This window comes from Bacillus sp. SIMBA_005 (assembly GCF_046535585.1).
Lineage (GTDB): Bacteria > Bacillota > Bacilli > Bacillales > Bacillaceae > Bacillus > Bacillus pumilus.
In genome coordinates, this window is the sequence record NZ_JAWRWI010000005.1 from 1 (window position 1) to 57,497 (window position 57,497).

The following is a 57,497-nucleotide window of genomic DNA, read 5'->3' on the forward strand; positions in this document are numbered from 1 at the left end:
ACATGATGTTTTTATCAAAAAAATGTGAAAACCCCACTTTTACTTGAAGTAAAGGTGGGGTTTGTCTACGGTCTGAACTACTCTTTAATAAGAGTAGTTTTCAGCATTACATGAATAGGATAAATAAAATCACACCTAGGATTATTCGGTATATTGCAAAAGGCACCAGTTTGATTTTATTGATCAGTTTTAGGAAGAATCGAACAACGAAGAGAGCCACAACAAATGCACTCACAAACCCGACGATAAAGAATGGCAGCATGTCTGTTGTTAAATATTCGGCATTTTTCACAAGTGTTAAAAAGCTTGCGCCCGCCATAATCGGCATCGCCATGATAAATGTAAAGTCAGCAGCCGCACGGTGATTCAAACCAAGAATAACCCCACCTGCGATCGTCGAACCCGAGCGAGAGAAGCCTGGCCATAACGCCAAACATTGAAACAGCCCGATATAAAGCGCCTGTTTGTACGTCATGTTATCGACAGAGCTTGTTTCTGTTTTACGTTTATTGATCCAGTCAGCGACAAGCATCAGCACTGCGCCTAAAATCAAACCGACTGCAACTGTTCTCACGTCAAACAAGTATTTATCAATATAATCTTCAAATAAGAATCCTAAAATGACGGCTGGGACGAGTCCTACTGCGATTTGAGCAATGGTCAGTTTATGCCCGCTGCGCTTTTGTTCTTCAGTGATATTTTTCTTTAATCCTAACAAGTTCAAAATCCGATCCTTGAACACAATCATGACAGCTAAAATAGAGCCTAACTGAATCACGACTTTAAAAGTGTTTGCCGCCTCTGGCGTAATGATTTCCTTTGATTTTAACCATAGATCATCGACAATGATCATGTGACCTGTAGACGAGACAGGTGCATACTCTGTTAATCCTTCGACAATTCCTAAAACCAGTGCCACGAATAAATCCCATAGATTCATGATTTTCTTTCCTTTCAATTCTGATCTTTTGAACAGGCAACCATCTATGTCCACATAAAGACAAGCTTCCTTCATCGAAAGCTCGTCTTTATGATACTATATTTTTTTCAAAAAAAGATTATGACATTAAACCTTTTCTTCTTTATATAAATTGGATCGCATTTTGAACCAATCAAACAAGTGGGTCGTGATGACCTTCAGGACGGCATATGTCGGAATCGCAACAATGATACCGACTACGCTGAACAATTTACCTGCTGTTAAGAGAACAAAGATAATCGTGATCGGATGAATATGAAGGTTTTTCCCCATGACCTGAGGTGAAATAAATTTCCCTTCAATGAGCTGAACCACTGTCCAGACAATGATTAGTTTTAAAAGCATCACTGGTGATGTCACAAGTGCAATCACAATCGCTGGTGTAATCGCAATCGTTGGACCAAGGTATGGCACCACACTTGTACATGCCGCAATGATTGCCAGCAGCAACGCATAGTCAAGTCCAATAATCAGATAGCCAATTAGAAGAAGAACACCAATACAGAAGCTGACAATGATTTGTCCGAGAATATAAGAGCTCAGGCGATGGTTCATTTCGTGAAGCACGATATGAGTATGTTCTCTAAACTTATTCGGAATAAATTTCAAGAAATAGTCAGGTAATTTTTTGCCGTCTTTTAATAGATAAAACAGAATGAACGGAACGGTCACGATCGAGATGATGATTTCAGTGAGCGCCCCTATGAACGTCCCCACTCCGGTAAAGGTACTTTCCAAAATTTTCGTCGCTTGACTTGACGCTTTGCTCACCAATTCAGAGACGTTAAAATTCATGTTTTTTTGCGCTTGATTAATAAAGTTGCTTCCCGTTAGTTGTCTAATCTGATCTTCTACCGTATCAACATATTTCGGAAGGTTATGAAACAGGCTCATCATTTGTGCTTGTAAAAAAGGAATAATAGACACAATCGTCACTGTTATAACGCCAATAATGACAATATATAAAAGCAAAATCGAAAAGATTCGTTTAACTCTAAACCTCTCTAACAAATTGACAATCGGATTTAATAAATAATACACGACCCCCGTTAAAATAATCGGTAAGGCAATCGTTTTGATGAGTACAATGAGCGGTGTGAAAATAAAGGATGTTTTCATGAAAACAAGGATATTCAATCCGATTAATAGCAGGACGAGTAAAAAGAGAACAAACTTGTTATCAAGAAAAAATTTTCTAAATCGACTGCTCCACATTTGCATAGAATTCATATCGTTCCTCCAAACTCGGGCTATTTTATAAATAAATTGTACACTACCTGATCATGATATAGTGGTCATTGTTTCAGCTTTTTTTCCCATTTCGCAATGGACACAGAATGGGCTGTCCTATCAGTCTTATCCATAGCAAAGACTGCTCTGTGCTTTCTTGACCTGGAAATGGAATTCCCTCTCGTGCAGCAAATAAGTTTGCAGGGAAAATGAGGACAAGATAGACAGCAATGATTTTTGCTGCTGCGATCCTGACATTTGGCAAAAGCAGCAAGACAGCCAGCAGCCATTCTAGGCATGCCGTCGCATAGACCATTACATATGGAAATGGCCAGCCTGGCATCATACGGGCAAAGCCGCTTGGCTCTACCACATGAAAAATACCGCCTGCTATGAATAAAAGCGCAAAGACGTATGTACTTCCTATATGCAGGACGCGCTTCATGGTCGTTTCCTCCTCTCCCTTCTATCAGAGTATTACCCGAATGAAGGAAGAAACTACCCACTTCTCGTACATTTATATCCTTTATGTAAGACGAACCAGCCTATATAAAGGTTTCATCCGCTTTTCAATAAAAAGAATGTTCTTTCTTACAAACGCTTTCAAAGGATGTATAATCAGAGAAAAGCAGAAGGAGGGAACGACATGATTCGATTTGCTGTCATCGGAACGAACTGGATTACAGATCGATTCTTACAGGCCGGTGAAGGAATAGCTGATTTTACATGTACAGCCGTCTATTCACGATCCGCTGAAAAAGGCCAGGCATTTGCCGAAAAATACGGTATTGATACAGTTTTTACGAACTTACATCAAATGGCAGAAAGTGATGCGTTTGATGCCGTGTATATTGCGAGTCCAAATGCCCTTCATAAAGAGCAGGCCATGTTGATGATGGAGCACCAAAAGCACGTATTATGCGAAAAACCATTTGCCTCTCACCGAAAAGAAGTAGAAGAAATGATTGCTGCAGCGAAGAAACATCAAGTGTGTTTGATGGAAGCGATGAAAACGACATTTCTGCCCAACTTCCTTCAAATCAAACAGCATCTTGATCAGCTTGGACCCATTCGGCAAGTGGTCGCTCATTACTGTAAATATTCCTCAAGATACGATGCCTACCGAAATGGCGAGATTCCAAATGCTTTTAAGCCTGAATTATCGAATGGTTCTTTAATGGATATTGGTGTGTATCTCGTCTACCCGGCGATCTATTTATTTGGTCTGCCGAATCAAATCACCGCGAGAGGTTATAAGCTTTCTTCTGGTGTAGATGGAAGCGGCTCTGTCCTTATGCAATATGACGGACATCAAGCACTCCTTTTTCATTCTAAAATTTCAACGTCTCATTTATCTGCAGAAATTCAAGGAGAGGATGCGACGATGGTGATTGATCAATTCCATCGTCCTTCACATATCTCGATCCATGATCGGCAAGGACACCAAACCGACATCTCTCTCAAAGATGACCAGCCAGCCATGTATTATGAAATCTGTCATTTTATTGAGTGTATTCAGCAAGGAATGAGTCAGTCTCCAATCAATACATTTGCCTTATCTGTTCAAACTATGTCCGTCATGGACGAGGCGAGAAAACAAATGGGCGTGAGGTTTCCTGCCGATAGATAAAATGAATGGGGCATGAAATGATGAACAAAGGGCGAACATGAGATGCAAATTCGCCCTTTGTTTATTTTGGATCCATAGTTTATTTTGCCGCTAATACATCAGCAAATGCTTTCACATAGGGAGGAAGATCCGGTGGACGTCTGCTCGAGACGAGATGTCTATCTATGACGACTGCTTCATCAAACCAGTCTGCCCCAGCATTTGTCATATCATCTTTAATACCAGGTGTACTTGTCACTTTTTTTCCTTGCAGGATTCCTGCTGAAATCAATACCCATCCAGCATGGCAAATTTGCCCGATTGGTTTTGCCTTTTCATCAAATGAACGTACGATATTTAACACTTCTGGAAAACGGCGCAGTTTATCTGGCGCCCACCCTCCAGGGACAAGCACAGCATCATATTCATCCGCTTGAATGGAATAAAAATCTGCATCAGATACAGCCGGCACACCATACTTCCCAGTGTACTCATGATTTGCTTTTTCTCCTACAAGGTGCACAGTTGCCCCTTCTTCTCTTAAACGCAGAACCGGATACCATAGCTCTAAATCTTCAAAATCATCACTGACAAACGCAATGACCTTCTTATTTGCTAAACGCATAACATCTCTCCTATTCTTTCGATTTCCTCTATTGTACGAGATGACCGCTTAAAAAGAAAAGCGGTTCCCCTTGAGGAGAACCACTTGACCTTATTCACTGATCTTGAATTTTTTAATTAAATCACGTAATTCTTCCGCCATTTGGGAAAGAGTCGTAGAGGAAGAACTAATCTCTTCCATAGAAGCAAGCTGCTCTTCAGCAGATGCAGCGATATCTTGGATGCTTGCTGAACTCTCCCGTGATACATCTGCAATTTCATTCACTGCTTTAGAAATTTGCTCAGATCCTTTTGAAAGCTCGCGTACTGTTGTATTCATTTCATTAATTCTTGTAGCGATTTCGGCTGTTTGCTGATTAATTTGTGAGAAGCTTTCTTTCGTTTGATCTGTAATGGAAAGACCATTCTTCACTTCTTCATTTACTGATTTGAACATATTTTGAGATGTTTCGATTTCAGATACGATTTCTTTCACAAGCTTTTCAATCTCTTTTGCTGAATCTGATGATTGAACTGCAAGTTTACGCACTTCCTCCGCAACAACAGAGAAGCCTCTGCCTGACTCACCTGCACGTGCTGCTTCAATGGCTGCATTGAGCGCAAGTAAATTCGTTTGATCCGCAATGCCGTTAATCACGCCTAGGATGCTTGTGATATCTTTTGATTTATGCTCTAGCCCGTTGATCACCCCTTCAGCTTCTTTCACTGAATGGTCGATCGTCTTCATTTGGCCAACGGTTTGCTCCACAAGCTGTCCGCCTGATTCCGCGGCTGTTCTTGATTGAATAGATGACGCTGTGATGACATCAGATGTTTCTGCGACTTCGTTCAGTCCCTCATTCATTTGTTTTAAATGAGCCGCACTTTGCTCCACCATTTCGCTTTGATTTTCGTTGCCGTTTGAGAATGTTTCAATAGATGATGTAATATGTTCAGTTGCTTGTGTTGTTTGACCTGCGCTTGCCGTCAGTTCTTCAGATGAAGAAGCCACGTTTTCTACAGATGTTTGTACAGCTTGGATGACATCTCTTAATGACTCACTCATTTCATTAAAGCTTGTGCCTAGCTGTCCAATTTCATCTTTTGACCGGACATCAATTTTTTCTGTTAAATCTCCCTCACTGATTTTCTTTGAAGAAGAGACAAGTATAGAAAGTGGTTTTGTAATGGAACGGATGATCAAGAAGATCAGAATCCCGCCAATGATGAGCGCACCAGCTAAAATGATAGCGGCCATGTTAAAGACTGGCTGTGCAGCTTCTTCGACTTCCGTCACAAACATCGTACCGACAATTTTCCAGCCCGTCGCTTTGTTTGTGGTAAATTCCATTTGCTTTTCTTTTCCTTCAAACATATAACTCATAGAACCTTCATCTTGTGAATAAAGCTTTTCTAGCCACTCACCAGATAATTTTGTTCCAGCTTTTTTCGTAGGATGGGCAACAAAGGTACGATCCGGACTTCCGATAAAGGCATAGCCTTGTTTCCCAATGTTTATGCTATTTGATTCTTTTACGAGATTCGCAATGTCTAAGTTCATTGCAATGACGCCTGATCCGTCCTCTAACTTTTTAGAGATGGTGACCACAAGCGTACCTGTGGAAGCTGTTGGATACGGTGCTGAAACAGACAGCTCTCCGTTTTTCTCCCAGCCGTCTTTATACCAATCCCGCTCCGTTGCGACATAGTCAGCAGGCATTTTTTTGTTAGGATATCTCGAAAACACTTTGCCATCACTTGAAGCGACAAAAATGCCTTCTGTGTCATCATTCATACTCATGAACTGCTCAAAGCGTCCTTGAATATCTGTCGTACCTTTTTGCTTAAGCTTTTTCTCCGTGATCCATTTGCTAAAGAAATCGGCTGCGTCTGTTTTCACTTTCACAACCTTCGTAATATTTTTATCTAGCTGCTCGACGTTCTCCTTTGCACTTTGCATGATTTGATCATTTAAGGAAGTGCTGGCCGTATGATAAGAAGAGAATGCCAACACAATGATCGGGCATAAGAGAATAAATAAGAAAGAGAATACGAGCTTTTTTGAAATAGATGGCTTCCTGAAATACTGTATGAATTTCATAAAAAAGAAAACTCCTTTTAGTAAGATAGTATATATATCGGAAGTACTACTAGGTTGTTTACTTTTTTAACTTATTAAAGTCTAAATAAGACCAAAATACCCAAATTATATGTATTGAATGGAAAAAACACCTGATGCCAAAACGTCAGGTGCTTCCCTATACTCTTATATTTTAAATTGTTTAATGAGCTCTCTTAGCTCTTCTGCCATCTGAGATAACGTAGCAGAGGATGAGCTGATCTCTTCCATAGATGCCAGCTGTTCTTCTGCGGATGCTGCGATATCTTGGAAGCCTGCAGAGCTTTCTCGTGAAAGCTCTTTGATTTGATTCACCACATGTGAAATATCATTTGAGCCATGCGAAAGTTCTTTAGCCGTTCCGTTCATTTGTTTCATTTGTTCTGTCATTTCTAATGTTTTATCGGTAATTTTCTCAAAGCTGACTTTCGTTTCATCTGTAATATTTAATCCAGATTGTACTTCACCTGCTACTTGTTTAAACATGTTCTGTGATTTTTCAATTTCCTCTACAATCTCGTTCGTCAAGCTTTCAATTTCCTTTGAAGAGCTTCCTGATTGCTCTGCCAGCTTACGAACTTCTTCTGCAACAACAGAAAAACCTCTGCCTGCTTCTCCTGCCCGAGCGGCTTCTATCGCAGCATTTAAAGCTAGGAGATTGGTCTGGTCGGCAATGCCGTTAATGACACCCAGAATGTTCGTAATATCTTTTGATTTCTGCTCTAAGCCTTGAATCACAAGCTCTGCTTCTTTCACTGCCTGCTCGATGGTTTGCATTTGCCCTGCTGTTTTTTGAACAAGTTCTCCACCGGCCTGAGCCGTTTTGCTCGAATCAATCGACGATTCCATCATATGAGAGGTCGTATCGACCATATCGGATAAGCTGCGATCCATTTCATTCAACTGGACTGAGCTTTTTTCAATCATATCATTTTGATGTTCATTGCTGTTTGAGAACTGTTCAATAGATGATGTGATATGCTCAGTCGCTTGAGCGGTCTGTCCCGCACTAGCTGTTAACTCTTCAGAGGAGGCGGCCACATTTTCAATGGAATTTTGAACAGCTTGAATGACTTGTTTCAGCTTTGATGACATCTCGTTAAAGCTCTGCGCAAGCTTGCCGATTTCATCATGCGTACGAACTTCAATATGCTGTGTCAGATCACCCTGACTGATTTTTTCAGCCGATTCAGAGAGCGCTATCAGTGGCTTTCGGATCGATTTAATAATAAAATAAATCGCGATTCCGCCTATGGCAATCGCAACTGCCAGTATGATCATTGTTAAGTCGAGAACTGGCTGTGCAGCTTCTTGAATTTCGCCAACATACATTGTTCCAGCAAGCTTCCAGCCTGTTGCTTCATTTGTGTCAAAAAACATTTGCTTCGGCTGTCCATTGTATTCATATTTAAAGTTGCCTTGTTTTTCATCATACAATTTTGTGATGAAATCACCTGTCAATTTCTCCCCAGGCTTGTCTGTTTTATGGGCAATATAATGCTGATCTGGAGTCGCGACAAACGCATAGCCCTCTTTACCAATTTTGATACTGTTTGTATCTTTTATGATCGTGTTCAAGCGCATATTGATCCCAATTACACCAGATCCATCTGCTAACTGTTCTGATATTGTGATGAGCAGGTCATCTGATGACTTGTCGACAAAAGGATCTGAAATGATGAGTTTCTTATCTCCCATCGATTGTTGAAACCATGGTTCGTTTTTTGCGCTCGCTCCACTCCTTTTATGAATCTCGGAATATTCGGTTAGTTTACCATTTTGATCTGCAATGAATACTTCCACAACATCTTCGTCTGTTTCCGATAATTGCTCTAATTTCACCTTAAGTAAATCCTTGTTTTTAGAAGTCAATTCACTCTTTTTCACCGATTTAGATAAATAAGAAACGATATCAATTTTAGGCTGTACATCTTTATTAATGAGTTCGTTTAATTGCTGAACACCATTTGCAGCACTAGACATAATCTCATCATTGAGAGACTTTGATGCCACTTCATAAGAAAATGCTGCCAATACGAGAATTGGCACTAGGAGAATCGCTAAGAATGCAGTAATTAATTTCTTGGACATTGTAAAATGCTTAAAAAAGTTGATTTTTTTCATGACTCTACTCCTTTTGAATTATGATTTGTGGTCTTTCCCTTCTATTCTTAGGTAATACGAATTATTTTTCAAGGGATAATGTTCGAAATCCAATTAAAATGAGTAAATTTACCTATTTCTTTTGATTTATTCAATTGAAAAAGAGCCCTTTAGCTGAAGGGCTCTTTTCATTTTGTCTATTCGACTTTAAATTTGCTGATCAAATCACGCAATTCTTCTGCCATTGATGAAAGCGTAGCAGAGGAGGAGCTGATTTCTTCCATAGATGCGAGCTGTTCTTCCGCTGAAGCCGCAATGTCTTGAATGTTTGCGGAGCTTTCACGTGAGACGTCTGCAATCTCACGGACAGCCTCTGACACATGTGCAGAGCCATTTGAAAGCTGGACAACTGTTTGATTCATTGTTTGAAGCTGGTCAGAAATTTCTTTTGTCATTTCGAAAATATTGTGGAAGCTCACTCTTGTTTGTTCAGTGAAGCTTAAGCCTGATTGAACTTCTCGATTCACTGCAGTGAATACTTCCTGTGATACATCGATGTCTTGAACGATTTCTTTAATCAAATTCTCGATTTCTTTCGCCGAATTGGCTGATTGAACAGCCAGTTTTCTTACTTCTTCAGCTACAACGGAGAAGCCTCTGCCAGATTCCCCAGCTCTTGCTGCCTCAATCGCTGCATTTAGCGCAAGTAGATTTGTTTGGTCGGCGATACCATTGATGACACCTAGAATTTGTGTAATGTCTTTTGATTTACTTTCAAGAGCGCTGATGACATTCTCTGCTTTTTTCACGGACTGATCAATGACATTCATTTGAGAAGCGGTTTTTTCGACAAGCTGTCCGCCTTCCCCTGCGATATCTGTTGATTTGATCGATGAAGCAGTAATGGATTCAGCCGACTCATTCATGTGCTGAAGGCCACGGTTCATTTCCTCTAACTCGTCTGAGCTAGATTCGACTTTTTCATTTTGACTTTCATTTCCATTTGAGAATTGTTCAATGGCTAGTGTAATATGCTCTGTTGCTTTACTTGTTTGCCCTGCGCTGGCTGTCAGTTCTTCTGAGGAAGAAGCGACATTTTCAACTGAGGTTTGTACGGCACCAATTAGGGTTCTTAATGAGTCTATCATTGTATTAAAGCCTTTTCCAACTTGACCAATTTCGTCATCTGATTGGATCTGAAGCTTATCTCGTAAATCACCTTCGCTGACTTTTTTCGAGAAGCGGGCAAGGTTGGATAATCTTTTCGATATAGAGCGGACGATAAAGAAGATGAGGGTACCTGCTACGATAAGTGTCACACTGAACACAATAAGGGCTGTATTGAAAACGGGCTTTGCTGCATCTTCTACTTCTGATACGAGCATCGTTCCACCGATTTTCCAGCCGGTTAATTCATTGGTCACATACGCAACCTTTTTATCTATTCCTTTGAGTGTGTAACTGCCGCTTCCTTCTTTGTTTTTAAAAATAATATTTGCCAGATTCTCATTGACCTGACTTCCTGACTTTTGGGTCGGATCTGCTAACACTGTTTTATCTTTCTCCATGATGAAAGCATAGCCTTTTCGCCCAATTTTGATTTCTTTTAACTTTTGAATCAAGGTGTCAATTTCCATATCAAGTCCAATAACACCTGAACCATCTTTCATTTTTTGAGTAATCGTGATAACCATTTTGCCTGTGGAGGCTGCTACATATGGTTTTGTGATGACTTGTTTGCCGTTTTCTGCATTGAGTGCTTCTTGATACCATGGACGCTCTCTCGGATCGTAGCCATCAGGCATCTTTTGAACAGGATATTGCATAAACAGTCCCTTTTCGGAGCCTGCATAGATAGCAGAAACATCTTTTTCATTAATTTTTCCAAATTGCTGCAATTCTTTAATGGTCGTATTTCTATTTTTTTCTTGAAGATTAGACGCTTTAAGTGAGTCTGTAAACAGAGCTACAGCATCTGCTTTATTTCCTATATTCTCATTGATTAAAGTATCAAATGCATTGACTTGACTCATTGCACTGCCCATAATCTGTTTGTCTAGCTCTGTCTTTGATGTAAAAAACGCACTAATTGTCAGTGCAGTGGTTGGCAGGATAAGGACTACCAAAAAAGCCATAATTAATTTTTTTGAAATGGATGGTTTTTTTAACCATTGGATCATTTTCCCCATTTTCTCTTTCCCCCTTTACTTCTCTAAAGTTATTATCGGATGAAAGGTTTAATTTTACAGGCTAGACATGCTGTTTAAACATAAAAAAAATACCCAGACAATTCTGGGTATTTTTTCATCGTTTTTTAATCAATTTTGAATTGACTTGTGAGCTCTTTTAGTTCCTCTGCCATGTTTGCAAGTGTCACTGAAGAAGATGATATTTCTTCCATAGAGGCCAGCTGCTCTTCAGCAGAAGCTGCAATATCTTGAATGTTTGCCGCACTTTCTCTAGAGACTTGGCGCATCTCCTGCATAGCTTGTGAAACCAGCTTCGAACCGCTCGATAGATCAATGGCTGTATCGTTTAATTGCGTCAGTTTTTTCGACATTCCTTCTGCCGCCTCATAAATGTTCTGGAAGCTTTCTTTTGCTTCTTCTGTCATACCAAGTCCTGCATGTACTTCTCGATTGACCGTTTTGAACATATCTTGAGATTTAGCAATTTCTAACACAATTTCTTGAATGAGCTTTTCTATTTCTTTCGCTGAGTCTGCCGATTGAACAGCTAGTTTTCTCACTTCTTCTGCCACGACAGAGAAGCCGCGTCCTGATTCGCCTGCTCTAGCTGCTTCGATGGCTGCATTTAACGCAAGAAGATTCGTTTGATCTGCAATGCCGTTAATGACATTTAAAATGCTCGTAATATCTTTAGACTTATATTCTAATTGCTTCATGACTTGTTCTGCCTCTTGTACAGATGTATCAATATGTTTCATTTGGCTCGCTGCGCTTTCAACAATTCGGCCGCCTTGACCAGCTGCCTCTGTCGATTGAAGTGAGACAGAAGCCACTTCTGATGACGTTTGTGACATGCCTTGTAATCCTTCATTCATTGCCACAAGCTGATTCGTACTAGATTCGACTTTCTCGTTTTGTGCTTCATTTCCATTTGAAAATTGTTCAATCGACATTGTGATATGCTCGGTTGCTTGACTTGTTTGGCTGGCACTTGCCGTCAGCTCCTCGGAAGCGGATGCCACATTGTCGACAGACTGCTGAACCGCTCGAATGACTTCACGTAAAGATTCACTCATCTTGCTAAAGCTTCTTGTGAGATCTCCAATTTCATCCTTCGATTTGGTTTCAAGGGTTTCGGTTAAATCACCTTCGCTCACCTTTTCTGAGAAATCAACAAGCTTTCGAAGTCCAATTGTGATGGAGCGAACGATAAAGAAGATCGCAATACCGCCAAGGATAAAAGAAGAAATTAAAAGAATAATGGCAGAATTCCAAACTGGCTGTGCTGCTTCTTCTGTTTCTGATACAAACATCGTTCCAGCAATTTTCCAACCTGTTAAATCATTTGTCACAAAAACGAGGCGTTTTTGTTCTCCTTTATTCTCATAAGTTGATGTTCCTTCTTTGCCGCTGTAAAGGATTGATGAAATGTTCTCTGTAACTGCAGAGCCTGATTTTTCTTCTGGATGAGCTACAATTTGCTTATTTCTATTTGCAATAATTGGATATCCTTCTCGTCCAATTTTAATGTCTTTGATTTTATCGACAATATCCTGTACATCAATATCAATCCCAATGGCTCCCGATCCGTCCTTCAGACGCTGAGCGATTGTGACAACCATTCCATTTGTTGTGGCAGAGATATATGGATTGGTGACCACAGGTTCACCTTTTTCGTCCTGCATTGCTGCTTTATACCAGTCACGAGTCGTTGGATCATAGCCTTTTGGCATGTCTACTTTAGGGAACTGAATAAAGTCACGTTTTTTACTTGCTGCATAAAACCCAACCACATCATCTTCATTGATTTTACTGTATATTTCAAAATGCTCATACAGTTCGTCCTGGTTTTTCTTTTTAAAATCTGCAGCACTGGATGTTTCGGTAAATAGTTTGACTGCATTTTCCTTATTCAAAAGCTTTTGCTCGATCATGTCATTCAGTTCATTGACTCTTGCATTTGCTCCATACATAATTTCATGATCTAATTCTTCTTTGGCAATCTGATATGAAATCGTACTGAGTGTAATAATTGGCAAGACAAGAACGAGAGTGAATGAAATAATCAGCCTCTTAGAAATCGATGGTTTTTTCAACCATTTTATTGCATTTTTCATGTTTTTCCTCCTTTTAAACGATATGTTATATATCGGACATCTTCATATTATTTTCATGTTTTTCAAATAAAAAGGATGCATTTTTGTTTATTTCCACAAATTGATTCCTTGCCCAAGCACCCTGCATACGCTAATACAAAAGGGGGCGCTTTTCATATGATTATCCTTTCAGGACAGCCAGTAACAAATGAGCAGCTGGCTTCATTTCAGCTAGAAGGACAAAAGCGGATCATTTTGATGCAGTTACAAGCCTCAAACGATACATTCCGCTTCAGGCAAGCATCTGATTTGTTATTTGAGGTCACTTTGAGATCGAACATTATGAATGCTGCAAGAGATTTGCATAAAAGTGGTGCCTCATTTGCCATCTTTCAAAGGTCTCGTGCAAATGACGCCTTTTGGCGCGTATCTGAAGCAGGAGCACTAGAGCTGCGCTATCAAGTCGAACCATCTAGAGGCATTAAAGACATTTTTGAAAATGGCTCACAATATGCCTTTGAATGTGCCACCGCCATTGTCATCGTGTTTTATATGGGCGTCTTGCAAACGGTAGGAGACGAGAAGTTTAACCGAAGGCTTCGCAGTTTAACCCTGTATGACTGGCATTATGATACATTGTCGATTTATACAGAGCGCGGGAATGACTTTATCTATGGAGATTGCTTATATTTCGAGAATCCAGAGTTTAGCTATCAGCAGTCACAGTGGCGTGGGGAAAATGTGATTTACTTAGGAGAAGATCAATATTACGGACATGGACTTGGGATTTTAACAGCGGCCGAAATTATCGATAGATTAAATAAGAGAAGGCGGCCAGGTGCTGTTCAATCTGCTTATCTATTGCCGCAGACCACCCGGATGGATGTGATTTATCTCAGGCAAATGTTTGGCAGCTAAAAAAAGCCTCTTGTCTAGTGGTTATGACAAGGGGCTTTTGTATGCCTTGCGATTTCGATAATCTTGCAGCGTGCCAAGCATCGTGTTCGCAAGGATCTCCATTTTTTCTAAGTCTTTTCTTGTGACCGGCGGATCATGCCAGCTCCATTTTACATAACGAACAAAATAGTAATGACGAATGGGCGTAAGGACGGCAGGAGAGTGCGGAAATTCATCAAACCAAAATTCAATTTGGCCTTTTTTTCGGTATGAATGTTTTAAAATGTCCACCCTTTCACACCACCCAAGATGATTTTATATGTGCGTCAGTTCATGCATGATCTCCTCAACGGTTAAAATCGAGTGAATACGGCCAACGCCCTGTCCTGCCCAAAGAGCCATTTGATCAGGGTTTCCCGCCGCAGCGGCTGCTTTTCGCATCGGTGTCGTCCATACATGCTGAACCGGATAAGGAAGAACCCTATCTTCATTCTGTCTTTCTTCCTCCATCCACTGATTCACAATACCTCTTGCTCTTTTCCCTGAGAAAAGCCTCGTGATCTTTGTTTCACTGCTTTCTGCCTGTAAAATCGCCTTTTTGTATACGTCTGCCGCAGCACTTTCCTGACTGGCTAAAAATCGTGTGCCGATTTGCACCGCATCCGCTCCAAGCGCTAGAGCGGCTTCTACACCTGCTCGATCTGTAATCCCGCCTGCGGCGATCAATGGCACATGACAGAGCAGCTTGACGTCAGAGATCAGGCTAAAGAGTCCCACTAGGGCATCTCCTTTTGCAGGTAAAAAGGTACCGCGGTGACCTCCTGCTTCACTTCCTTGCAGAACAATGGCATCCATTCCTTTTTCCTCTAAAAGCAGTGCTTCCTCTTTTGTAGTGGCGGTTCCGATTAAAAAGATCCCCTTTTGTTTTAAACGTTCTATCGTTTGTTCATTTGGACAAGAGAAGGTAAAGGAAACGACCGGTACGTCTTGTTCCAAAAGAATGTTGATTTTCTGTTCAAAATCATGCCACAATTCCTCTTCGCTCGGCAGACTATCAGCTACTGGTCGTACTGGCAGTCTCTTCTCCCAAAATGCCACATCCTCTTTTTTGACTTCAGAAATTGGCTCTGGTACAAATACATTGACCTGGAACTGGCGAGTTGTCAGCTGTTTGACCTGTTTGATCTGCTGCCTCAAATGGTCAGGCTGCACATATCCACTTGCCAAACTGCCAAGTCCCCCGCATTGCGAAACAGCAGCTGCTAGCTGCGGTGTCACGGCACCTCCTGCCATTGGTGCTTGGATAATCCCATATTTGATTTGCAGTAATTTCGTGAAATCCCCCATTTATTTCCCCCATCTCTTACTCGTTTGATGACACCTGTATATAAAAATGGCGATGTCTCGGCCCGTCAAACTCACAGAAATAAATTCCCTGCCATGTGCCAAGGACAAGATCACCATGATGGATGAGAACATGCTGCGAAGCACCCATATAGCTCGCTTTCATATGAGCGGCTGTATTTCCTTCCATATGGCGGTCCTTCGGATGTTCCCACGGAAAGACTTCGTCAAGCCTCCGGAGCATATCTCGTTTCACATCTGGGTCTGCATTTTCATTAATGGTCATCCCTGCTGTCGTATGGGGACAGTAGACGATGACACTTCCGTTTTGAATACCTGTTTCCTTAACATATTGATGGACCTCATTCGTCACGTCGACCATCTCATCGCGTCTATTTGTTTGTACATTGATTTTTTTCATATGAGCGGCTCCTTTTTGTCATTTCTATAAAACCATACCCTTTTTATGTGGAATCAATCACTGTTGATCGGTGGAAGACATTCTCCCACCTAAAGTTTACCAAGTAAAAAAACCTCGTCAAGCGTGACGAGGTTTTTAAGAAAAGTGGACCTTTTTGATTTCAATGGTCCGAATATGATGGTCTTCCGCATCTATGATGGTAAATTCACAGCCTTCTGCTTCAATCGTATCTCCAATCTCAATATCAAATTTATGTGTCATCATCCAGCCAGCAATTGTATCAACATCATCATTCTCTATCGCTAAATCCAATAAATCATTTACTTCATCAATCAAGGCTTTTCCATCCATTACATAGTGGAAGTCACCTTTTTTAACGATATGAGGTGTTTCGTCCTGATCATATTCATCTCGAATTTCGCCCACGATTTCCTCTAATATGTCCTCTACTGTGACAAGCCCGGCTGTTCCTCCGTATTCGTCTACGAGCACTGACATATGAATGCGTTCCTTTTGCATCAAAATAAGCAATTCTTGAACAGGTGTACTTTCAATCACACGAATGACCGGACGCATTAAGTCTTCAATCGTCACATCTTGATTCAGGAAACTCGCTTTAAACACATCTTTGCTATTGATAACACCAACCACATGATCTTTATCTTCTTTAATGACGGGGTAGCGTGTGTATCTTTCGTTTAGCATATAATGCGTCACGTCTTCAAGCGTCTGTTCAATCTCTATAGCTGAAATTTCTGTACGAGGGATCATGATCTCTCTCGCCACTCGGTTATCAAATTCAAAAATTTTATTCACATATTTGTACTCAGACTGGTTAATCTCGCCCTTCTCATAGCTTTCAGATAAAATAAGGCGCAACTCTTCCTCACTGATCGCCACTTCATGTTCTTTGACAGAATGAAAACCGAATAATTTCACAATGCCTCGTGCCGCCCCATTTAATGCTTTAATAAACGGGTACATGACTCTATAGAAAAAGATAAGTGGCTTTGCTGTCACAAGGCTGACCGCCTCTGCCTTTTGAATGGCAATCGTTTTAGGCGCAAGTTCTCCCACAACGACATGTAAAAACGTAATGATCACAAATGCAATGATAAACGATAGGATGTCGGTTAATGCGGAATGAAGCCCCAGCTCCTCAAATAGTGGGTGCAGAAAATGCTCCACCGTCGGCTCGCCCAGCCACCCTAAACCTAAAGCCGTGATGGTAATGCCGAGCTGACAGGCGGATAAATATTCGTCGAGATTTGATATGAGCTTTTGTACGTGAATGGCTCTCTTATCACCGCTTTCAATCAGCTGATTGATTTTAGAGCCTCTAATTTTCACAATCGCAAATTCAGTGACAACAAAAAATGCTGTCGCAGCAATGAGTAATATGACTAAAAATACGTTTAAAATATACAAAAAAACCCTTACCTAACAACGGTAAGGGCTCACCTCCTCTGGCATCAATTAATCATTACGGCCATTTAGGAAGATCATTACAAAACGGAGCAATTCAAACAAGGAGACAAGGGCCGCTGCGACGTACGTAAGAGCGGCAGCATTTAACACCTTGTTCACGCCTCTTTCTTCACTGCTTCTAATGATTCCTTCTGAAACAATGATGTCTTTCGCACGAGAACTTGCATTAAACTCGACAGGCAATGTCACAAGCTGAAAGAACACAGCCGCTGAGAACAAAATGATCCCAAGCCCGATTAAGTTAAGGCTGCCAAGTAAGATTCCACCAAGGAAAAGAAGCGGGGCAACACCAGATGCAAAGTTCACGACAGGAAAGATCTTATGTCTCAAGACAAGCGCACCATAGGATTCCTGATGCTGCAAGGCATGTCCAACCTCGTGTGATGCGACTGAAATGGCCGAAATGGAATGGCCATAGTACACAGGTTCAGATAAGCGAACCACACGCTGCGTCGGGTCGTAATGATCAGTCAAAGTTCCTCTTACCGGTTCAACAGGCACGTCGTATAACCCGTTGCGATCTAAAATATGTCGAGCGGTTTCCGCACCTGTTTTCATACTGGATGCTTCAACCTTTGAATATTTTTCAAAATTATTCTTTACTTTAAATTGTGCCCAAAATGATAATCCCAATGCGGCAAAAGTTAAAAAATAAAAAAACAGCATGCTCATCAGCTTCCTTTTTATTTTATATATTTATTTACAATTTTAATGACTTTTATGTAACGTGTACAGAAAAAAGCACTAGGTCTTTTTAAGGGGGATCACCGCGCCAATGAAAAAAAAGAACACACCTAAGCATGCTGTATAAAAGGTCACCGTTCCGTATAGGTTTTGAAAAAAGTGCAGCCATGAAAAATCATTCATAAAATGATTCACCGCATTTAAGTCAAACACAAGTAAGATCATAGCTGATGATAAAAAGTGAGCACCGATAAAAAGAAGTACGGTCTTTTGAACGAACGACATTCGCATTCCCTCCTTCTTCTCTCTTATTTTAAGATATGGGAACTACATGACGATGATGAAAAATTGTTTCCTCAATCGGGCATACTGATATTAGCAGTTTCCTGAAAGGAAGAGTCCGATGAAATCAAACCGTATCTTTATCGCTTGGCTAAGGTGGCCTCTCTATCTTCGAATTGCCGTCATCATCTGTTTCTTGCTTCTTTTTTTTGGACAATTAATTGTCTTGCTTGAACCGAAGCAGTATCATACGATCTTTGATGGGATCTGGTGGGCTCTCATTACAGTCGCGACGGTCGGCTATGGTGATTTTGTGCCGCAAACCATGCCCGGACAAATCGCAGGTATGGCGCTGATTCTGATCGGGGCAAGCTTTGTCACGGCTTATTTTGCCACACTCGCTGCCGCTGTGTTCAGCAAGCAGCACCATTATGTAGAAGGGAAGGTCGCGTTTAAAGGAAAAGGACATCTCATTATCATCGGTTGGAATGAAAAAACGAACAAACTGCTTCAATCGTTTCAAACGATTGATCCCGCTATGCCGATTGTGCTGATTGATGATTCTTTGAAGGAAGGACCGCTTCTAGAGAATGTTCATTTTATTAAAGGGCATGGCACCGATGATGGCACACTTCGCAAAGCCAATATTTCAGGTGCAGATGCACTGATGATTACCGCAGATCAGCATGAGAATGAAGTGACAGCTGATATGCAGAGTGTTTTAACATTACTTGCAGCAAAAGGATTAAACCCTTCTCTATACTGTTTAATTGAAATTTTAACAGATCGTTACGTGAAAAATGCCGAGCGGGCTGGCGCCAATCAAGTCATTCATACCTCTGATGCAGTCAATCATTTAATGGTCGAGCATTTTCTTTTAAAAGAACAGTTCAAAACGTTAAAGAAAAAAAGTCATATGACCTTGCATAAACAGGTCACCATCATACCGGTTCCAGCTTCGTTAGCTGGAGAAACATTCTTAACAGCACTCCATCACTTTTTAGAGCATCATGTGATCGTTGTCGGTGTACAAAAAAAAGAAGGACCCATGATGAATCCTCCCTTTGATTATGAGCTTCATCCAGAGGATGAACTGATCAGCCTTTAAAGCAGTGCGTCTTCTAATTCCTTGACGAGCGAAAAGCCAATCTCAGTATAAGCTTTTGATACATCTCCATCTTTCTCTTTTGGTTCTTGGAATTGGTTAAAGGATGCTCCCACATTTCCAACCATCGCATGATCATCTAACTTATCTTGATAGACATGCTTTAAGAGAAATGGATCTCCCAGTTTCACCACAACGCCTGGCTGATCCAGCTGGCCCTTTTCAGCTGTAAAAGGAACTCTGAGAAAAGTATAGCCATCACGATTATCAATTTTATAATCAAAGTATCCGTGATCGTAATCCCAGTTACCATTAATGACATAACCGAGCGGCTTCATCGTCTCTTCTAAATGGTAAAGTGAAAAGCTTTCACCAGGCAGCCTGGATGGTACATGAATCATACGAAACCCTCCTTTTTGTATAGGGTTCGTTAAAGAGAGGAATTCATACATTTGCCTTTCGTGATTTGCACATTGTTTGTAAATGCGGCATCAAATAAGGTCTGGCTGGATGATGCATTTGTCTCGTTCGCACTGCCCGCTCCAGATGTGTCCTTTACAGCACTCATTGGACAAATTCGTCCGACATTCCCAAAGTTAACAATTGCCTGTCCTGAAATGTCATGGATATAAATATGATTTGTTCTCATCGCTTCATCAACCTCCTCCATTGATTATTCTATGTACAGAGCTTAGGGAGGCTTGCACTGACACCATGAGAACATAAAAAAAGGCACATCTTATGAAAAGATGTGCCTTTTTATTCTTATGATTGTTTTAGACGGCTCTCAAGTTCTGCCTTTTTCTCTTCGAAGCCCGGTTTTCCTAATAAAGCAAACATGTTCACTTTATACGCTTCTACTCCAGGCTGGTCAAATGGATTGACGCCTAGTAAATAACCAGACATCGCACATGCTTTCTCGAAGAAGTACACGAGATATCCAAATGTATAAGCATCCATTTCAGGAATTGTCACAATCAGGTTTGGTACTTTTCCATCAGTATGAGCAAGCATCGTTCCTTCAAATGCTTTTTTATTAACGAAATCAACCGTTTTTCCTGCTAGATAGTTCAAGCCATCAAGGTCTTGTTCTTCTGCTTCAATGACAAGCTCATGACGAGGCTTGTCTACATTTACGATGGTTTCAAACAAGTCTCTTCTTCCTTCTTGGACATATTGACCAAGTGAATGAAGATCTGTTGAGAAGTTCGCAGATGAAGGGTAGATTCCTTTTTCATCTTTCCCTTCACTTTCACCGAATAATTGTTTCCACCATTCTGCAAAGTATTGCAGTCCTGGCTCATAGTTAATGAGCATTTCAATCGTTCTGCCTTTATTGTAAAGGACATTACGGACGACAGCATATTGGTATGCCGCATTCTCAGAAAGCTCAGATGAAGCGAAGTCTTCGCTTGCTTTTGCCGCACCTTCCATCATCTGATCAATGTCTGCACCGCTCACAGCGATTGGCAATAGACCCACTGCTGTTAAGACTGAATAACGTCCACCTACATCATCAGGAATGATAAATGATTCGTAGCCTTCTTCCGTTGCTAATGTTTTCAATGCACCGCGTGCCTTGTCAGTTGTTGCATAAATACGTTTTTTCGCTTCTTCAGCACCGTATTTTTCAATAAGGAGCTTTTTAAAGATGCGGAACGCAATCGCTGGCTCTGTTGTCGTACCAGATTTTGAAATGACGTTAATAGAAAAATCTGCATCTTCCAATAGATCCATCACATCAGTTAAATAAGAAGAACTGATGTTGTTTCCAATAAAGATGATTTGCGGCGTCTTGCGTTTGCCTTTTGGCAGCGTGTTATAGAAAGAGTGATTCAAAAATTCAATCGCCGCACGTGCGCCAAGATACGAACCGCCGATTCCGACAACAAGCAAGACATCAGAGTCTGACTTAATTTTATCTGCACTTTTTTTAATGCGGGCAAATTCTTCGCGATCATATTGCTTCGGTAAGTCAACCCAGCCTAAATAATCACTGCCAGTACCCGTTTGTTCATGAATATTATGATGGGCCACCTTCACAAAATCTTTTAAATATGTAAGCTCATGTTCTTGAAAGAAAGGTAACGCTTTCGAGTAGTCAAATTGAATATGTGTCATCGTTTGTAAGCCCTCCATTACGTTAGTTCTATCCCTTTCACTTTAGCGGAACTAGCTATTGAAATCAAGTAATCGTCATTGGTGCAGCAAAAAGCCACTCCCCATGAAGAGAAGCGGCCATCCAAATTATAGAGAGGCTTTTAAAATCGCTAAAATGTCATCACGGCCAAGTTTCATAAAGTTACCAAAGCCGCCATATTCCATTTCTTTTGCTGCGATGTCAGCAATTTTGTCCAGTTGTTCTTCACCAATATCATAATCGGCTAAACGGCTTGGTGCACCGAGGCTTGTCCAGAAGGCTGACAGCTTGTCGATTCCTTCTAATGCGATATCACGATCAGACTTTCCTTCTGTCTCGATGTCAAACATGTTCAGCATAAGATTTTTAAAGCGATCCACATTGTGATCGAGTGTATGACGCATCCAATTTGGGAAAAGGATCGCAAGTCCGCCTGCATGCGGAATGTCATAGACAGCCGATACTGCATGCTCAATCGTATGGGACGCCCAGTCGCCAAAGTAACCCATTTGCAGCGTACCATTTAAAGCGATCGTTCCTGCGTAAAGGATCGTTTCACGGTGCTCATAGCTTTGTAAGTCTTCGAGCAGTTTTGGTGCTGTCTCAATGACTGTTTGAAGAACAGCAAAACACATACGATCCTGTAGCGGCGTGTTTTTGACATTATGGAAGTATTGCTCGAAGACGTGGCTCATCATATCGACCATGCCGTACACCGTCTGGTTTTCTGGCACAGAATACGTATGCTCAGGGTCTAAAATTGAAAAAGCAGGATGAGTAACTGAACTACCCCACACATATTTTTCATTTGTTTCCCAGTTTGTGATAACAGAGTCTGGATTCATTTCTGAACCAGTTGCCGCAAGTGTCAGCACTGTGCCAAACGGCAATGCTTTTTGAGCGGTTGTTTTCTTTGAGATAATGTCCCACACATCCCCGTCATATTCTGCTCCAGCTGCAATGGCTTTTGTACAGTCGATGACACTTCCCCCGCCAACTGCTAATAAGAAATCAATGTTCTCATTTTGGCAGATGTCGATTCCCTTTTTCACTGTTGTGAGGCGAGGGTTTGGTTCAACACCTGACAGTTCAAATACTTCGGCCTCTGCTTCATTTAAAGCGCTGATCACGTTATCATAAAGACCATTTTTCTTAATACTTCCTCCACCATATACAAGAAGCACTCGCTTTCCATAACGAGCGAGTTCGCTTTTAAGTCCGTCTAGTTGTCCTTTACCAAACATTAATTTCGTTGGATTATAGTAAATAAAGTTTTCCATCTGTTCTACATCTCCTTAAAACATTTATATCCAAAAACATGAAAGACTACTGTAACATATGTACATGCAGAACTCAAAAAAAGATAACTGCTTAAAAGCAGCTATCTTTTCCATGTTCGATTATAAAGAAGCGTTTAAAATAGCTAGAACATCTTCTTTGTTCAGCTTTTTAAATTGGCCAAATTCACCACGTGCCATTGCACGGTCTGCAATCAAGTCAATTTTCTCATCGTTGATGTCATAGTCAGCTAAACGGTTTGGTGCGCCTAGACTTGTCCAGAAAGCAGATAGTTTTTCAATGCCTTCTAAGCCAACTTCTTCGTCTGTTTTGCCAGCAGGGTCAACATCGAATACACGCACTGCTAATTGCTTGAAGCGGCCTGGGTTTTCTTGAATGACATGCTTCATCCAGTTCGGGAACAAGATCGCAAGACCGCCTGCATGCGGGATGTCATACACAGCGGATACCGCATGCTCAATATTATGAGATGCCCAGTCACCGCGTGCGCCCATTGAAAGCATTCCATTAAGTGCAATGGTGCCTGTGAATAAAATCGTTTCACGGAGCTCGTAGTTTTCCAAATCATTGATCAGCTTCGGTGCTGTTTCAATGACAGTACGAAGAAGTCCTTCACACATACGATCTTGGTAAGGTGTATTCTCCGTGTGATGGAAATATTGTTCAAACACGTGAGACATCATGTCAACCATGCCATAAATCGTGTGGTTTTTTGGCACAGTAAATGTGTTCACTGGGTCAAGAATAGAGAATTTAGGGAAGACGGCTGGACTGCCCCATCCGTATTTCTCATTTGTTTCCCAGTTTGTGATGACAGAACCAGAGTTCATTTCAGACCCTGTTGCGGCAAGTGTTAATACCGTACCAAATGGGATGGCTTCCATTGGGACATGCTTACGAGTGACAATATCCCAAGCATCTCCATCGTATTTCGCACCAGCTGCGATCGCTTTGGTTGCATCAATGACACTGCCGCCGCCGACTGCCAATATAAAGTCAATTTGGTTCTCTTTGCAAAGCTCAACCCCTTTTCTGACCGTTGTTAAGCGCGGGTTTGGCTCAACACCAGCAAGCTCAGTCATTGTAGCTCCTGATTCTTTTAAAATGCTGACAACTTGGTCATAAAGACCATTTCGTTTAATGCTGCCTCCACCATATACAAGCAATACGTTTTTTCCGTAGTGTTTGAGTTCATCTGAAAGGGCTGAAACTTCTCCCTTTCCAAAGATTAATTTCGTTGGGTTCCAATAAGTAAATCGATCCATGTGATCTCCTCCTCGCGCTACATTATGCGCCTCAATCATTCCAAAAGTAAAGTAATTTGCTTTAATCCATTTTCTTACGCATAGTTTGGCTAAAAATCTGCAAAATATAAATGTATTGATGCTGTAGCGAAAGGAGGAATCACGATGAGTGCTATTCAGCGTATTGCCCTCGTGCTCACGATTATCGGTGCTATTAACTGGGGACTAATCGGCTTTTTTCAATTTGACTTAGTAGCAGCGATCTTTGGCGGACAAGGCTCTGCATTATCACGTATTATTTATGGTCTTGTTGGAATTGCAGGTCTTGTTAACCTTGGTCTGCTATTTAAGCCAAGCGAAGAAGCTGTTCGCCGTGACGAGCCGAATCCAGAGGTTCGCTAAACAAAAAGACATAAAAAAGGCCGCCTATACGAGGCAGCCTAAGGCACCGTTTGAAGCGGTGCTTTTTTTATTTCTTGATAAGGTCTTTACGGTTAGATTGCTCAATCCACTCTTCAAGTTTATCTTTAAGTGTATTGAAACCTTGTGGTGCAGCAGCTTCTTCTTTCGCTTGCTGTGGTCTTTGTTTCTTTGGTTTGCTTTCTTTTCTTTCTGGCGCATCTTGTGTCGCACGGATAGAAAGGCTGATTTTACCTGCATTTTCATCAACAGAAAGAACTTTTACTTGTACTTCGTCACCAATTGAAAGGTGCTCGTTGATGTCTTTTACAAAGCCATGTGTTACTTCAGAAATATGCACAAGTCCTTGAGTTTCTTCATCTAATGCAACAAACGCACCATACGCTTGTAATCCTGTTACTTTACCAGTGTAAACACTGCCTACTTCAAACTTTGTCGCCATGATAACAACTCCTAAATAAATGTTTTAATATTCGTTTATACGCAATTAAAAACTATATCACAGAACGCTCTTTTACGCAAAATATTTTTTAATTGGGTTTAGATCAGTTCAAAAGGGGGAATACCTGAAAACAAGAATGCTTTCTAGTATTCCCCCCTAATTTGAGAGGCATCAGTCCTAATGGATTGATGCCTTTTTTTATTTAATAATGGCAGGTGCTTCTTCTTTCACTTGTCGTTCTTGCAAAAAGCGCTGAATTCTTGAAAGTGATTCCTGAAGATGGTCAAGAGACGAAGCATATGAACAACGAATATGACCTTCACCACTCGGTCCGAAGACATTACCAGGGACTACGGCTACTTTTTCGCTTAGTAGCAGCTCCTCAGCAAATTGTTCTGACGTCATGCCGGTGCTTTTAATGGACGGGAAAGCATAAAATGCGCCGTTTGGCTGGTGACATGCGAGCCCCAGTTCATTCAAAGAGCCGACAAACAAATTTCGCCGCCTTCTGTAGCTTTTCTTCATTTTCTCTACATCTTCAAGCCCATTTTTCAACGCTTCTTCTGCTGCATATTGTGCCATAGCGGGCGCACACATCATAGAATATTGGTGTATTTTCAGCATGGCATCGCGCAGTACAGGTGGTGCCGCCACATATCCTAAGCGCCATCCTGTCATAGCAAACCCTTTAGAAAAGCCTGAAATGAGGATCGTTCTTTCCTTCATATCTTGAATGGCCGCGACGCTTGTAAAAGCTTCATCGTACGTCAGCTCTGCATAAATCTCATCCGTAATAATGAGCAGGTCATGCTCTTTCGCAAATTGAGCAATATCTTCAAGCTCTTCCTTTGAATAAACAGACCCAGTTGGATTTGATGGCGAGCAAAGCAAAATAGCTTTTGTCTTCGGCGTCAGCTTCGTGCGAAGATCCGCAGAGTCTGCTTTGAAATCTTTTTCAGCAGATGTACTTAAATAAACAGGTACTCCGCCTGCAAGTGTCGTGAGAGCCCCATATGCTACGAAGCAAGGCTCTGGAATGATCACTTCATCCCCGCTGTTTAAAATCGCACGAAACGCCAAATCAAGTGCCTGGCTTCCGCCAACTGTGATAATCAGTTCTTCTTCAGGACTGTAGTCAATGTGAAACCGCTTATATAAATAGCCGCTCAATTCTTTTCGCAAAGATAACAACCCAGCATTCGCCGTATAAGAGGTAAGCCCTTGTTCTAATGACATAATACTTGCTTCTCTGACATTCCAAGCTGTCACGAAATCTGGCTCGCCAACACCAAGGGAAATGACCCCTTCCATTGTGGCTGCCAAATCAAAGAATTTCCGAATACCTGACGGCTGAATGCTTTGTACCGTTTCAGATAAATAAGACTTTTTCATTTAAGGTGACACCACGATTCTTTTGTCATCGTCTCCTGTTTCAAACACTTTCCCATCATGTTTATATCTCTTCAAAATAAAGTGGGTAGTTGTTGAAACAACGGAATCAAGTGTCGATAATTTTTCAGACACGAAGCGGGCAATATCAGACATAGATCTTCCGCGGATCACAACAGATAGATCGTAAACACCTGACATGAGATAGACAGACTCCACTTCCTGAAAGCGGTAAATACGTTCAGCAATTTCATCAAATCCGACGCCTCTTTTTGGTGTCACTTTGACATCAATCATTGCTGTGACGCCTTCGTGACCATCTACTTTACGCCAGTCAATCATGGTTGAGTAATCAATAATGACTTTTTGATCTTCAAGTTTTTGAATAATCGCTTCTGCTTCTTCTGTTGTCACGCCTGCCATTTTTGCAATTGTATTTAAATCGGCACGGCTGTTTTCATCTAAAATCTCTAATATTTCAGTTTCTTTTTCTGTTAGTTTCATTTGATTTCACACCTCAGATTGTAAAAAGCTAGTTTTAAAAAATCTTCTGAACATTATAGCACGTTTTTCCCATTATGCTAAGCAGGGAAAAGATGCTAATCATAGCTTAAAATCCACTTTTTAGGGTACAATACTGTCACCTAACAGAGAGAGTATCAAGTATCGGAGTGATGAGTGTGGACATTGTTCAGCCAGCTTATATGAAAAGTAAATTCGGTTTAGATATCTATTACGAGCACTATCCAAATCAGGGGAAGAAAACATTGATCTTAATTCATGGTCTTTTCTCTTCTACCTTCAGCTATCGAAAGCTCATCCCGCTTCTGAAACAAGACTTCCATTTAATCGCGATCGATCTTCCGCCATTTGGACAGTCCGAGAAGTCGAATACGTTTATTTACAGCTATCGCAACATGGCAAAGATCATTATCGAGCTAGCTGGTTACTTACAGATTCAGCATGCGATCCTTGTGGGTCATTCGATGGGCGGCCAAATTGCTTTATATGCCGCATCTGAACGGCCAGACCTATTTGAAAAGGCGGTCCTTTTGTGCAGCTCAGGATATTTAAATAAATCAAAGAGATCGCTTGTTTACAGCACATATATTCCTTATTTTTATCTCTATCTTAAAAGAAAGCTCTTGAAGCAAGGCATCATGAAAAATTTAACGGCTGTTGTGCATGATCATTCCATCATTGATCAAGAGATGGTGGACGGATATTTAAAGCCTTTTTCTGATGATCAAATTTTCCTAGGGATTTTCCGTTTGATTCGGCACCGGGAAGGGGATTTGACCTCGGATGTGCTAAAGAAAATGGAGACACCCGTGCTGCTCATTTGGGGTGAGGAAGATCGAATCGTTCCCATCCAAATAGGAGAAAGACTGCACAAGGATCTGCCAAACTCAACCTTGCATGCATTAAAAAAAACCGGGCACCTCGTTCCTGAGGAAAATCCGGTCTTTGTGTCTGATCAAATCGGACATTTCAGCCTGTCTTAACGTGTGCAGGAGCTGCTGTCTCGTATGACGAAAAGCTGATTCGCTATATGTTGACAGCTCTCGAATGGCAGGAGCTGCTCAAATGAGTGTTGATAAATGGCTTGAATGTCTTTTGCTAAAGATAAAGAGTCTTCTGCGTCGTATAATGCACTGATGACGTCAGCAGGCTCCGTTTCATAGAAGTCCTCTCCATATTGAAAAGGGTCCCATGCCTTAATGAGTTGAATCATCTCTTCTACAGCTTGACTATCTTTCATCGGTATCACCGCTTATAATAAATTTTGTGATGTTTATTTTAGCACAACCAACAATGGTTGAAAAACGGCTAGAGGTGGGTTTCATGAATTTCGACGAACAGATCATACGTAAAGGTTCAAAATCAGTGAAATGGGATCAAGCAGAGTCTTTATTCCTAACAAAAGATGCGCTGCCAATGTGGGTAGCAGATATGGATTTTAAAGCGCCACAGGTCGTCCTTGATGCATTGAAAACGCGATTGGATCATGGCGTATTTGGCTATGCCTTTCAGGATCAGGATACGCAGCAGGCAGTAGCAGAATGGCTCAAACGAAGACACGGGTGGTCGATCCAAACAGAAGACGTCACCTTCACACCTGGGATTGTCACGGCACTTAGTTTTGCAGTCCAAGCCTATACAGAACCAAGTGACGAAGTCGTCATACAGTCTCCTGTGTACACACCTTTTTATCAAATGATTGAACGAAATGGACGAACAGTCTCAACCAATCCTTTAAAAATAGAAAATAACCGCTATGTCATGGATTTTGATGATTTAGAGAAAAAATTAAGCAGACCAGAAGCGAAGCTCATGTTCCTCTGTCATCCGCATAATCCGTCCGGAAGAGCGTGGTCAAAAGAGGAATTAAAGCGAGTAGGAGACCTCTGTATCAAGCACGGTGTCACAGTCGTTTCAGATGAGATTCATTCTGATTTGATGCTATACGGAAAGCCGCATGTACCATTTGCTAGTCTTTCTGACGACATAGCACATATCACAGTGACGTGCATTGCACCAAGTAAAACATTTAATTTAGCTGGCCTCCAAGCATCTGCCATTATTATTTCCGATGAAGAAAAAAGAACCCTTTTCAACAATGAAATGCAAAGAAACGGACTGGCCAAACTGAATGCATTTGCGATCCCTGCGATGGAAGCAGCATACCGCCATGGCGACGAGTGGCTTGATGCACTTGTTCTTTATCTCGAAAACAATATGAAAATGGCAATGGACTATATTGACGAACATCTTGCAAACATGCGTTATATGAAACCAGATGCTTCTTATTTATTGTGGCTGGACATTCGGGATTATCAATTCAGTCAAGCGGAGTTGAAACGAAATTTGCTGAAAAAGGGCAAAGTGATCCTAGAGCTTGGTCACGTGTACGGACTCGAAGGAGACGGCTTTATTCGAATGAATCTTGGCTGTCCTGCTTCAACAGTCAAAGAAGGATTAAAACGCCTTCATCAAGCGTTTACGCAATCATCTGATTAAGACCTATATGATTGAAAGAACATCCTCACGGGTGTTCTTTTTAAAGAAAAAAACCCTCCTTTTATCATATCTACTTTGTAAATGAAATGATATAATGAGAGGAATTACAATTATTTACGAGGAGAGCATTTAAATGGAAATGTTCAAGGATTTTCTGCTCCATGTATCTTTTATTCTATTTCCAATCTTTTTATATCATGCGCTATGGCTAAGCCGGACCCCTGCTCATTTCCCAAAAACGAATAAACTGCTCATCACAGTATTCGCATCCATCTCTTCAGCACTATGTATTATGTATCCAGTTGGTTCGATTTTAGACTTGCAGACTGGCCTTCAATCCATCCCTCTTGTACTTGCCATTTTATACGGAGGGTACACAGCTGGGATCGTCGCCATCTTGATAAGTTCCATAGTCAAATTCGTGATGTATGGCTCTTTTTTATGGGTTGGACTCATTGTCGTACCGATTTACTTTTTCATCCCATTTCTGTTCTACCGGAAATGGCGTCAATATTCGAAGCTGAAAAAGCTGATGTATGGAGTGCTTATCGGTTTATCCAAAGGATTCTTTATTTACATTGGACTATTTGTGGTCAGCTTAATGGAATACAGCCCGGCCTTTATTATGCAGCAGAAGTTACTTGAGTTATTTTTCTCAACTCTTTACTACATATTCTTTCTCGTGCTAAGTATCTATTCCATTGAATTCGTCAAAGAAAATGCGCAAATGAGAACACAGCTCGTCCAATCAGAAAAGCTGACCATTGTAAGTGAACTCGCTGCAAGCGTTGCCCATGAAGTGCGCAATCCGCTGACAGTGGTGAGAGGCTTTATTCAATTACTCTTTTCTAGTGACAATACAAAAGAGACGTCAACCAATAAAGATTATAAAAATCTCGTTCTGTCCGAGTTAGACAGGGCGCAGGATATTATTACGAGTTATCTTGACATTGCGAAACAAAATTATTATCAAATTGAATCTCTCAATCTATCTAAATTACTCGAGGAATGTGCATCACTGATGACATCCTATGCGAATTTTAAATCGGTCACAATTCATCAATCCATTGAACCAGACTTATACATTCAAGGTGATGAAACGAAGATTAAGCAAGTCATGATTAATTTAATCAAAAATGCGATTGAAGCAGCCCCAGAACACGAAGGGGAAATTGAACTTTTTGCTTCAAAAGAAAATCATAAAATATGCCTTTGTTTCGTGGATAACGGTGTAGGAATGACAGAAAGCCAAATGAAAAAGCTTGGCGAACCATATTATACCCTAAAAAATAAAGGGACTGGACTTGGGCTGACCGTGACATTTTCTATCATTGAAAATCACCATGGAACCATTCGTTTCAAAAGCTCACTGCAGTCTGGTACAACCGTCACCGTGAAGTTTCCTGAAGATACAAGAAGAAAATGATCAATCCATTTTTTTTGTCCTTTTTTCATCTATCCGCTCCTGCTTCTTAGACGCACGAACGATCAGACGAAAGCAAATAAATGCAGCCATAAAGAAAATTACCGTGGTGATTGCCGCTGGGATGTACTCCCTTTTATCTTCAGGAAAATACAGTAGAAAGAGTGCGATGAACGACAGCATTCGCCATTCCCCCTTTTGCTCGTTTACTTCACTATATTGGCTAAAAGAAATGAAATACCTTCCTGCGAGAAGGAAATGGAGGAATTTCACATGACAGACATTCAAATTGGACAAGTTGTGAAAGGATTTTATAAAACAGGTGTTTACGTTGGGGAAGTGACAGCAGTGAAACCATCGGCCTATCTCGTTCAAGTAAAAGCCGTTCTGACACATCCCGCTCAAGGCGACCTGCATCACCCAAAAGAAGCAGACGTGCCTTTTTTCCAAGAAAGACGGGCTTTGGCCTATCGTGAACAGACGAATATCCCTCATCATATGGTGAAGCCTTATGATGGCGTTATACCAGATTATCAAGTATCACTAAAAGAAGCTGTAGAAAAATTAAAACAAGCGCTCCATGCAGATGATTCAAAATGGGCGGAAAAATCAAGAGCATGCCTATCTTCTCTCGAAAAAGATTATTTTCCAGAAGACGCCCGCTAATCAGCCGAATCAAAAAAGTGTGAGAAATCGATCAGCTCACCAATTTTGGTGGTTTGTGGATTTTCCACATAGGCTCTATCTTTTTCAAAAAGGGTTAACAGCTGATAAGTCGTCATGGCATCATCAAGTGCTTTATGATGCTTACCAGCTCCTTCACTGCCGTATTCCTTTGCCGCCTTGCGAAGCCCTGTCAGTGTGCGATCACCAAAAAAGGTTTTATATTCAAAGGCAAGGTCCCTCAGCTTCCCCTTAAAAGGAAAGGCAATATGATTGAGCATACAGTTTTGCTTCAGCACTTTCATGTCCATATTTCCCCATGTAATAATCTCACAATCCTCTCCCCCATCAAGCGACACAAGCTTCTCGATAAACGCCTCAAAGGAAATTCCGCTCTCTACATCCTGCTGCGTAATACCGAGGAACGATTTACAGCGCTTCGTCAGCTTCGGGAACTTTTTTGGTTTGACGTAGCTAGAGAACGTGTCTATGATCTTTTCACTTGCCGCTTTCACTACCCCAGCTTCAATAATTTCAGGAAAAAAATTTTGCGGATGATACTTTCCATCAGGCATCGTAAATTCAAAATCGACCACAAGCACCGTCTTCTGTTCCACAAGTCTCACCTCACTTTTTCGTCAGTTTTTCATTCTGATACCATTATATTAAGACGGACCTTGAAATCACTTCATTTTCTTGAAAATAATGCAGATTCACTATGCCCAACCTATCCATCAGATGAAAGATCGTTTATTTTCCTTTATAATTATTAAGGAACACGAAATAAATAAAGAAGGTGGTCTCTATCACAAACAGGAAGAAAAACTTTTACATCATGTGGTTTGTGAACTTTTTTGTATCTGCCAGCATTACAATGATCGTCCCTTTTTTATCACTTTACATAGAATCTCTTGATAGCAGTTATTCAAATGAATTTGTCCAGAGATGGAGCGGATATGTCTTTGGGGTCACGTTTTTAACAGCCTTTCTGATTTCTCCGATTTGGGGACGGATTGGAGACCGGCATGGCTATAAAAAGATTTTGCTCATTAACGGGATTGGGATAGCAACAAGTATTCTATTAATGGGGCTTGTGCAAACTGTTTATCAGCTATTCGCCCTGCGGCTCTTCATGGGGCTTGTCACGGGCTTTATCTCGACTTCAATGGCACTCATCTCTGCACAGACAGAAAAAGCAACTGCGGGTAAAACCCTTGGCACGATGCAGATGAGTAATGTCGCCGGAGGATTGTTTGGCCCATTAATGGGCGGATTCATGGCAGACAGCGTCGGATTTATTTATACGTTTTTCCTCACAGCGGCTGTCATTTATGCGTCAGCAATTGTGATTATTTTCGGAGTGAAAGAACAGCCCATCCGTTCAAAAGAAGCGAGGCGCGTTTCTTACTCACGGAAGGATGTGCTCGTTCATATTTTCAAACAGCCTTTGCTTGTCGTCACGATGCTATTAACGTTTATTACACAAGTAGGGAACTTTAGCATTCAGCCGCTTTTGGCTTTATACATTCATGATTTACACGGTCCTGTTAATCTCGCATTTTATGCGGGTCTTGCATTCTCTGCAACTGGACTTGGCAATTTGCTCTTCACACGAAAATGGGGAGATCTCGGAGATCGAATTGGTCACGACAAGGTGCTGCTTGCCCTTCTCATTCTCTCCTCTATTTTATTCATCCCGCAAGCAATGGTGGATTCCTATGCGATGTTAGTACTTTTCCGTTTTCTATACGGGATGGCACTTGGCGGGATTATTCCATGTACGACGGCGTATATTCGGATCAAAGCCCCTGCCTCTATGCAAGGGGAAGTGCTCGGATATAATGTCAGCTTCCGCTTTCTTGGGAATGTTGTCGGTCCGGTGATTGGCGGCATTGTCGCGAGTCATTACGGGATTCCAGCTGTCTTTTATGTCACCGCCGGTATTTTTCTATTTGGCGCATTATTTTTATGGGCAGTCCGCTCACAGTCGAAGGCAAAAGAAAGGAGTGTCTGACCCAACATCAGATGCTCTTTTTTCTTGTGTAGAAGCCTTATTCACTAGACTTCAAGCCCATTCTTTTCTAAAAATAACCTTCTCGTATTCGCAAAAGAATGGTACGATATGGCTAGAAAATTGAAGAAAGTGAGTGACCTCATGTTTCGTGCAATGATTGGTTGGTTATTACTTGCTGCCCTCATTCCATTATTTATTCTGACTTTTTATCTATCAAAGGAAGAAGCTGCAAGTGTGAAGCCTGTGAACGAAGTGCTTGATCAGAAAATCAAGCTGGAAAAGATAGATTTTTCCCAAAACAGTTATATGTATGACCGGGATGGATCCCTCATCTCCGAAATCGTATCAAACGATGAAAACCGAGTGTTTGTCACGTATGATAAAATTCCTGATCATGTGAAGGAGCTGTTCCTCCGCTCAGAGGACCGGAACTTTTATGACCATAAAGGCATTGACTTTATGGGAGTTGTTCGTGCCCTTGCCTCAAATGTGAAAAACCATGGCATCAGCCAAGGCGCAAGTACGATCACACAGCAATTATCTCGTAATTTATATTTAAGCCATGAACGTTCGTTCACCCGAAAGTTTACAGAGCTGCTCTATTCCTATGAATTAGAGCGGAAATTCTCGAAAGATGAAATACTCGAAAGCTATTTAAATACGATTTATTTCAGTAATGGTGTTTACGGTGTCGGTTCTGCGGCTAATTACTATTTTGATAAGCCACTTAGTTCTTTAACGCTTGCACAGATGGCATTTATCTCTGCGATTCCAAACAACCCAACACTGTATGACCCATTGAAGCAATTCAAACACACAAAGAAACGACAAGAACGACTGCTAGGTATTTTAAAGAAAGACGGCGTCATCACCAAAAAGCAATACAAAAAAGCCGTCAAACAAAAAATCAGCCTATCCTTGAGTGAAAAGAAAAACCTTTACCCTGACTATGTGACATATGCCAATGAGGAATTTAACGATCTTGTGTCAGATCAGGAAGGCTTTACAAAACGCTTGAAGAAGGCCAAAACAGATGGAGCAAAAAAAGCCATTCAAAAAGAATTATCTGAAAAGGTCAGTGCCCTACTTCAAGATGGTGTCAAAATCTATACGGCACTTGATCCTTCCTTACAGCAACGAGCCGTCTATCAGCTCAATGCGCAATTACCTTACCAAGGTGTAGAAGGCGGATCAGCGGTCATAAATCATGAAACACATCAAATTGTCGCACTTGCTGGCGGGAAGAATTATAAAAAGTTTGATTTCAACTACGCCTATCAAGCACAAAGACAGCCTGGTTCTGCGATTAAGCCGCTTTTAGACTATGGTCCTTACATCGACCAAACGGGTGCAACAGCTTCAAGCAAAATCAGTGCCGGCAAGTTTTGCAGCAGCGGATACTGTCCGCAGAACTATAGTCATAAAACGTATGGAACCGTCACACTTGAAACAGCCTTTAAGAACTCTTACAATACCCCTGCGATCCGAATGCTGGATACAGTTGGTGTCAAAAAGGGCTTTAGCTATTTAGAGAAATTCTCATTCGAACATATCGTAGCGGATGATTATCGCCTTCCTTCTGCACTTGGTGGATTTACGAAGGGATTTTCGCCGCTAGAAATAACAGATGCGTATACCGTCTTTGGTAATCAAGGAGCTTACACGCAAAGTCATTCAATTACAAAGGTGACAGACTTAAACGGCAAGACCCTTTACAAGTGGAAAGAGTCACCGAAGCAAGTGTATTCTCAGCGGACAAATGACACCATGCGTAAACTGCTTGCCTCTGTTGTAAAAAGCGGAACAGGGAAAAAAGCGAATTTCAGTTCCCCTTACATTGGTGGTAAAACAGGAACATCCAATGACTACAAAGACATTTGGTTTGTTGGACTGACAGATCAATATACAATGGGTGTATGGGTTGGAAGAGATAGAGGAACGGTTGAATCTATTTACAGCTCAAGTCCGCACTTACGTATTTGGAAAAATACGATGCAATACGCCAGATAAACAGGAGGTTTGATTGCCATGCATTCAACACATCCACCCCATTTAATTTTATTTGATGGTGTCTGCAACGTGTGCAGCGGCGCTGTTCAGTTTGTGATTAAGCGTGATCCAAATGAGCGAATGATGTTTGCTTCATTACAATCAGAGACAGGGCAGCGCATTTTAAAAGAAAACGGTTTGCCTCTAGATGAATTCAATTCATTCATTTATATTGAAAAAGGCACCCTTTATACGAAGTCGACAGGCATCTTAAAAGCCATGCGGCATTTAAAAGGAATCTACAGATGGAGTTATTTATTCCTTGCCATTCCGCGCCCTATCCGTGATTGGTTTTATGAGCGGATAGCGAAAAATCGCTACAAATGGTTCGGTCAAAAAACATCTTGTATGATGCCTACACCTGATATTCAAAAACGGTTTCTATCATAAAAAAAGCATCCTCCACTATCGGAGGATGCTTTCTTTGTCTGTTTATGAAGGCAGACTAGCCATAACACTGTTATAAAGCTTAATAAATAAGTACAAAATGCCGATTAAAAACGTGGCCCAAAACAGCAAAATAAACATCATAAATCCAATTAAATTCAGCATGGAAAGCGATTGATAAATGCGGACCACAACCCAGATAAAATAGACAAGACCTGCTAAAACAAAGAGTCCGACAAGCAGAATCAGCTGCTGCGTCAGCAGAAATGCAAGCAAGCTGGCAAATAAATAAACAACGGATGCAATCCTAATTTTCTTTAAGTTCTCTCCTTCAGGATCTTTCGCGAAAAAGAGTAGTGCCAGCTCTAACACCGTATCTGCAATCAGTTTCAAGGCAGATAAAATCATAAAATAAACAAGTGCAAAAGCAGCAAAAAGAGCAAGCCTGATGCCCTGTTCCGAGAAAAATTCCAGCATCCCTTTTAAAATGCCTGCTTGAGTCAAGAAATCAGTCGTAATCCCTACTGTGAAAATTGAAAAAGCAGAGCTGAATAGTAAAATCGAAATCAGCGGAAAATATCCAGTCAAATATGTATTTTTCATAAATAGATCCTTTCTCATAAGCTCACATTTATTATGGCTCACTTAAAACGGATTGACAAGATGCTTTCAAAGTAAACTGGCAGCAAAATCAAATTTGTGATTTTGCACGTACATTCCTTCACAAACTTACATTTTCCCGTTAAAGTATTACTATTACGAAAAAATCGTGCGTTAGGGGTATACTCGTGAAAAAAACATTAAGATTGCAAACTCGGCTGACGATTTTTGTTTGTATCGTTGTCCTGATCTCCCTTTGTATCACTTTCTTTACGATCTGGTCAGAAACAGCTAAGAATATTCATCAGCAGGAACGTGACATCGCCCTCTCCACTGCCAAAATGGTCGCAGAGGCTCCGATCACAGCGAAATCATTAAAAGAAAATCAATCGTATTCAGCACTGCGTCAATATACAACAAGTGTTCAGCGAATCACCAAAACCGAATTCGTTGTCGTAATGGATATGAACGGCATTCGCAAAACCCATCCAAATCCGCAGAAGATCGGGAAGCGATTTGCTGGTGGTGATGAAGAGCCAGCATTACAGGGTAAGGAACATATTAGTACGGCTTCTGGAACACTTGGCAGATCCATGCGTGCTTTTGTTCCGGTTTATGATCAAAATGGGAAGCAGCTCGGGGCTGTGGCAGTAGGGATTACGTTAAAGGAAATTGACTTGATCATTCATCAAAGCTTACTCCCACTCTACTTCGTCACATCGCTCAGTCTTCTTTCTGGTATCATCGGAGCACTCATTGTGGCAAGAAAAGTGAAGAAAATTATGTTTGGACTAGAGCCAGATGAGATTGCTACATTATTAAAAGAACGAAGCGCCATGCTAGAATCAACAAAAGAAGGGATACTTGCCGTCGATCAGCACGGTAAAATCAAGCTCGCCAATGCTGAAGCCAAACGACTCTTTCATAATATGGGCATTATGGTTGACCCTAGAGAACAAGATGTTCAGGTGCTCCTCCCTTCAAGCGGCTTAAAACAAGTCATTGAAACACGCAAGCCGCTGCTTGACCGCGACGTGAGAATGAACGGACTGGAGCTCGTCTTTAACGAAGTCCCGATTACAGTAAAAGATGAAATTGTCGGGGCAATCGCCACCTTCCGTGACAAAACAGAAGTCAAACACTTGGCTGAGCAGCTGAGCGGAGTCAAAATGTATGCAAATGCCCTCCGTGCTCAGTCGCATGAATTTATGAACAAGCTTCATGTCATTTTAGGATTGGTTCAGCTCAAAAACTACGATGACCTCGGCACTTATATCAAAGATATTGCGATCTATCAGCAGACGGAGACAAATGAAATCATCAACCATGTGAAAAACTCTGTTTTAGCAGGATTTTTACTAGGAAAACAAAGCTATATCAGGGAACAAGGCGCGACCTTAGAGGTCATATGCAGCACACAAGTCCCAAATTCAGAGGACCCAGCAGTGACGCATGATCTCATCACCGTCATTGGCAACCTGTTAAATAACGCACTCGATGCTGTTTCTCATACTGAGACGAAAAATATCTCGATTTCATTCCGATACGTTCAGGAGCAGCTTCATATTGAGATTACAGACACAGGTGTTGGTCTCACAAAAGAAGAACAAGACATCATGTTTGATCAAGGCTTTTCAACTAAAGGAGAAGACAGAGGATTCGGTCTCTACTTCGTTGACCAAAGCATCAAAAAATTGAACGGACATCTGATTGTCACGAGTGAAAAAGGAGAAGGAACGACCTTTAGTCTCCGCATTCCGTACAAACAAAAGGAGGATTCACATGATTAATGTGTTAATAGTAGAAGATGATCCAATGGTTGGGGAGCTGAACAAACGTTATCTGACCCAAATCGAGGGCTTTGAATTAAAAGGGATTGCCACTTCTTTTCAGCAGGCACTGGACATCTTAAAAACAGAAGCCATTCACCTCGTACTGCTCGATATTTATATGCCTGGGCAAAATGGACTGGCATTATTATCAGAAATTCGCAAGCAAAATCATTCGGTTGATGTCATTGTCATTTCAGCCGCCAGTGAAGTCGACGTAGTCCAGCAAACGATGCGCAACGGAGCTGTTGATTATTTAATCAAGCCGTTTGAATTTGAACGTTTCCAATCAGCGCTCTCAGAATATAAACGGAAACACGCCTTGTACCAAACAATGAACAGCATCTCGCAAAATGATTTAGATGCGAAGCTCTTTCATAAAAAAGCAGAGACGGAAAAAGTCCTTCTGCCAAAAGGTCTGACCAAAAGCACACTCAAACTCATCTGGACAAGTATTCAATCATTCGGTCATCATGCTTTCACGACCGAAGACCTAGCGAATCATACAGAAATTTCTCAAGTCTCCATTAGAAAATACTTGAAATTCCTTGAGGACATCGAAGTAGTTGATGTTGAAATGGCATATGGGACAATTGGACGTCCTGTTTTCCAATATAAACTCAATACAACTAATATGAATTTAATTCAGCAATATCTATAATTTGACACATCTGACCTTATATAAAGGCCAGATGTTTTTTTATGGAACACGATGTGACAAACCCCTTGATATCAGTGGTTCCACTGTAGTAGAGCACATCGCAAAAGCGGCATTATATCATATTTCAGCACATAAAAAGACATCGAATTTCGCCTTTTAACATTTTTTTAAAAATAAAACAAATTTCTATTTATTTATTCGATTGGAAATGATAAATTATGATTGATTAGTTAACCGAGATATAAGTCTGATGTCTTACATCTTCTCTCCTGCCCTCCATAAGTTTCAGGAGAAAACAGGATAAAGTACCCTATTCAGAAGGGTGAGAAGAGGTAGATCGGTCTTTTTTCGCGAGACTTTTCTGAAACTTTTAAATTTTATAGGGGGTTATGTTTTGAAGAAGCGCAAAATTGGACTAGCATTGTCCTTAGTCGTAGCAGCAGGAACCATCCTTGGAGCATGCGGCAACTCTGGCTCAAACAGCGGTGAAAGCAAAAAAGATAAAGATCAATTCACTGTTGCAATGGTAACTGATGTCGGTGGTGTCGATGACAAATCGTTTAACCAATCAGCTTGGGAAGGTTTACAAGCATTTGGAAAAGACAACAATCTTAAAAAAGGTAAAAACGGCTTTGATTACTTACAATCTAAATCAGACGCTGACTATACAACAAACTTAAACACACTTTCTCGTGAGAAATTCGACCTGATTTACGGAATTGGTTTCTTAATGGAAGATGCTATATCTGAAATTGCGGATCAACGTAAGAAAAACCATTTTGCTATCGTTGATGCAGTCGTGAAAAAAGACAACGTAGCCAGCATTGTGTTCAACGAAAATGAAGGATCATTCCTTGTGGGTGTTGCGGCTGCTCTTTCTACAAAATCAAACAAAGTTGGTTTTGTCGGCGGCGTTGACTCTGAATTAGTCAGAAAATTCGAAGTTGGCTTCCGTGCAGGCGTTGAAGCAGCTAATCCGAAAGCAAAAGTGGAAGTGAAATATGCTGGTGCATTCGATAAAGCAGACATCGGGAAAGCAACAGCTGAAAGCATGTACAAATCTGGCGTCGACATCATTTATCACGCAGCTGGCGGAACTGGAACTGGTGTCTTCACAGAAGCGAAAAACCTGAAAAAAGCGGATCCTAACCGTAAAGTTTGGGTCATCGGTGTAGATAAAGACCAGTATGACGAAGGAAAAGTACCTGGAACAAAACAAAGTGTCACCCTTACTTCGATGGTTAAGAAAGTAGACACAGCGGTACAAGACTTAACGACAAAAGCAAAAGAAGGTAAATTCCCTGGCGGCGAAGTGATCACTTACGGTCTGAAAGAGGGCGCTCTTGACATTTCTCCATCTCAGGACAACCTAGATAAAGATGTATTAAAGAAAGTAGAAGAATGGAAACAAAAAATCATCAAGGGCGAAGTGAAAATCCCTGCAACACGTGATGAACTAAAAGATTTTAAAGCTTAATTTGAGCATCGGGATAAGCGCGTCTTATCCCCTTGCCTCTCCTTTACCTCCTCTTTATTCGTAAAAGGTGGTAAAAGAAAAGCTGCAGCCTCGTTTTGCAGCTTTTCTTTTGCTAGTTTTTATCTTCATCAGCACCCTAAAAAAGGAGCGGTTAAACCTGTGGATTATGTCATTGAAATGTTGAATATACGCAAAGAATTCCCTGGCATTGTAGCAAACGACAACATTACGCTGCAGCTAAAAAAGGGCGAAATTCATGCGCTGCTTGGTGAAAACGGCGCTGGAAAATCAACGCTCATGAACGTGCTTTTCGGTCTTTACCAGCCTGAAAAAGGTGAAATCAAGGTTCATGGAAAACCTGTGACCATCTCTAGCCCGAATGATGCAAGTGATTTAGGCATCGGTATGGTGCATCAACACTTTATGCTTGTCGATACCTTCACCGTCGCTGAAAACATCATCTTAGGAAAAGAGCCCAAGAAATTTGGAAAGATCGACAAAGAACAAGCCATACAGCAAGTACAAGAGCTTTCTGACCGCTATGGCTTAAAAATAGACCCTGCCGCAAAAGTATCTGACATCTCTGTCGGCATGCAGCAGCGTGCAGAAATTTTAAAAACACTTTATCGCGGCGCTGATATTTTGATCTTCGACGAACCAACAGCCGTCTTAACACCTCAAGAAATTAAAGAACTCATACAAATTATGAAAAACTTAATCAATGAAGGCAAATCCATTATTTTAATTACGCATAAACTGAAAGAAATTATGGATGCCTGTCACCGCGTCACCATTATTCGAAAAGGCCAAGGCATTCGTACACTTGATGTGGAAAGCACAAACAAAGATGAGCTTGCAAGCCTCATGGTCGGTCGTGAAGTTTCATTTAAGACAGACAAAAAAGAAGCCTCTCCTGCTGAGGAAGTACTTCAAATTCAAGACCTTACGGTAAAAGACGCGCGAGGAATTGAAGCGGTGAAACAGCTCAACCTCTCAGTAAAGGCTGGAGAAATTGTCGGTATTGCTGGAGTCGATGGCAATGGTCAATCTGAATTAATTGAAGCCATCACTGGTCTAAAAAAATCAGAATCTGGCACGATCATGCTAAACGGGAAAGCCATTCAAAATCTTCCGCCTCGTAAGGTGACCGAATCTGGAATTGGACATATTCCTCAAGACCGTCATAAACACGGACTCGTGCTTGATTTTTCAATAGGAGAAAATATTTCCTTACAAACGTATTATCAGCGTCCATACTCAAAATTTGGCTTGATGAATATGAAAAATATTTACCAAAAGGCAAAACAAATCATTGCCGAGTATGACGTCAGAACACCGAGTGAATATACAGAGGCGCGCGCCCTGTCAGGCGGGAATCAGCAAAAAGCCATTATTGGCCGTGAAGTTGACCGCAATCCTGATTTATTAATTGCCGCTCAGCCGACACGTGGACTTGATGTTGGTGCGATTGAATTTGTTCATAAGCGCCTCATTGAGCAAAGGGACACAGGCAAAGCCGTCCTGCTCATCTCATTTGAGCTTGATGAAATTATGAATGTCAGTGATAAAATTGCTGTTATTTTTGAAGGCAGCATTATTGCCATCGTTGATCCAAAAGAAACAACAGAGCAAGAACTTGGTCTATTAATGGCTGGAAGTACGCAACAGGAAGTGGGGAAAGAAGCAAATGTCTAATCGTTTAACAAATCTGCTCATTCCGCTTATAGCCATTGTACTTGGTCTTTTTGTTGGGGCCATTATTATGCTGGCAAGCGGTTATAGTGTCATCGAAGGCTATGGCGCCCTTTGGAATGGCGTCTTCGGTGAAACCTATTATATGGGAGAAACCATCAGACAAGTGACACCTTACATTTTATCAGGACTTGCTGTTGCTTTTGCATTTCGGACAGGTCTCTTTAATATCGGTGTAGAAGGTCAAATGCTGATTGGCTGGGTAGCTGCTGTATGGATCGGTACAACTGTACATGCACCTATGTACATCCATCTGCCGCTTGCACTCATCACCGCAGCTGCTGCTGGTGCATTATGGGGCTTAATCCCTGGGTTTTTAAAGGCCCGTTTTTATGTTCATGAAGTGATTGTCACGATCATGATGAACTACATTGCCCTTCATGTGACAAACTATCTGATCTCAAATGTCTTAACGAATAATAAAGATAAAACAGAAAAAATCGATGCCACTGCCTCGCTTCGCTCTGGTTTCTTTGAACAAATCACCGATTTCTCTCGGATGCATAATGGTATTTTTGTTGCTATTATCGCTGCGGTCGTAATGTGGGTCATTATTCAAAAAACCTCTAAAGGCTTTGAATTGCGTGCTGTTGGAATGAACCAGCAGGCATCCCATTATGCCGGTATGAACGTTCGCCGCAATATCATTTATGCGATGCTCATTTCAGGTGCTTTTGCAGGTCTTGCAGGCGCTATGGAAGGTCTTGGTACATTTGAATATGCTTCAATTAAAGGCTCGTTTACCGGTGTAGGTTTTGACGGAATCGCCGTCGCTTTATTAGGTGGAAATACTGCTGTTGGTGTTGTTCTTGCTGCACTGCTGCTTGGTGGATTGAAGGTCGGTGCTTTAAACATGCCGCTTGAATCTGGTGTGCCGACTGAGGTCGTTGATATTGTCATTGCGATCATTATTCTTTTCGTCGCCTCAAGCTATATTATCCGTCTTGTGATGAACCAAATGAAGAAAAAGGGGGGAAAATAAGTGGGATTTCTGCAAATTCTTGAAATCATCGTCCCAGCAACACTTGTCTATGCTGCACCACTTATTTTAACCGCTCTTGGTGGCGTCTTTTCAGAAAGATCAGGTGTTGTGAATATCGGTCTTGAAGGTTTGATGGTCGTCGGAGCATTTTCCAGTATTATTTTTAACTTGTTGTTTGCTGATACGTTTGGCGCCTTGACCCCATGGCTTGGGCTCCTCGTCGGAATGGCGATTGGCGGATTGTTCTCTTTGATTCATGCAGTTGCGACCATTACATTCCGTGCTGATCAAACGGTCAGTGGTGTTGCGATTAACATGCTGGCACTTGGTGCTACACTGTTTGTTGTGAAACTCATTTATGGGAAAGCTCAAACAGATAAAATTACAGAGCCTTTCTATAAAGGTGATATTCCCCTTTTAAGTGACATTCCGATTATTGGCGATATCTTCTTTAAAGATGTTTATTATACGTCCATACTCGCATTAGCACTTGCGGTTGTTGCTTGGTTTGTTTTATTTAAAATGCCGTTTGGTCTTCGTCTTCGTGCAGTCGGAGAACATCCAATGGCTGCTGATACAATGGGAATCAAAGTGTACCGGATGCGCTATATCGGCGTCTTTATTAGTGGACTGTTTGGTGGTCTTGGCGGAGCTGTTTATGCGTCGACCATCGCGCTTGATTTCTCACATGCGACCATTACTGGACAAGGCTTCATCGCACTAGCTGCTCTAGTCTTCGGTAAATGGCACCCATTCGGCGCAATGGGCGCTGCTTTATTCTTTGGATTTGCTCAAAGTTTAAGCATTATTGGCTCTCTCCTGCCGCTATTCCAAGATATACCGAACGTGTATATGCTCATTGCACCATATGTGCTGACCATCTTAGCACTCACTGGCTTCATCGGCCGGGCAGATGCACCGAAAGCACTTGGGACACCTTATTTAAAAGGAAAACGATAATTACGATGTATGATCAGTCCCCTGAAGGATAAACTACCTTCAGGGGATTTTTGTATGATAAAAACATAAAAACTCCTGTTTATTTTACTTTTATTACACTTAATTTAGTTTAATAAATAGATGAGTGTCACAGAATCTTCTACAATTGAGACAAATAGCATTTGGGGGTGTTTATGTGGCTAATACACAACAATTGAAATCGATTACAGACGATTCTGACAATAATAAAAGCGTTTTCCGTAAGATCATGTCTTGGAAAATTGGTGTTATTGACTTTCCTGTGTATTTAGTACTTGCAGCGATTATTTTAACTGCCGCTTATTTTAATAAAATTCCAGCAAATATGCTTGGTGGTTTCGCTGTTATTATGATTTTGGGGATTTTCCTTGGAGATATAGGACAACGTATTCCGATATTAAAAGATATTGGTGGACCGGCGATTCTTTCTTTATTCGTACCATCGTTCCTGGTCTTTTTTCATGTTCTGAATCCGAACTCGTTGGAAGCGGTTACGTCTCTTATGAAAACGTCGAACTTCCTTTACTTCTATATTTCTGCTCTTGTAGTAGGTAGTATTCTTGGGATGCAGCGAACTGTTTTAGTACAAGGCCTTATTCGTATGTTTGTTCCTCTTGTTGCAGGAACAATTGCAGCTGTGACTGCCGGAATTCTTGTTGGTCTTTTAGTTGGTTACACACCGCATCATTCGTTCTTCTTTATTATTGTTCCAATTATTGCTGGTGGTGTTGGAGAAGGGATTTTGCCATTATCTATTGCTTATTCACAAATTCTTGGTGTATCAGCAGAGTCATTAATTTCTCAATTAATTCCTGCTGCCGTCATTGGGAACGTCATTGCCATTATCTGTGCTGGGGCAATGAAGAAGCTTGGTGAAAAACGTCCTGAACTAAACGGGAATGGTCGTCTTGTAAAGTCTAAAGAAGCAAATGAAATTTTTGAACAGCCTGATATGGATCCAAAAGTTGATTTTGGGTTAATGGGTGCTGGTGTACTTGTTGCTTGTACAACGTTCATTTTTGGTGGTTTGTTAGAAAGCTTTGTTCATATTCCAGGTCCAATCTTAATGATTGTCCTTGCCGCTTTAATCAAATACTTAAACGTGATGCCTCAGCATTTGCAAGATGGCTCACAGCAGTTCTACAAGTTTGTATCAAGAAGCTTCACATGGCCGCTTATGGTCGGTCTAGGGATTCTATACATTCCACTTGATGATGTAGCAACAGTGATTTCTATTCCATTCGTTTGTGTATGTATCGCTGTCGTTCTTGGAATGGTTGGTTCTGGTTACTTCGTTGGGAAATTGATGAACATGTACCCAGTAGAATCTGCGATTGTGACAGGCTGTCACAGTGGTCTTGGCGGTACTGGTGACGTTGCAATCCTTTCAGCTTCCGGAAGAATGGGTCTCATGCCTTTCGCACAAGTTTCTACACGTCTAGGCGGAGCAGCAACCGTGATCTGCGCAACAATCTTACTTAGAATGTTTACTTAATCAAACAATAAAAAGCATGGGCTCTATTATGGGCACATGCTTTTTTTATATTTCTTTTCTCCTATAAGGATTTATTCTTCAGCAGAGACTACACGTATATATTCTCTTGGCTGGAATGGATATTGTCTTGCTTCTTGATAGGTCATATAGAGAAGATGTTCTGAAAACAACGGCCATTCACTTTCCGCCTGCCACCTTTTTTGATCATTTCGTTCTATGAAGAATGCTCCTCCTAAAATCGTGCAGAATATGCTTAAGCTGATGCCCGCTTTTAGTTTCATGTAATCAGCTCCTTTAAGAAAAGCATGTACGAAATACAAAACAATATACAATGAGTTTTATTTTTGATAAAATATTTTTTGTGGTCAAAAGAACTCAAAACAAATACAGTTTGCTGTAATTCAGTTCAAACCAATGCACTATGTCTGTATTTACGCTATAATTTTATTTACCAGTTCTTTAGAACGTGAATTTATATTGATTGAAGGAGGTTTATTTTCTTGCAGCTTATTCACTTCGCCATCCTATCGCCTTTTCTGCTTGCGTTTGTTGTGCCTTTTCTTTTTAAATACGTAAAGCGTATACATACAGGGTGGTTTGTTCTTATCTTGCCTATTCTATTATTTAGCTATTTTGTCCAAATGATGACGATGACATCAAATGGACGAACGTTATTTTCACAGATGGAGTGGATTCCTTCTCTAGGAATGAATTTCACTGTGTATGTAGACGGTCTTAGTTTGTTATTTGCGCTATTGATTACAGGAATTGGTGCGCTTGTCGTCTTGTATAGTATTTTCTACTTATCGAAGGAAAAAGAACAGCTCGGCTCTTTTTATACGTATTTGTTAATGTTTATGACCGCTATGCTCGGTGTTGTTCTATCTGACAATATGGTGGTTCTTTACTTGTTTTGGGAGCTGACAAGTATCTCTTCTTTTCTACTTATTGGATATTGGTATAAACGGGATCGCTCACGTTATGGAGCGACAAAATCACTGCTTATTACCGTTTTTGGCGGATTGGCTATGCTCGGTGGTTTTATCCTCCTCTATCTGATTACTGATTCATTTAGTATTCGTGAAGCAGTTAATCAGCTTCAGCTCATTATGGCATCACCTTACTTTATCCCTGCCATGATCCTGATCTTACTAGGTGCTTTTACAAAATCAGCGCAGTTCCCATTCTATATCTGGCTGCCTGATGCAATGGAAGCACCTACCCCTGTGAGCAGTTATCTGCATTCTGCCACAATGGTCAAAGCCGGTATCTACCTTGTAGCCCGCTTTAGTCCCATCTTTGCTATATCAGAGGTATGGTTTTGGACCATATCCATCGTTGGACTTGTGACGTTATTTTGGGGATCATTCCACGCCGTTCGTCAAAACGATTTAAAAGCTATCCTTGCCTTTTCTACCGTTAGTCAGCTCGGGATGATTATGCTTATGCTTGGTGTTGGAGCAGCTGCAATCCATGAAAATGACCCCGCCTTTTTCGGCGCGGCCGTTCTCGCTGCGATTTTCCATTTAATTAACCATGCCACGTTTAAAGGCAGTCTCTTTATGGCGGCTGGTATCATTGATCACGAAACCGGCACTCGGGACATTCGGAAGTTAGGCGGTTTAATGACCATTATGCCGATTACCTTTACGATTACGTTAATCGGTACATTTTCAATGGCTGGTCTACCGCCATTTAACGGTTTCTTAAGTAAAGAGCTGTTTTTCACAAGTATGCTGCGCATTTCTGAAATCAGCTTTACAGATATTTCGACATGGGGCGCTATTTTCCCAGCAATTGCTTGGCTCGCTAGTGTCTTTACGTTCATTTACAGTATGATGCTTCTCTTTAAAACATTTAGAGGCAATCTTCAGTTAGATCAATTAGAGAAAAAGCCGCATGAAGCACCGATTGGTATGCTCATTCCGCCAATTATCCTTGCTGCACTTGTGGTCACCTTTTTCTTCTTCCCAAATATTCTAGCTTATTCTGTCATTGAACCTGCAATTGCAGCCATTATTCCGGATGCGATTGATCCAGGAAAACGGTTTGTTGTCAAAATTGAAGCATGGCACGGCTTTCAGCCAGAGCTTTATATGACGATAGGTGTTGTCGCTTTAGGAATCATCGGATATTTGACGTTGTCAAAATGGCGTCCAATCTACAATATCTTCAAAGAAAAATGGTCATTCAACTCATTATATGACCGGTCACTGATCGGCTTAGAAAAGGGCTCCTATCGCCTAACAAACAGTTATATGACTGGTTTCCTTCGTGATTACCTTGTCTATGTGTTTGGATTCATGATTATCGTGCTTGGGGGCGTGATGTTTTATCAGAATGCCTTTTCATTTAATATGGAGCATGCTGCTCCAGTCGGCACATACGAGGTCATTCTATCACTAGTCATGATAGCAGCAACCCTCACGACTGTGTTTGCTCGTTCTCGCTTAACAGCCATTATCGGGTTAGGTGTCATGGGGTATACGCTGTCACTATTTTTTGTTATTTTCAGGGCACCTGACCTTGCCCTCACCCAGTTAATTATTGAAACAATTTCTGTTGCACTGTTTTTACTTTGCTTCTATCACTTGCCTCAACTGAGCATGAAGCAAAAAACGAGGAAATTTAAAATGACCAATCTCATCATTTCAGTAGGTGTTGGAGTCATTGTGACATGCCTTGCTTTCGCTTCCACAAGCAATCAGTCACTTGATACGATTGCGTCTTACTTTATTGAAAACAGCTACAAGCTTGCAGGCGGAAACAACATTGTCAATGTCATCCTTGTTGATTTCAGGGGCTTTGATACACTGTTTGAAATTACCGTGCTGGCGATTGCGGCACTTGGTATTTATGGATTATTAAAGACACAAGGAAAACGGAAGAGAGGAGTGCGCCGATGAGAAAAATTGATACGAATGATATGCTTTTACAAGTCACAACTAAAATCACTGCATTCATCATCCTGCTCTTCTCCCTTCACCTGTTTCTTGCGGGACATAATAACCCAGGCGGAGGATTTATTGGCGGATTAATGAGTGCCAGTGCTGTCGTCCTTCTGCTCTTAGCCTACGATCTGAAAACAGTTAGACGCATTCTGCCGTTCAACTTTATCTATGTTGCAGCGACTGGGCTGCTCGTCGCGATCCTGACGGGTATGGGATCATTTCTATTCGGTGCACCTTTTCTATCCCATGCATTTGATTATTTTCAACTGCCGTTTTTAGGGAAAACAGAACTGGCAACAGCCGTACTGTTTGATATCGGTGTATATTTGGTTGTTGTCGGTGTCACCATGACCATTATTCAAACGATTGGAGAGAAGGAATAATGGAATTTCTAATGTCTATTATCGTCGGTATTATTTTTATGACGGCGACCTATTTAATGCTTTCAAAAAGCCTACTGCGGGTCATCGTCGGCACTGCTGTTTTGAGCCACGGCGTCCATTTGCTTCTTTTAACAATGGGTGGCTTAAAAAAAGGAGCCCCTCCCATTTTAACTGAGGGAATCACATCCTATGTAGACCCATTACCACAAGCATTAATTTTAACAGCCATTGTCATTGCTTTTGGTGTGACATCCTTTTTACTTGTCATGGCCTTCCGTGCCTTCCAAGAGCTGCGAACAGATGACATGGATCAAATGAGAGGAAATGATCAGCATGAATAATCTCGTGATCCTGCCAATTTTAATACCATTATTAGCTGCTACACTCTTGATCTTTATGAATAAGAACATCATGCTGTCAAGAGGCTTTAGTGTGTTTGCTTCACTATCAGCCATTGTCTGCAATGTGTATTTAGTCCAAACCATATTTACTAATGGGATTCAAACCCTCTATTTAGGAGGTTGGAAAGCACCATTTGGGATTGCCCTTGTGGCCGATCAATTTGCTGCGCTCCTTGTACTGACCGCTTCCGTCGTTGGACTAGTGACAGTTCTTTTCTCCTTTCAAACGATTGGGAAGGAAAAGGAGCGGCTGTTCTATTACTCTGGCGTGCAATTTTTGCTCGCTGGCGTAAGTGGTGCCTTCTTAACAGGCGATATTTTCAACCTGTTTGTATTCTTTGAATTACTGCTGATGGCATCATACATGCTTATTGTGCTGGGCGGATCAAAACCGCAGCTTCGAGAATCACTCAAATACATTGTGTTTAATATCATCTCATCGGCTTTATTTATCGTCGGTGTCGCTTGTTTATACGCAGTCACTGGTACACTGAATATGGCTGATTTAAGTGTGAAGATTGCTGAATCAGGGCAAACAGGATTAATCACTGTTATTTCCATTCTGTTCATGATTGTATTTGGCTTAAAAGCTGGGATCTTCCCGCTTTATTTCTGGCTTCCAGGATCATATCATGCACCACCAGCAGCGATTTCCGCTCTATTTGGCGCTTTGCTCACAAAAGTTGGTTTATATGCGATTGCCAGAGTCTTTACGTTAATTTTTATACACGATACAGGGTTCACCCATACACTTATGGCATGGCTGGCCGCACTGACTGTGATATTTGGTGTGATAGGCTCGATTGCTTATTCGGATGTGCAAAAGATTGTGATCTATAACATTGTTACAGCCGTTGGGGTCATTTTGTTTGGGATTGCAGCCAATACACCTGCCTCACTTCAAGGGGCCATTTATTATCTCATTCATGACATGGTGATTAAAGGCGCTTTATTTATGCTGGCAGGTGCACTCTTTGTGTATGCTGGCACAAATCACTTGAAAAAGATGGGCGGACTAATTCAATCTCAGCCCTTATTAGGGTGGATGTTTTTCATATCGGCTTTATCACTAGCAGGAATCCCGCCTCTGAGTGGGTTTGTTGGAAAGCTAAAGATTGTAGAAGGCGGCTTTTCGGCTGGTCACATGACCTTTTCTATCCTTGTCTTACTGTCCAGCCTTCTTGTCCTTTATTCGATCATGAGAATTTTCATACTCGCATTTTGGGGTGAGGAACAAGATACGCGAAGAAGGAAACCGTCGGTTAAAGGAATGGTGTACCCTGGTGTAATGCTTGTGATCTTGTCACTTGCCATTGGGTTAGGGACAGAGTTCATTTCCCCTTATATTAATCAAGCAGCGGAAATGCTCTCAACACCAGAAAAATATATTCAAGCTGTGCTGAAGGAGTAGATGAACATGGCCTTTCAAATATTATTAAACGCTCTCCTCGCCTTTACCTGGATGTTTATGAATGATACATACAGAGCAGCAGACTTTGTATCAGGCTTTGCACTAGGGATGGTCGCCATTTTTATGCTTCGGCGATTTTTCCCACAGCGTTTTTACGGGTATGCCCTTTATGCAATTTTCAAGCTCTTATTGATTTTTATTCGGGAGCTGCTTCTTGCCAATTTAAGTGTATTAAAGACCGTATTATCTCCAAAGCTCACAATAAAGCCCGGTATTTTTGCCTTTCGTACGGACTTGAAAACGGATTGGGAAATTAGCATCCTTTCTAACATGATTACATTGACACCAGGTACACTGGTCATAGATATTTCTGATGATCGTTCGATTTTGTACATTCATGCAATGGATATTGAAGATGCGGAAAAAGCCATTCATGATATCCGTGTTTCATTTGAAAAAGCGATTCAGGAGGTGAGTGGCAAGTAATGGAGATCATCTTACAAATTTCACTTGGTATTCTTGCCCTGTCCACCCTTCTGTTTGTTATTCGAGTGATCAAAGGTCCCTCTATTCCTGATCGTGTAAGTGCACTTGATGCGATAGGAATCAATTTAATTGGGATGACAGCTATCGTTTCTATTTTGCTGAAAACGACAACGTTTTTTGAAATTATTTTACTGCTCGGTATCCTTGCCTTTATCGGCACTGTCGCTTTTTCCAAATTCCTTGAGAAAGGGGAAGTGATTGAAAATGATCGTCATCGCTAAAGCTATTGTCATTTTCTTTATTCTGCTTGGCGCCATCCTTTGTCTCATTTCAGCCATTGGCGTTCTTCGCCTGCCGGATGTTTATACACGTATGCATGCTGCATCAAAAGCATCGACACTTGGTGTTGTCCTCATATTAGTTGGGGTATTCTTTCACGAATGGTTTCTTGCAGGTATTATTTCTGCGAAGATTCTACTTGGGATTGTCTTTATCTTTTTAACAGCTCCGGTCGGCGCACACTTGATCGGAAGAGCCGCCTACAATACTGGTGTCAAGATGGACAAACGAAGTGTACAAGATGATTATGGTGGTTTTCGTAACTTCGTGATTAAACGCAAAGAAGACTCGTACTTATAAACCGAAAGAAGATCCTCACATGCGGGGATCTTCTTTTTATGAATCAATCCAACCTAAAAAAAGCTTCCGCTGCACCGGGAGCTTTTTTATATGCGATCAATGACAGCAAGTGTACATCTTGACGTACAGATGTGCCGGTCTCGATCATCTTTAATATCAATTTGAAATACCATTGTACGGCGCCCTACATGTACAGGAACAGCCGTCGCTGTCACTACTCCATCACGTACAGATTTTAAGTGATTGGCATTAATTTCAATCCCTGAGCAAACTTGCTGAGTTAAGTCTAAATGAGCCGCAGCCCCCATGCTTGCCACTGTTTCTGCTAGAGCAGCAGATGCTCCTCCGTGCAGCAGTCCAAATGGCTGTTTTGTTCTATGATCGACTGGCATTGTCGCTACGCATCGAGACTCATTACACTCTACAATCTCAATCCCCAGTGCCTCAAGCAGTGTATTTGATCCACTCACTTCCATCAGGGTTCTCTCCCTTCACACGTTTACAATACACTTTCAGATTTTGCAATTAACACCGCTTCGGTTCGAGAGCCAACATTCAGCTTATTAAAGATGGACGTCAAGCTGTATTCAATTGAGCGTTTGCTCAAATGCAGCACATCGGCAATCTCTTGGTTCGTGTATCCTTTTTCCACTTCTCTCAGGATCAAACACTCTCGCTCTGTTAACAGCTCGTGATCGGTCTGCTGCGCCTGTTCTGGCTTTTCTTGCTGCTGTGAAATTAATTTCTTTAAATAGGATAGCTGAATGACAACTTCTCCTTGCAATGTGCGGTGTATGTATTCAATAATTTTGTCTTTTGTCTCTGTTTTACTAATTGCACCGTGCAATCCAGCCCGAATGGCCTCTTCAAAATAATCATCTACTTCATACCCTGTATAAATGATGATTTTCACTTGTTGGTTGGTTTCTAGAATTTGTTTCGCAATGTCCATTCCATTGATATCCCCGAGATTTAAATCCATCAAAATCACATCATAGATGGAAAAGTCATGCGTCTTTAAAAAGGCGGCTTCTGCATCAGGACTTAAACAATCGACTGATAGCTGTTGATCTGATTCTAATATGCTTTTTGTCCCTTCCATGACAGCCGGATGATCATCAATGACCAATATCTTCTTCATGTCTTCCTCCCTTTAAATCACTCACTTCCATTTTATATAAAAGACTTGGCAGATGCCAAGTCTTATTCCTTAATAAATCGTTACAATTCCATTTCAATTTTCACCTTCAGCCCTTTTTCAGGTGCTGTGTGAATGTGAAGCTTCCCATTTAACGCCTTGACTCGTTCTCTGATTCCAGAGAGGCCCATGCTCATGGTGTGCTGATCAAGATGGCTTGCGTCAAAACCAACTCCATCATCCTCGTAGTGAAGAACAACCTGATCTTTAATACAAATCAGCATTACGAGCACTTGGCTGGCTTGAGAGTGTTTCAAGGCATTAGATAACAGCTCTTGAACAATCCGGTAAATATTAAGCTGGGAGTCAATATCAATGTCCAGCTCCTTATCAAAGCGTGTCGTATTCAGCCGAATATGAAATGGTGCTTCCTCCTGAATTTGAGAAGTCAGCTTCGATATCGCCTTCACTAAACCTAAATCGTACAGCAGCTGCGGCCGAAGTTCATGACATGTTTCTCTCGTCGTTTGAATCACCTTAGACATTTGTTCATTCCATGAGATAAGCGATTGTTCAATAGACGTTGGGCATTGATCGTTTTGGAAATTCGTTAAAAACATCTCTGACTGTCTTTTCAGCGATATCAAATCCTGCAGCACGGAATCATGAAGATCCCTCGCTAAATCGGAGCGCTGCTTTTCCTCCATCGCAAACATGACTTTTTTCAGCCAAGCAGGGTTCGCTTCACGCTGCTTCAAATCTTCAAGATGCTCCATCAATTCTTCAATCTTGACGACATTTTCTAAACTGACACTTGTGTAAAATGCCAATGTTTTCAGCCAAGAAATCTCATCACGCGTCAATTTTGGTGTCTGTAAATTGGATAAACAGCAAATCACAAATGAGTGACCGCCCCGCTCGCCAATTTTCATCATGAACCCTTTATCAAGCTCAATGATTTTCCCGACTTCCCCTAAAATATCCTGAAATTGATCCACATACTCTTTCCATAGATTGCTATCACCTGAAGATTCATCAATCTCTTCAATCTGTCCATCTGGCTTCACTTCAAGCACAAAGGCTTTATTCACAACCAGCACTTCTAAAATGGTGTATTTCAAATGATATAACACTTGGTGAAGTGATGACGCCTCACGAATGAGCTGAGTAAATTTAAACACACTGTCCTGATAATTATGCTTCTCTGAAAAACGTTTCAGCCGGAAGCGGAAATCTAGAATTTCTTTAAAATAAAAGACAGCAAGCATAAGCGCATAGGTGATTAATGCGAGCTTCAGGGTGTACTTCAAATCTTCTGGTTTCTGCAAAATGTAAAACGTGACGACAACAAAAATGGTCGGTGTAATGGCTAGAAAGCCATAGTATTTCAGTCTGCTTATCAAAAAATCCATGTTGTAAAGCTTGTTCGTCATAAATTGATACACGAGTGAAAAAGGAATGAGCAAGACAAAAGAAGTTAAGAAAAAGGGATCTACCACATAAATACGAAACAAAACATATGGAATTGCAAATAAAAATATAAAAGGACAAAATGCTATGATATTTATCATGACAAAAAACTTTAAAACAGACCCCTGCTCTGTCTCTTTATATTTCCGCATTCCATTGATAATCACTTTGAATGACATGATAATAGAAGCGAAAAAGAATAAAAGATTTAAACTTGGCATGTATCTGGCTATCGCCGAATCAATCGGAACAAATAACTCTATTACTAGATTAATTATAGGAAGACTATATAAAAAGCGAATTGTTTTTTGAGTCGTTATATGCAGGTCAAACTCTTTGAAATATTGATAAATGAAATGAATATAAAAGATAAATACACTTGATAAACAAAATACGATCACATAATGGCTAAATCTCTCACCAATCCCTGAAGTACCTGCACTAAGATATCCGATACAAATCGTTAATAAAAATAAAACTAATAGAAATGCTGATTTTCGTTGGGCCTCTTTGTTAATTCGAATGATAAAGAAGATACAAAATAAACAAATTGAATACAGGATGAGAGGAATTAAATAGACAAATAAACTTTCTTGACCAATCAATGTCTTATTTTTTAGGGTGATCATTTGGTTGCCTCTTTGAATATCAATTCTTTGCACATTCCTAAGCTCACCATTGATCAAATGATCTTTGTTGTTAGCAGGTTCCCCATTGATTTTAAGTATAATATCTCCTTCTTCTAATCCTGATGTGTAGGCTAAAGAAAGATATTCAACTTTGACAACTTCTGCTTGACCGTTCTTGTTCTCCGCTACACGTGCTCCATTAAAAATATCAAATACATAAATATATGAAACATAGATCACAAATAAAAAAGATAGAAAAACCAAAAAAGCAGATAGTTTCGTATAAGTTATCTTCATGTATAAAACATCCTTAACTGGAGAACTTTTAAATCATTTTTAAATGAATCGTATCATTTATAGTACCATATATACTCTGCAGACATTTGCCCTTTCTTAATACCTTGAATGATTGCTTTCATCGTTTGCTCATCTGTATGAATTAAACTTGCATTCCCTAAGTCCAATTCATTCACAACACCAGGATTTTTCACTAAATATGCAATAACATTTTGAATGTTCAATCATTGCCCTCCTTTGTCATAAATGCATATAATTGTTCCTTCTTCGTTTTAGGTAAATCAAGTTGTTCCATTTCACGCTTCATTTTTAACAGCATAATCTCTCTCATCGATACCATGTACTGAGTCAAACCAGCTTCAAGTAACTTCTGCTTCAGTTGAAACCGCTTTTGCTCTGACTCATCCAGCCGGTTAGAAAAGAAGGAAAGAAGCTCTTGACTGGCATCGTTAAAACGTCTTTGCAAATAACTGAATGCCAGCGTTTGTTTTTTTTCAAAATCTCCGTTTGATTTTGAAAATAACGCAAAAAAATCGTTACTGATCTGTTCAGCAACACCATAACATATTGAATAAGATTCCACAGTTGCGTTGATTTTCCCCGTCGCTAAATAAGCACCCAGTACACTAGCAAGAGCTGTTAATGATCCTGATTTTTTCCTTAAAACCTCTACACACTCTTCTTCTGTTCCATGCAAATGACGCAAATCCTCGTGCTGCCCTTCCATTGACATTTTAATGAAATGGAACAGCTTCTCTACTAGTTGAGAATTATTTTCACATATTGATGCAATGAATTGGATACTCACCGTATATAAATACGTAGAAGCATTGATGGCCACTCCTTGGTCGACGTTCATCCAAGGATACGAATCATTGTCCTGATCTTCAATATCATCTAATATATCGGCAGATAAGATAAGAAGTTCAATCCCTGCTGCCAATTGTGTAATCGCTTGCTTGTCTTGTCCGCCAAATGCCTCATAATGCTGGTAAGCTAATTGACCAAGAGGAAATTCTTTTTTTCTATCTGTAAATTCTAGAAGCAGCTTTTGTAAATCCTTCTGCCTGACTGCATGTTGAATAAAATCAGACATATTCTGCTTGATTTTCGTATTCTCTAGATAGTTTAGCATACTCGATCTTGTCCCTCACCCTTCCACCTTTTATTTTACTAAAAAGACATGAGCAAATGTCCACTGACATCACTATTTAACAATTATATAATAATATATCCTTTTTTTGTATGTATTTGGATAAAAAAAAGACTTGATGATTATCAAGTCTTTAAGAAATTTTCACATATTCATATTTGTCGTACTGATCAATGCTTTTGTTAATGTTATGAAGAGAAGCCGTTGTTTCTCTAATTTCGTTTTCAAGTTTCCATAATAATTGTTTAAGTTCTTCGATTTCATACTTTTCCATCGATTCCACTCTCCTTTTTTGGAAGATCAATGTATTTGTGTATGGTGATTGGGTCATAAGTATTTGATCTGTTACTAACAGTGTAAATGTAATTGAGTATTTTTTCACCGAAAAGTATGCACAAAATGTGTGCGTGATACCGCAAAATTCAATAGGTCTTTTTTCATCATTTTCTGACTTTTCAAATCATACTTTTATCTTAATTTCAAAGGAACTCCGTCATTTTTGCGACAAGAATAGGCATCATTCGTCACACTTCTCTCACAACGGAACATACGATCCCTCCTGTAACCTCGGTTTTGCGTGTTATAGGTCAGACGACAGGCCCCTTTGTGGACACCGCAATTTTTTGGCGACATTCACCGAAATTGACCGCAAAAGTACCTATTTTTATGTTGGATTTATAAAGATAGAAAGATCATTTTGATTCTTTATTCTGATTTTCTACATACATTTAGAACAGATATCCGTCCAATTTCACGTCAATGAGAGAAGAGGTGACCATGTGTTTTACTATGTTCCTTATCCTGCTTTGCAGGGTCCCGCAATGAGCCGTGCATATCCGCGCACGCCTATGACTTTTCCTCCAGTAGATGCCCACTCATTTCAACGAGCCGCAAAGGAATCAGCCCGACTTGTTGCTGATGCTTCACTTATTACACAGCAGATTTCCAGCTCCCTTTCGTTTGCACAGCGGATTATGGAGGCTGCTGAGCGCTCTGATTCGACAAGTGTCATCCGAATGCTGAAACAAATCGGTGTGAAAAGTGGTATTGACATCCGCTTTAGTCCAGAAGGCATTCGTATCTACTTGTCTCTTGCCTCTAGCAGACTTTTTCTCCTTTTACAGT

59 protein-coding genes and 4 pseudogenes (1 of these 63 running past the window's edge) are annotated in these 57,497 nt (G+C 40.9%); 26 read left to right on the forward strand and 37 right to left on the reverse strand.

The window, feature by feature from the left end; all coding sequences use genetic code 11:
* Positions 1-106: 106 nt before the first annotated feature.
* The 3 genes from SB660_RS09365 to SB660_RS09375 all read right to left on the reverse strand — a co-directional run bounded on the left by SB660_RS09365 (position 107) and on the right by SB660_RS09375 (position 2,654).
* Positions 107-940, reverse strand: a complete 834-nt coding sequence (locus SB660_RS09365) for an undecaprenyl-diphosphate phosphatase (protein ID WP_034660680.1) — start codon at positions 938-940, stop codon at positions 107-109.
* A 126-nt stretch (positions 941-1,066) separates the two neighbouring features.
* Positions 1,067-2,209 carry an AI-2E family transporter gene (locus SB660_RS09370; protein WP_410582277.1) on the reverse strand — a complete coding sequence of 381 codons (1,143 nt, stop codon included), beginning with the start codon at positions 2,207-2,209 and terminating at the stop codon, positions 1,067-1,069.
* Between the two features lie 73 nt (positions 2,210-2,282).
* Positions 2,283-2,654 carry a hypothetical protein gene (locus SB660_RS09375; protein ID WP_410582279.1) on the reverse strand — a complete coding sequence of 124 codons (372 nt, stop codon included), beginning with the start codon at positions 2,652-2,654 and terminating at the stop codon, positions 2,283-2,285.
* Positions 2,655-2,855: 201 nt separating this feature from the next.
* On the opposite strand from SB660_RS09375, the gene SB660_RS09380 reads away from it, so the two are divergent.
* Positions 2,856-3,839 (forward strand): Gfo/Idh/MocA family protein, encoded by a 984-nt coding sequence (locus SB660_RS09380; protein WP_180310190.1) that lies wholly within the window; start codon positions 2,856-2,858, stop codon positions 3,837-3,839.
* 79 nt (positions 3,840-3,918) lie between these two features.
* Here SB660_RS09380 and SB660_RS09385 read toward each other — a convergent pair whose 3' ends face one another.
* From SB660_RS09385 to SB660_RS09425, 9 genes and pseudogenes are all read right to left on the reverse strand, one after another.
* A complete protein-coding gene (locus SB660_RS09385) occupies positions 3,919-4,443 on the reverse strand; it encodes a type 1 glutamine amidotransferase domain-containing protein (protein ID WP_410582281.1) in 525 nt (174 codons plus the stop codon).
* 90 nt (positions 4,444-4,533) lie between these two features.
* Positions 4,534-5,487, reverse strand: a complete 954-nt coding sequence (locus tag SB660_RS09390; RefSeq protein ID WP_371869441.1) for a methyl-accepting chemotaxis protein — start codon at positions 5,485-5,487, stop codon at positions 4,534-4,536.
* Positions 5,479-6,522 (reverse strand): annotated as a pseudogene (locus tag SB660_RS09395) (HAMP domain-containing protein); the annotation flags it as partial. The gene SB660_RS09390 and the pseudogene SB660_RS09395, both read right to left, overlap by 9 nt.
* A gap of 165 nt (positions 6,523-6,687) precedes the next feature.
* Positions 6,688-7,635 (reverse strand): methyl-accepting chemotaxis protein, encoded by a 948-nt coding sequence (locus SB660_RS09400; protein ID WP_410582542.1) that lies wholly within the window; start codon positions 7,633-7,635, stop codon positions 6,688-6,690.
* Positions 7,627-8,664 (reverse strand): annotated as a pseudogene (locus SB660_RS09405) (HAMP domain-containing protein); the annotation flags it as partial. The gene SB660_RS09400 and the pseudogene SB660_RS09405, both read right to left, overlap by 9 nt.
* 176 nt (positions 8,665-8,840) lie before the next feature.
* Positions 8,841-9,791 (reverse strand): methyl-accepting chemotaxis protein, encoded by a 951-nt coding sequence (locus SB660_RS09410; RefSeq protein WP_370339308.1) that lies wholly within the window; start codon positions 9,789-9,791, stop codon positions 8,841-8,843.
* A pseudogene (locus SB660_RS09415) lies at positions 9,786-10,832 on the reverse strand (cache domain-containing protein); the annotation flags it as partial. The gene SB660_RS09410 and the pseudogene SB660_RS09415, both read right to left, overlap by 6 nt.
* A gap of 125 nt (positions 10,833-10,957) precedes the next feature.
* Positions 10,958-11,908, reverse strand: coding sequence for a methyl-accepting chemotaxis protein (locus tag SB660_RS09420; RefSeq protein WP_410582545.1), 951 nt, complete (start codon positions 11,906-11,908; stop codon positions 10,958-10,960).
* Positions 11,900-12,949 (reverse strand): annotated as a pseudogene (locus tag SB660_RS09425) (cache domain-containing protein); the annotation flags it as partial. The pseudogene SB660_RS09425 and the gene SB660_RS09420, both read right to left, overlap by 9 nt.
* Before the next feature lie 156 nt (positions 12,950-13,105).
* On the opposite strand from SB660_RS09425, the gene SB660_RS09430 reads away from it, so the two are divergent.
* Positions 13,106-13,846: a protein-glutamine gamma-glutamyltransferase gene (locus SB660_RS09430; protein WP_180310185.1), complete on the forward strand. Its 741-nt coding sequence runs from the start codon at positions 13,106-13,108 to the stop codon at positions 13,844-13,846.
* A gap of 21 nt (positions 13,847-13,867) precedes the next feature.
* On the opposite strand, the gene SB660_RS09435 is transcribed toward SB660_RS09430, so the two are convergent.
* The 6 genes from SB660_RS09435 to SB660_RS09460 form a co-directional block, all read right to left on the reverse strand.
* Positions 13,868-14,116 carry a hypothetical protein gene (locus SB660_RS09435; RefSeq protein WP_058013823.1) on the reverse strand — a complete coding sequence of 83 codons (249 nt, stop codon included), beginning with the start codon at positions 14,114-14,116 and terminating at the stop codon, positions 13,868-13,870.
* A gap of 24 nt (positions 14,117-14,140) precedes the next feature.
* Entirely contained in the window at positions 14,141-15,172 is a 1,032-nt protein-coding gene (locus SB660_RS09440) for a nitronate monooxygenase (protein ID WP_410582284.1), read from the reverse strand.
* Between the two features lie 16 nt (positions 15,173-15,188).
* A complete protein-coding gene (locus SB660_RS09445) occupies positions 15,189-15,590 on the reverse strand; it encodes a secondary thiamine-phosphate synthase enzyme YjbQ (protein ID WP_410582286.1) in 402 nt (133 codons plus the stop codon).
* Positions 15,591-15,725: 135 nt separating this feature from the next.
* Positions 15,726-17,018, reverse strand: a complete 1,293-nt coding sequence (locus tag SB660_RS09450; RefSeq protein WP_058013820.1) for a hemolysin family protein — start codon at positions 17,016-17,018, stop codon at positions 15,726-15,728.
* A gap of 48 nt (positions 17,019-17,066) precedes the next feature.
* Positions 17,067-17,741, reverse strand: a complete 675-nt coding sequence (locus SB660_RS09455) for a zinc metallopeptidase (protein ID WP_041816317.1) — start codon at positions 17,739-17,741, stop codon at positions 17,067-17,069.
* Between the two features lie 81 nt (positions 17,742-17,822).
* Positions 17,823-18,047, reverse strand: a complete 225-nt coding sequence (locus tag SB660_RS09460; RefSeq protein ID WP_058013819.1) for a YuzI family membrane protein — start codon at positions 18,045-18,047, stop codon at positions 17,823-17,825.
* A 118-nt stretch (positions 18,048-18,165) separates the two neighbouring features.
* Between SB660_RS09460 and SB660_RS09465 the strand changes: the two genes are divergently transcribed.
* Positions 18,166-19,152, forward strand: coding sequence for a potassium channel family protein (locus SB660_RS09465; RefSeq protein ID WP_180310182.1), 987 nt, complete (start codon positions 18,166-18,168; stop codon positions 19,150-19,152).
* On the opposite strand, the gene SB660_RS09470 is transcribed toward SB660_RS09465, so the two are convergent.
* From SB660_RS09470 to SB660_RS09490, 5 genes are all read right to left on the reverse strand, one after another.
* A complete protein-coding gene (locus SB660_RS09470; RefSeq protein ID WP_012011078.1) occupies positions 19,149-19,550 on the reverse strand; it encodes a YugN-like family protein in 402 nt (133 codons plus the stop codon). The genes SB660_RS09465 and SB660_RS09470 overlap by 4 nt on opposite strands.
* Before the next feature lie 29 nt (positions 19,551-19,579).
* A complete protein-coding gene (locus SB660_RS09475) occupies positions 19,580-19,798 on the reverse strand; it encodes a spore germination protein (RefSeq protein WP_058013817.1) in 219 nt (72 codons plus the stop codon).
* Positions 19,799-19,914: 116 nt separating this feature from the next.
* On the reverse strand, positions 19,915-21,270 hold the full coding sequence (locus SB660_RS09480; RefSeq protein WP_012011080.1) for a glucose-6-phosphate isomerase: 1,356 nt from the start codon (positions 21,268-21,270) through the stop codon (positions 19,915-19,917).
* A 126-nt stretch (positions 21,271-21,396) separates the two neighbouring features.
* Positions 21,397-22,569, reverse strand: coding sequence for an iron-containing alcohol dehydrogenase (locus SB660_RS09485; RefSeq protein ID WP_058013816.1), 1,173 nt, complete (start codon positions 22,567-22,569; stop codon positions 21,397-21,399).
* A 120-nt stretch (positions 22,570-22,689) separates the two neighbouring features.
* Positions 22,690-23,853: an iron-containing alcohol dehydrogenase gene (locus SB660_RS09490; protein ID WP_058013815.1), complete on the reverse strand. Its 1,164-nt coding sequence runs from the start codon at positions 23,851-23,853 to the stop codon at positions 22,690-22,692.
* A gap of 144 nt (positions 23,854-23,997) precedes the next feature.
* Between SB660_RS09490 and SB660_RS09495 the strand changes: the two genes are divergently transcribed.
* Positions 23,998-24,234 (forward strand): DUF378 domain-containing protein, encoded by a 237-nt coding sequence (locus SB660_RS09495; protein WP_003212952.1) that lies wholly within the window; start codon positions 23,998-24,000, stop codon positions 24,232-24,234.
* Positions 24,235-24,301: 67 nt separating this feature from the next.
* Here the strand turns inward: SB660_RS09495 and yugI are convergent, their stop codons facing one another.
* From yugI to SB660_RS09510, 3 genes are all read right to left on the reverse strand, one after another.
* Positions 24,302-24,694 (reverse strand): S1 domain-containing post-transcriptional regulator GSP13, encoded by a 393-nt coding sequence (gene yugI / locus SB660_RS09500; protein WP_024719717.1) that lies wholly within the window; start codon positions 24,692-24,694, stop codon positions 24,302-24,304.
* Positions 24,695-24,892: 198 nt separating this feature from the next.
* Positions 24,893-26,086 carry an aminotransferase gene (locus tag SB660_RS09505; protein WP_061409467.1) on the reverse strand — a complete coding sequence of 398 codons (1,194 nt, stop codon included), beginning with the start codon at positions 26,084-26,086 and terminating at the stop codon, positions 24,893-24,895.
* The gene (locus SB660_RS09510; protein WP_003213765.1) at positions 26,087-26,587 is read right to left on the reverse strand and encodes an Lrp/AsnC family transcriptional regulator; all 501 of its coding nucleotides are present in this window, start codon (positions 26,585-26,587) and stop codon (positions 26,087-26,089) included.
* 176 nt (positions 26,588-26,763) lie between these two features.
* On the opposite strand from SB660_RS09510, the gene SB660_RS09515 reads away from it, so the two are divergent.
* On the forward strand, positions 26,764-27,588 hold the full coding sequence (locus tag SB660_RS09515; protein ID WP_410582292.1) for an alpha/beta fold hydrolase: 825 nt from the start codon (positions 26,764-26,766) through the stop codon (positions 27,586-27,588).
* On the opposite strand, the gene SB660_RS09520 is transcribed toward SB660_RS09515, so the two are convergent.
* Complete coding sequence (locus SB660_RS09520; RefSeq protein ID WP_058013812.1) at positions 27,585-27,845, reverse strand: YugE family protein; 261 nt, start codon at positions 27,843-27,845, stop codon at positions 27,585-27,587. The two genes, SB660_RS09515 and SB660_RS09520, sit on opposite strands and share 4 nt — an antisense overlap.
* Positions 27,846-27,928: 83 nt before the next feature.
* Between SB660_RS09520 and SB660_RS09525 the strand changes: the two genes are divergently transcribed.
* Positions 27,929-29,104 carry a MalY/PatB family protein gene (locus SB660_RS09525; protein WP_180310178.1) on the forward strand — a complete coding sequence of 392 codons (1,176 nt, stop codon included), beginning with the start codon at positions 27,929-27,931 and terminating at the stop codon, positions 29,102-29,104.
* A 133-nt stretch (positions 29,105-29,237) separates the two neighbouring features.
* Positions 29,238-30,530 (forward strand): ATP-binding protein, encoded by a 1,293-nt coding sequence (locus SB660_RS09530; RefSeq protein WP_180310177.1) that lies wholly within the window; start codon positions 29,238-29,240, stop codon positions 30,528-30,530.
* Here SB660_RS09530 and SB660_RS09535 read toward each other — a convergent pair whose 3' ends face one another.
* Positions 30,531-30,710: a hypothetical protein gene (locus SB660_RS09535; RefSeq protein ID WP_169055610.1), complete on the reverse strand. Its 180-nt coding sequence runs from the start codon at positions 30,708-30,710 to the stop codon at positions 30,531-30,533.
* 90 nt (positions 30,711-30,800) lie between these two features.
* Between SB660_RS09535 and kapB the strand changes: the two genes are divergently transcribed.
* A complete protein-coding gene (gene kapB, locus SB660_RS09540; RefSeq protein WP_180310176.1) occupies positions 30,801-31,193 on the forward strand; it encodes a kinase-associated lipoprotein KapB in 393 nt (130 codons plus the stop codon).
* Here kapB and kapD read toward each other — a convergent pair.
* A complete protein-coding gene (gene kapD / locus SB660_RS09545) occupies positions 31,190-31,807 on the reverse strand; it encodes a 3'-5' exonuclease KapD (RefSeq protein WP_058013807.1) in 618 nt (205 codons plus the stop codon). The genes kapB and kapD overlap by 4 nt on opposite strands.
* A 218-nt stretch (positions 31,808-32,025) precedes the next feature.
* Between kapD and SB660_RS09550 the strand changes: the two genes are divergently transcribed.
* From SB660_RS09550 to SB660_RS09560, 3 genes are all read left to right on the forward strand, one after another.
* Complete coding sequence (locus SB660_RS09550) at positions 32,026-33,204, forward strand: MFS transporter (protein ID WP_180310175.1); 1,179 nt, start codon at positions 32,026-32,028, stop codon at positions 33,202-33,204.
* A 108-nt stretch (positions 33,205-33,312) separates the two neighbouring features.
* On the forward strand, positions 33,313-35,214 hold the full coding sequence (locus SB660_RS09555) for a transglycosylase domain-containing protein (RefSeq protein ID WP_410582297.1): 1,902 nt from the start codon (positions 33,313-33,315) through the stop codon (positions 35,212-35,214).
* Positions 35,215-35,232: 18 nt separating this feature from the next.
* Positions 35,233-35,643, forward strand: coding sequence for a thiol-disulfide oxidoreductase DCC family protein (locus SB660_RS09560; RefSeq protein WP_058013804.1), 411 nt, complete (start codon positions 35,233-35,235; stop codon positions 35,641-35,643).
* A gap of 42 nt (positions 35,644-35,685) precedes the next feature.
* Here the strand turns inward: SB660_RS09560 and SB660_RS09565 are convergent, their stop codons facing one another.
* Positions 35,686-36,243, reverse strand: coding sequence for a YufK family protein (locus SB660_RS09565; protein ID WP_044140810.1), 558 nt, complete (start codon positions 36,241-36,243; stop codon positions 35,686-35,688).
* Positions 36,244-36,428: 185 nt separating this feature from the next.
* Between SB660_RS09565 and malK the strand changes: the two genes are divergently transcribed.
* From malK to SB660_RS09600, 7 genes are all read left to right on the forward strand, one after another.
* Positions 36,429-38,030: a malate sensor histidine kinase MalK gene (malK, locus tag SB660_RS09570; RefSeq protein ID WP_058013803.1), complete on the forward strand. Its 1,602-nt coding sequence runs from the start codon at positions 36,429-36,431 to the stop codon at positions 38,028-38,030.
* On the forward strand, positions 38,023-38,730 hold the full coding sequence (locus SB660_RS09575; RefSeq protein WP_410582300.1) for a response regulator: 708 nt from the start codon (positions 38,023-38,025) through the stop codon (positions 38,728-38,730). Before malK ends, SB660_RS09575 begins: the two co-directional genes overlap by 8 nt.
* 394 nt (positions 38,731-39,124) lie before the next feature.
* Positions 39,125-40,207 (forward strand): BMP family lipoprotein, encoded by a 1,083-nt coding sequence (locus SB660_RS09580; protein ID WP_410582302.1) that lies wholly within the window; start codon positions 39,125-39,127, stop codon positions 40,205-40,207.
* 159 nt (positions 40,208-40,366) lie between these two features.
* Positions 40,367-41,902 carry an ABC transporter ATP-binding protein gene (locus SB660_RS09585; RefSeq protein ID WP_410582303.1) on the forward strand — a complete coding sequence of 512 codons (1,536 nt, stop codon included), beginning with the start codon at positions 40,367-40,369 and terminating at the stop codon, positions 41,900-41,902.
* Positions 41,895-42,941 (forward strand): ABC transporter permease, encoded by a 1,047-nt coding sequence (locus SB660_RS09590; RefSeq protein ID WP_058013799.1) that lies wholly within the window; start codon positions 41,895-41,897, stop codon positions 42,939-42,941. Before SB660_RS09585 ends, SB660_RS09590 begins: the two co-directional genes overlap by 8 nt.
* A complete protein-coding gene (locus SB660_RS09595) occupies positions 42,942-43,901 on the forward strand; it encodes an ABC transporter permease (RefSeq protein ID WP_058013798.1) in 960 nt (319 codons plus the stop codon).
* Between the two features lie 175 nt (positions 43,902-44,076).
* On the forward strand, positions 44,077-45,414 hold the full coding sequence (locus SB660_RS09600; RefSeq protein WP_410582306.1) for a 2-hydroxycarboxylate transporter family protein: 1,338 nt from the start codon (positions 44,077-44,079) through the stop codon (positions 45,412-45,414).
* 71 nt (positions 45,415-45,485) lie between these two features.
* Here the strand turns inward: SB660_RS09600 and SB660_RS09605 are convergent, their stop codons facing one another.
* A complete protein-coding gene (locus SB660_RS09605) occupies positions 45,486-45,695 on the reverse strand; it encodes a hypothetical protein (protein ID WP_012011099.1) in 210 nt (69 codons plus the stop codon).
* Between the two features lie 219 nt (positions 45,696-45,914).
* Here SB660_RS09605 and SB660_RS09610 point away from each other — a divergent pair, with 219 nt between their 5' ends.
* The 7 genes from SB660_RS09610 to mnhG are packed head-to-tail and all read left to right on the forward strand — an operon-like array spanning position 45,915 to position 51,685.
* Entirely contained in the window at positions 45,915-48,320 is a 2,406-nt protein-coding gene (locus SB660_RS09610) for a Na+/H+ antiporter subunit A (RefSeq protein ID WP_410582308.1), read from the forward strand.
* A complete protein-coding gene (locus SB660_RS09615; protein ID WP_034620105.1) occupies positions 48,317-48,748 on the forward strand; it encodes a Na(+)/H(+) antiporter subunit B in 432 nt (143 codons plus the stop codon). Before SB660_RS09610 ends, SB660_RS09615 begins: the two co-directional genes overlap by 4 nt.
* Entirely contained in the window at positions 48,748-49,089 is a 342-nt protein-coding gene (locus SB660_RS09620) for a Na(+)/H(+) antiporter subunit C (RefSeq protein ID WP_058013796.1), read from the forward strand. Before SB660_RS09615 ends, SB660_RS09620 begins: the two co-directional genes overlap by 1 nt.
* A complete protein-coding gene (locus SB660_RS09625) occupies positions 49,082-50,560 on the forward strand; it encodes a Na+/H+ antiporter subunit D (protein ID WP_058013795.1) in 1,479 nt (492 codons plus the stop codon). The genes SB660_RS09620 and SB660_RS09625 overlap by 8 nt, the downstream gene beginning before the upstream one ends.
* 6 nt (positions 50,561-50,566) lie before the next feature.
* Positions 50,567-51,046: a Na+/H+ antiporter subunit E gene (locus SB660_RS09630; protein ID WP_058013794.1), complete on the forward strand. Its 480-nt coding sequence runs from the start codon at positions 50,567-50,569 to the stop codon at positions 51,044-51,046.
* On the forward strand, positions 51,046-51,327 hold the full coding sequence (locus SB660_RS09635) for a Na(+)/H(+) antiporter subunit F1 (protein WP_012011105.1): 282 nt from the start codon (positions 51,046-51,048) through the stop codon (positions 51,325-51,327). Before SB660_RS09630 ends, SB660_RS09635 begins: the two co-directional genes overlap by 1 nt.
* Complete coding sequence (gene mnhG, locus SB660_RS09640) at positions 51,311-51,685, forward strand: monovalent cation/H(+) antiporter subunit G (protein ID WP_003213369.1); 375 nt, start codon at positions 51,311-51,313, stop codon at positions 51,683-51,685. The genes SB660_RS09635 and mnhG overlap by 17 nt, the downstream gene beginning before the upstream one ends.
* Positions 51,686-51,771: 86 nt before the next feature.
* On the opposite strand, the gene SB660_RS09645 is transcribed toward mnhG, so the two are convergent.
* The 6 genes from SB660_RS09645 to degQ form a co-directional block, all read right to left on the reverse strand.
* Complete coding sequence (locus SB660_RS09645) at positions 51,772-52,161, reverse strand: hotdog fold thioesterase (RefSeq protein WP_003213775.1); 390 nt, start codon at positions 52,159-52,161, stop codon at positions 51,772-51,774.
* 23 nt (positions 52,162-52,184) lie between these two features.
* Positions 52,185-52,826 carry a two-component system response regulator ComA gene (gene comA, locus SB660_RS09650; protein WP_058013793.1) on the reverse strand — a complete coding sequence of 214 codons (642 nt, stop codon included), beginning with the start codon at positions 52,824-52,826 and terminating at the stop codon, positions 52,185-52,187.
* An 80-nt stretch (positions 52,827-52,906) separates the two neighbouring features.
* On the reverse strand, positions 52,907-55,219 hold the full coding sequence (locus tag SB660_RS09655; RefSeq protein ID WP_339163736.1) for an ATP-binding protein: 2,313 nt from the start codon (positions 55,217-55,219) through the stop codon (positions 52,907-52,909).
* Between the two features lie 53 nt (positions 55,220-55,272).
* Entirely contained in the window at positions 55,273-55,443 is a 171-nt protein-coding gene (comX, locus tag SB660_RS09660) for a competence pheromone ComX (RefSeq protein WP_098677614.1), read from the reverse strand.
* Positions 55,440-56,354, reverse strand: a complete 915-nt coding sequence (locus tag SB660_RS09665) for a polyprenyl synthetase family protein (RefSeq protein ID WP_410582312.1) — start codon at positions 56,352-56,354, stop codon at positions 55,440-55,442. Before SB660_RS09665 ends, comX begins: the two co-directional genes overlap by 4 nt.
* A gap of 151 nt (positions 56,355-56,505) precedes the next feature.
* Entirely contained in the window at positions 56,506-56,646 is a 141-nt protein-coding gene (degQ, locus tag SB660_RS09670; RefSeq protein ID WP_003213123.1) for a degradation enzyme regulation protein DegQ, read from the reverse strand.
* A gap of 505 nt (positions 56,647-57,151) precedes the next feature.
* Here degQ and SB660_RS09675 point away from each other — a divergent pair.
* Positions 57,152-57,497, forward strand: partial view of a YuzC family spore coat inner layer protein gene (locus tag SB660_RS09675; RefSeq protein WP_034620108.1) — the 5' portion only. It continues 8 nt past the right edge of the window; the window shows 346 of its 354 coding nt (coding positions 1-346); it begins with the start codon at positions 57,152-57,154; the stop codon falls past the right edge of the window.

Excerpts from the sequence above, each read along its gene's own strand:
- SB660_RS09530 (WP_180310177.1), top strand. The coding sequence starts at position 29,238 with ATGGAAATGTTCAAGGATTTTCTGCTCCATGTATCTTTTATTCTATTT.
- SB660_RS09605 (WP_012011099.1), bottom strand. The coding sequence starts at position 45,695 with ATGAAACTAAAAGCGGGCATCAGCTTAAGCATATTCTGCACGATTTTA.
- SB660_RS09520 (WP_058013812.1), bottom strand. The coding sequence starts at position 27,845 with ATGAAAGATAGTCAAGCTGTAGAAGAGATGATTCAACTCATTAAGGCA.
- SB660_RS09550 (WP_180310175.1), top strand. The coding sequence starts at position 32,026 with ATGTGGTTTGTGAACTTTTTTGTATCTGCCAGCATTACAATGATCGTC.
- SB660_RS09370 (WP_410582277.1), bottom strand. The coding sequence starts at position 2,209 with ATGAATTCTATGCAAATGTGGAGCAGTCGATTTAGAAAATTTTTTCTT.
- SB660_RS09635 (WP_012011105.1), top strand. The coding sequence starts at position 51,046 with ATGGAGATCATCTTACAAATTTCACTTGGTATTCTTGCCCTGTCCACC.
- SB660_RS09440 (WP_410582284.1), bottom strand. The coding sequence starts at position 15,172 with ATGGGGGATTTCACGAAATTACTGCAAATCAAATATGGGATTATCCAA.
- SB660_RS09665 (WP_410582312.1), bottom strand. The coding sequence starts at position 56,354 with ATGCTAAACTATCTAGAGAATACGAAAATCAAGCAGAATATGTCTGAT.
- degQ (WP_003213123.1), bottom strand. The coding sequence starts at position 56,646 with ATGGAAAAGTATGAAATCGAAGAACTTAAACAATTATTATGGAAACTT.
- SB660_RS09645 (WP_003213775.1), bottom strand. The coding sequence starts at position 52,161 with ATGGAAGTGAGTGGATCAAATACACTGCTTGAGGCACTGGGGATTGAG.
- SB660_RS09385 (WP_410582281.1), bottom strand. The coding sequence starts at position 4,443 with ATGCGTTTAGCAAATAAGAAGGTCATTGCGTTTGTCAGTGATGATTTT.
- SB660_RS09535 (WP_169055610.1), bottom strand. The coding sequence starts at position 30,710 with ATGCTGTCGTTCATCGCACTCTTTCTACTGTATTTTCCTGAAGATAAA.
- SB660_RS09390 (WP_371869441.1), bottom strand. The coding sequence starts at position 5,487 with ATGAGTGAGTCATTAAGAGATGTCATCCAAGCTGTACAAACATCTGTA.
- SB660_RS09655 (WP_339163736.1), bottom strand. The coding sequence starts at position 55,219 with ATGAAGATAACTTATACGAAACTATCTGCTTTTTTGGTTTTTCTATCT.
- SB660_RS09380 (WP_180310190.1), top strand. The coding sequence starts at position 2,856 with ATGATTCGATTTGCTGTCATCGGAACGAACTGGATTACAGATCGATTC.
- SB660_RS09445 (WP_410582286.1), bottom strand. The coding sequence starts at position 15,590 with ATGAAAAAAATCAATGTACAAACAAATAGACGCGATGAGATGGTCGAC.
- comA (WP_058013793.1), bottom strand. The coding sequence starts at position 52,826 with ATGAAGAAGATATTGGTCATTGATGATCATCCGGCTGTCATGGAAGGG.
- yugI (WP_024719717.1), bottom strand. The coding sequence starts at position 24,694 with ATGGCGACAAAGTTTGAAGTAGGCAGTGTTTACACTGGTAAAGTAACA.
- SB660_RS09525 (WP_180310178.1), top strand. The coding sequence starts at position 27,929 with ATGAATTTCGACGAACAGATCATACGTAAAGGTTCAAAATCAGTGAAA.
- SB660_RS09490 (WP_058013815.1), bottom strand. The coding sequence starts at position 23,853 with ATGGATCGATTTACTTATTGGAACCCAACGAAATTAATCTTTGGAAAG.
- SB660_RS09420 (WP_410582545.1), bottom strand. The coding sequence starts at position 11,908 with ATGAGTGAATCTTTACGTGAAGTCATTCGAGCGGTTCAGCAGTCTGTC.
- SB660_RS09560 (WP_058013804.1), top strand. The coding sequence starts at position 35,233 with ATGCATTCAACACATCCACCCCATTTAATTTTATTTGATGGTGTCTGC.
- SB660_RS09615 (WP_034620105.1), top strand. The coding sequence starts at position 48,317 with ATGAGAAAAATTGATACGAATGATATGCTTTTACAAGTCACAACTAAA.
- SB660_RS09630 (WP_058013794.1), top strand. The coding sequence starts at position 50,567 with ATGGCCTTTCAAATATTATTAAACGCTCTCCTCGCCTTTACCTGGATG.
- SB660_RS09495 (WP_003212952.1), top strand. The coding sequence starts at position 23,998 with ATGAGTGCTATTCAGCGTATTGCCCTCGTGCTCACGATTATCGGTGCT.
- SB660_RS09565 (WP_044140810.1), bottom strand. The coding sequence starts at position 36,243 with ATGAAAAATACATATTTGACTGGATATTTTCCGCTGATTTCGATTTTA.
- kapB (WP_180310176.1), top strand. The coding sequence starts at position 30,801 with ATGACAGACATTCAAATTGGACAAGTTGTGAAAGGATTTTATAAAACA.
- SB660_RS09475 (WP_058013817.1), bottom strand. The coding sequence starts at position 19,798 with ATGAGAACAAATCATATTTATATCCATGACATTTCAGGACAGGCAATT.
- SB660_RS09505 (WP_061409467.1), bottom strand. The coding sequence starts at position 26,086 with ATGAAAAAGTCTTATTTATCTGAAACGGTACAAAGCATTCAGCCGTCA.
- SB660_RS09410 (WP_370339308.1), bottom strand. The coding sequence starts at position 9,791 with ATGATAGACTCATTAAGAACCCTAATTGGTGCCGTACAAACCTCAGTT.
- SB660_RS09400 (WP_410582542.1), bottom strand. The coding sequence starts at position 7,635 with ATGTCATCAAAGCTGAAACAAGTCATTCAAGCTGTTCAAAATTCCATT.
- SB660_RS09485 (WP_058013816.1), bottom strand. The coding sequence starts at position 22,569 with ATGGAAAACTTTATTTACTATAATCCAACGAAATTAATGTTTGGTAAA.
- SB660_RS09375 (WP_410582279.1), bottom strand. The coding sequence starts at position 2,654 with ATGAAGCGCGTCCTGCATATAGGAAGTACATACGTCTTTGCGCTTTTA.
- SB660_RS09480 (WP_012011080.1), bottom strand. The coding sequence starts at position 21,270 with ATGACACATATTCAATTTGACTACTCGAAAGCGTTACCTTTCTTTCAA.
- SB660_RS09625 (WP_058013795.1), top strand. The coding sequence starts at position 49,082 with ATGAATAATCTCGTGATCCTGCCAATTTTAATACCATTATTAGCTGCT.
- SB660_RS09620 (WP_058013796.1), top strand. The coding sequence starts at position 48,748 with ATGGAATTTCTAATGTCTATTATCGTCGGTATTATTTTTATGACGGCG.
- SB660_RS09510 (WP_003213765.1), bottom strand. The coding sequence starts at position 26,587 with ATGAAACTAACAGAAAAAGAAACTGAAATATTAGAGATTTTAGATGAA.
- SB660_RS09590 (WP_058013799.1), top strand. The coding sequence starts at position 41,895 with ATGTCTAATCGTTTAACAAATCTGCTCATTCCGCTTATAGCCATTGTA.
- SB660_RS09365 (WP_034660680.1), bottom strand. The coding sequence starts at position 940 with ATGAATCTATGGGATTTATTCGTGGCACTGGTTTTAGGAATTGTCGAA.
- SB660_RS09430 (WP_180310185.1), top strand. The coding sequence starts at position 13,106 with ATGATTATCCTTTCAGGACAGCCAGTAACAAATGAGCAGCTGGCTTCA.
- SB660_RS09470 (WP_012011078.1), bottom strand. The coding sequence starts at position 19,550 with ATGATTCATGTACCATCCAGGCTGCCTGGTGAAAGCTTTTCACTTTAC.
- SB660_RS09460 (WP_058013819.1), bottom strand. The coding sequence starts at position 18,047 with ATGTCGTTCGTTCAAAAGACCGTACTTCTTTTTATCGGTGCTCACTTT.
- mnhG (WP_003213369.1), top strand. The coding sequence starts at position 51,311 with ATGATCGTCATCGCTAAAGCTATTGTCATTTTCTTTATTCTGCTTGGC.
- SB660_RS09555 (WP_410582297.1), top strand. The coding sequence starts at position 33,313 with ATGGCTAGAAAATTGAAGAAAGTGAGTGACCTCATGTTTCGTGCAATG.
- SB660_RS09465 (WP_180310182.1), top strand. The coding sequence starts at position 18,166 with ATGAAATCAAACCGTATCTTTATCGCTTGGCTAAGGTGGCCTCTCTAT.
- SB660_RS09575 (WP_410582300.1), top strand. The coding sequence starts at position 38,023 with ATGATTAATGTGTTAATAGTAGAAGATGATCCAATGGTTGGGGAGCTG.